Origin of the sequence: Streptomyces sp. NPDC001530 (assembly GCF_042894545.1) — a bacterium.
GTDB lineage: Bacteria > Actinomycetota > Actinomycetes > Streptomycetales > Streptomycetaceae > Streptomyces.
In genome coordinates, this window is record NZ_JBIAVS010000005.1 from 448280 (window position 1) to 498100 (window position 49821).

46 protein-coding genes (1 of these 46 running past the window's edge) are annotated in these 49821 nt (G+C 69.0%); 22 read left to right on the forward strand and 24 right to left on the reverse strand.

Annotated features, from left to right (window positions below; genetic code table 11):
• From ACFY0T_RS12670 to ACFY0T_RS12695, 6 genes are all read right to left on the reverse strand, one after another.
• Positions 1 to 293, reverse strand: the 5' end (the start) of a protein-coding gene (locus ACFY0T_RS12670) for a hypothetical protein (RefSeq protein ID WP_388868132.1). Its footprint begins 301 nt before the window's first position; 293 of the gene's 594 nt are visible here — the first part of the coding sequence; the start codon lies at positions 291 to 293; its stop codon lies beyond the left edge, outside the window.
• Between the two features lie 160 nt (positions 294 to 453).
• Positions 454 to 1233 carry a succinate dehydrogenase iron-sulfur subunit gene (locus ACFY0T_RS12675; protein WP_388868135.1) on the reverse strand — a complete coding sequence of 260 codons (780 nt, stop codon included), beginning with the start codon at positions 1231 to 1233 and terminating at the stop codon, positions 454 to 456.
• Entirely contained in the window at positions 1233 to 2987 is a 1755-nt protein-coding gene (sdhA, locus tag ACFY0T_RS12680; RefSeq protein ID WP_388868138.1) for a succinate dehydrogenase flavoprotein subunit, read from the reverse strand. Before sdhA ends, ACFY0T_RS12675 begins: the two co-directional genes overlap by 1 nt.
• A 23-nt stretch (positions 2988 to 3010) precedes the next feature.
• Positions 3011 to 3502: a succinate dehydrogenase hydrophobic membrane anchor subunit gene (locus ACFY0T_RS12685; protein WP_388868141.1), complete on the reverse strand. Its 492-nt coding sequence runs from the start codon at positions 3500 to 3502 to the stop codon at positions 3011 to 3013.
• 5 nt (positions 3503 to 3507) lie between these two features.
• Positions 3508 to 3888, reverse strand: coding sequence for a succinate dehydrogenase, cytochrome b556 subunit (gene sdhC, locus ACFY0T_RS12690; protein WP_388868144.1), 381 nt, complete (start codon positions 3886 to 3888; stop codon positions 3508 to 3510).
• Positions 3889 to 4141: 253 nt separating this feature from the next.
• Entirely contained in the window at positions 4142 to 4630 is a 489-nt protein-coding gene (locus tag ACFY0T_RS12695; RefSeq protein ID WP_388868147.1) for a 2-oxo-4-hydroxy-4-carboxy-5-ureidoimidazoline decarboxylase, read from the reverse strand.
• A gap of 396 nt (positions 4631 to 5026) precedes the next feature.
• Between ACFY0T_RS12695 and ACFY0T_RS12700 the strand changes: the two genes are divergently transcribed.
• The 6 genes from ACFY0T_RS12700 (at position 5027) to ACFY0T_RS12725 (ending at position 10925) form a co-directional block, all read left to right on the forward strand.
• Positions 5027 to 6664, forward strand: a complete 1638-nt coding sequence (locus ACFY0T_RS12700; RefSeq protein WP_388868150.1) for a glycoside hydrolase family 20 protein — start codon at positions 5027 to 5029, stop codon at positions 6662 to 6664.
• Positions 6665 to 6799: 135 nt separating this feature from the next.
• The gene (locus ACFY0T_RS12705; RefSeq protein ID WP_388868153.1) at positions 6800 to 7552 is read left to right on the forward strand and encodes a DUF4328 domain-containing protein; all 753 of its coding nucleotides are present in this window, start codon (positions 6800 to 6802) and stop codon (positions 7550 to 7552) included.
• 94 nt (positions 7553 to 7646) lie between these two features.
• Complete coding sequence (locus tag ACFY0T_RS12710; RefSeq protein WP_388868156.1) at positions 7647 to 8150, forward strand: hypothetical protein; 504 nt, start codon at positions 7647 to 7649, stop codon at positions 8148 to 8150.
• Between the two features lie 87 nt (positions 8151 to 8237).
• Positions 8238 to 8810, forward strand: coding sequence for a hypothetical protein (locus ACFY0T_RS12715; RefSeq protein WP_388868159.1), 573 nt, complete (start codon positions 8238 to 8240; stop codon positions 8808 to 8810).
• Positions 8811 to 8970: 160 nt separating this feature from the next.
• A complete protein-coding gene (locus ACFY0T_RS12720) occupies positions 8971 to 9351 on the forward strand; it encodes a hypothetical protein (protein WP_388868162.1) in 381 nt (126 codons plus the stop codon).
• Between the two features lie 101 nt (positions 9352 to 9452).
• Complete coding sequence (locus tag ACFY0T_RS12725; protein WP_388868165.1) at positions 9453 to 10925, forward strand: DHA2 family efflux MFS transporter permease subunit; 1473 nt, start codon at positions 9453 to 9455, stop codon at positions 10923 to 10925.
• A gap of 261 nt (positions 10926 to 11186) precedes the next feature.
• Here ACFY0T_RS12725 and ACFY0T_RS12730 read toward each other — a convergent pair whose 3' ends face one another.
• From ACFY0T_RS12730 to ACFY0T_RS12740, 3 genes are all read right to left on the reverse strand, one after another.
• On the reverse strand, positions 11187 to 13907 hold the full coding sequence (locus ACFY0T_RS12730) for an FG-GAP-like repeat-containing protein (RefSeq protein WP_388868168.1): 2721 nt from the start codon (positions 13905 to 13907) through the stop codon (positions 11187 to 11189).
• A gap of 205 nt (positions 13908 to 14112) precedes the next feature.
• Entirely contained in the window at positions 14113 to 16539 is a 2427-nt protein-coding gene (locus tag ACFY0T_RS12735) for an FG-GAP-like repeat-containing protein (RefSeq protein ID WP_388868171.1), read from the reverse strand.
• The gene (locus ACFY0T_RS12740; RefSeq protein ID WP_388868173.1) at positions 16539 to 17147 is read right to left on the reverse strand and encodes a hypothetical protein; all 609 of its coding nucleotides are present in this window, start codon (positions 17145 to 17147) and stop codon (positions 16539 to 16541) included. Before ACFY0T_RS12740 ends, ACFY0T_RS12735 begins: the two co-directional genes overlap by 1 nt.
• 429 nt (positions 17148 to 17576) lie before the next feature.
• On the opposite strand from ACFY0T_RS12740, the gene ACFY0T_RS12745 reads away from it, so the two are divergent.
• From ACFY0T_RS12745 to ACFY0T_RS12770, 6 genes are all read left to right on the forward strand, one after another.
• Complete coding sequence (locus tag ACFY0T_RS12745; protein WP_388868176.1) at positions 17577 to 25805, forward strand: DNRLRE domain-containing protein; 8229 nt, start codon at positions 17577 to 17579, stop codon at positions 25803 to 25805.
• Positions 25775 to 26293, forward strand: coding sequence for a hypothetical protein (locus ACFY0T_RS12750; protein ID WP_388868179.1), 519 nt, complete (start codon positions 25775 to 25777; stop codon positions 26291 to 26293). The genes ACFY0T_RS12745 and ACFY0T_RS12750 overlap by 31 nt, the downstream gene beginning before the upstream one ends.
• A 100-nt stretch (positions 26294 to 26393) precedes the next feature.
• The gene (locus ACFY0T_RS12755; protein ID WP_388868182.1) at positions 26394 to 26906 is read left to right on the forward strand and encodes a hypothetical protein; all 513 of its coding nucleotides are present in this window, start codon (positions 26394 to 26396) and stop codon (positions 26904 to 26906) included.
• A gap of 270 nt (positions 26907 to 27176) precedes the next feature.
• Positions 27177 to 27725, forward strand: a complete 549-nt coding sequence (locus tag ACFY0T_RS12760) for a DNRLRE domain-containing protein (RefSeq protein WP_388868185.1) — start codon at positions 27177 to 27179, stop codon at positions 27723 to 27725.
• Between the two features lie 532 nt (positions 27726 to 28257).
• Positions 28258 to 28950 carry a hypothetical protein gene (locus ACFY0T_RS12765; RefSeq protein WP_388868187.1) on the forward strand — a complete coding sequence of 231 codons (693 nt, stop codon included), beginning with the start codon at positions 28258 to 28260 and terminating at the stop codon, positions 28948 to 28950.
• A 66-nt stretch (positions 28951 to 29016) separates the two neighbouring features.
• The gene (locus ACFY0T_RS12770; protein ID WP_388868190.1) at positions 29017 to 30219 is read left to right on the forward strand and encodes a hypothetical protein; all 1203 of its coding nucleotides are present in this window, start codon (positions 29017 to 29019) and stop codon (positions 30217 to 30219) included.
• 155 nt (positions 30220 to 30374) lie between these two features.
• Here ACFY0T_RS12770 and ACFY0T_RS12775 read toward each other — a convergent pair whose 3' ends face one another.
• Positions 30375 to 31868 (reverse strand): ATP-binding protein, encoded by a 1494-nt coding sequence (locus ACFY0T_RS12775; protein WP_388868192.1) that lies wholly within the window; start codon positions 31866 to 31868, stop codon positions 30375 to 30377.
• 290 nt (positions 31869 to 32158) lie between these two features.
• Here ACFY0T_RS12775 and ACFY0T_RS12780 point away from each other — a divergent pair, with 290 nt between their 5' ends.
• From ACFY0T_RS12780 to ACFY0T_RS12790, 3 genes are all read left to right on the forward strand, one after another.
• Positions 32159 to 33730, forward strand: coding sequence for an SMI1/KNR4 family protein (locus tag ACFY0T_RS12780; RefSeq protein WP_388868195.1), 1572 nt, complete (start codon positions 32159 to 32161; stop codon positions 33728 to 33730).
• A gap of 95 nt (positions 33731 to 33825) precedes the next feature.
• Positions 33826 to 34722: a hypothetical protein gene (locus tag ACFY0T_RS12785; RefSeq protein WP_388868199.1), complete on the forward strand. Its 897-nt coding sequence runs from the start codon at positions 33826 to 33828 to the stop codon at positions 34720 to 34722.
• The gene (locus ACFY0T_RS12790; RefSeq protein WP_388868201.1) at positions 34719 to 35222 is read left to right on the forward strand and encodes an SMI1/KNR4 family protein; all 504 of its coding nucleotides are present in this window, start codon (positions 34719 to 34721) and stop codon (positions 35220 to 35222) included. Before ACFY0T_RS12785 ends, ACFY0T_RS12790 begins: the two co-directional genes overlap by 4 nt.
• On the opposite strand, the gene ACFY0T_RS12795 is transcribed toward ACFY0T_RS12790, so the two are convergent.
• Complete coding sequence (locus ACFY0T_RS12795; protein WP_388868204.1) at positions 35187 to 35342, reverse strand: DUF397 domain-containing protein; 156 nt, start codon at positions 35340 to 35342, stop codon at positions 35187 to 35189. The two genes, ACFY0T_RS12790 and ACFY0T_RS12795, sit on opposite strands and share 36 nt — an antisense overlap.
• A 37-nt stretch (positions 35343 to 35379) precedes the next feature.
• Here ACFY0T_RS12795 and ACFY0T_RS12800 point away from each other — a divergent pair, with 37 nt between their 5' ends.
• On the forward strand, positions 35380 to 36015 hold the full coding sequence (locus ACFY0T_RS12800; RefSeq protein ID WP_388868207.1) for a hypothetical protein: 636 nt from the start codon (positions 35380 to 35382) through the stop codon (positions 36013 to 36015).
• Positions 36016 to 36028: 13 nt separating this feature from the next.
• Here ACFY0T_RS12800 and ACFY0T_RS12805 read toward each other — a convergent pair whose 3' ends face one another.
• Both ACFY0T_RS12805 and ACFY0T_RS12810 read right to left on the reverse strand, forming a co-directional pair.
• On the reverse strand, positions 36029 to 37285 hold the full coding sequence (locus ACFY0T_RS12805) for a DUF4241 domain-containing protein (RefSeq protein ID WP_388868210.1): 1257 nt from the start codon (positions 37283 to 37285) through the stop codon (positions 36029 to 36031).
• A gap of 88 nt (positions 37286 to 37373) precedes the next feature.
• Entirely contained in the window at positions 37374 to 38507 is a 1134-nt protein-coding gene (locus tag ACFY0T_RS12810) for a hypothetical protein (protein WP_388868212.1), read from the reverse strand.
• A 297-nt stretch (positions 38508 to 38804) separates the two neighbouring features.
• On the opposite strand from ACFY0T_RS12810, the gene ACFY0T_RS12815 reads away from it, so the two are divergent.
• From ACFY0T_RS12815 to ACFY0T_RS12840, 6 genes are all read left to right on the forward strand, one after another.
• Positions 38805 to 39242, forward strand: a complete 438-nt coding sequence (locus tag ACFY0T_RS12815; RefSeq protein WP_388868215.1) for a hypothetical protein — start codon at positions 38805 to 38807, stop codon at positions 39240 to 39242.
• 237 nt (positions 39243 to 39479) lie between these two features.
• Positions 39480 to 40097 carry an RNA polymerase sigma factor gene (locus ACFY0T_RS12820; protein WP_388868217.1) on the forward strand — a complete coding sequence of 206 codons (618 nt, stop codon included), beginning with the start codon at positions 39480 to 39482 and terminating at the stop codon, positions 40095 to 40097.
• Complete coding sequence (locus tag ACFY0T_RS12825; protein ID WP_388868220.1) at positions 40094 to 40324, forward strand: hypothetical protein; 231 nt, start codon at positions 40094 to 40096, stop codon at positions 40322 to 40324. The genes ACFY0T_RS12820 and ACFY0T_RS12825 overlap by 4 nt, the downstream gene beginning before the upstream one ends.
• Positions 40317 to 41129, forward strand: coding sequence for a hypothetical protein (locus tag ACFY0T_RS12830; RefSeq protein WP_388868223.1), 813 nt, complete (start codon positions 40317 to 40319; stop codon positions 41127 to 41129). Before ACFY0T_RS12825 ends, ACFY0T_RS12830 begins: the two co-directional genes overlap by 8 nt.
• Positions 41130 to 41625: 496 nt before the next feature.
• The gene (locus tag ACFY0T_RS12835; protein WP_388868226.1) at positions 41626 to 42288 is read left to right on the forward strand and encodes an RNA polymerase sigma factor; all 663 of its coding nucleotides are present in this window, start codon (positions 41626 to 41628) and stop codon (positions 42286 to 42288) included.
• Positions 42288 to 43367, forward strand: coding sequence for a hypothetical protein (locus tag ACFY0T_RS12840; protein ID WP_388868229.1), 1080 nt, complete (start codon positions 42288 to 42290; stop codon positions 43365 to 43367). Before ACFY0T_RS12835 ends, ACFY0T_RS12840 begins: the two co-directional genes overlap by 1 nt.
• A 57-nt stretch (positions 43368 to 43424) precedes the next feature.
• On the opposite strand, the gene ACFY0T_RS12845 is transcribed toward ACFY0T_RS12840, so the two are convergent.
• The 11 genes from ACFY0T_RS12845 to ACFY0T_RS12895 form a co-directional block, all read right to left on the reverse strand.
• Complete coding sequence (locus ACFY0T_RS12845; RefSeq protein ID WP_388868232.1) at positions 43425 to 43688, reverse strand: GlsB/YeaQ/YmgE family stress response membrane protein; 264 nt, start codon at positions 43686 to 43688, stop codon at positions 43425 to 43427.
• 163 nt (positions 43689 to 43851) lie between these two features.
• Positions 43852 to 44217 carry a gas vesicle protein K gene (locus ACFY0T_RS12850; protein ID WP_388868234.1) on the reverse strand — a complete coding sequence of 122 codons (366 nt, stop codon included), beginning with the start codon at positions 44215 to 44217 and terminating at the stop codon, positions 43852 to 43854.
• Entirely contained in the window at positions 44214 to 44426 is a 213-nt protein-coding gene (locus tag ACFY0T_RS12855; protein ID WP_388868237.1) for a gas vesicle protein, read from the reverse strand. The genes ACFY0T_RS12850 and ACFY0T_RS12855 overlap by 4 nt, the downstream gene beginning before the upstream one ends.
• A 3-nt stretch (positions 44427 to 44429) precedes the next feature.
• Positions 44430 to 45143, reverse strand: coding sequence for a GvpL/GvpF family gas vesicle protein (locus ACFY0T_RS12860; protein ID WP_388868239.1), 714 nt, complete (start codon positions 45141 to 45143; stop codon positions 44430 to 44432).
• Positions 45144 to 45293: 150 nt separating this feature from the next.
• Positions 45294 to 45770, reverse strand: coding sequence for a gas vesicle protein (locus tag ACFY0T_RS12865; RefSeq protein WP_388868242.1), 477 nt, complete (start codon positions 45768 to 45770; stop codon positions 45294 to 45296).
• A gap of 27 nt (positions 45771 to 45797) precedes the next feature.
• Positions 45798 to 46844 (reverse strand): SRPBCC family protein, encoded by a 1047-nt coding sequence (locus ACFY0T_RS12870; RefSeq protein ID WP_388868302.1) that lies wholly within the window; start codon positions 46842 to 46844, stop codon positions 45798 to 45800.
• Between the two features lie 34 nt (positions 46845 to 46878).
• Positions 46879 to 47466: an ABC transporter substrate-binding protein gene (locus ACFY0T_RS12875; protein ID WP_388868244.1), complete on the reverse strand. Its 588-nt coding sequence runs from the start codon at positions 47464 to 47466 to the stop codon at positions 46879 to 46881.
• 30 nt (positions 47467 to 47496) lie between these two features.
• Positions 47497 to 47760, reverse strand: coding sequence for a gas vesicle protein GvpG (locus ACFY0T_RS12880; RefSeq protein WP_388868246.1), 264 nt, complete (start codon positions 47758 to 47760; stop codon positions 47497 to 47499).
• A gap of 13 nt (positions 47761 to 47773) precedes the next feature.
• Entirely contained in the window at positions 47774 to 48487 is a 714-nt protein-coding gene (locus ACFY0T_RS12885) for a GvpL/GvpF family gas vesicle protein (RefSeq protein ID WP_388868249.1), read from the reverse strand.
• Between the two features lie 5 nt (positions 48488 to 48492).
• Positions 48493 to 48960 carry a gas vesicle protein GvpJ gene (gene gvpJ / locus ACFY0T_RS12890; RefSeq protein WP_388868252.1) on the reverse strand — a complete coding sequence of 156 codons (468 nt, stop codon included), beginning with the start codon at positions 48958 to 48960 and terminating at the stop codon, positions 48493 to 48495.
• On the reverse strand, positions 48957 to 49310 hold the full coding sequence (locus ACFY0T_RS12895) for a gas vesicle protein (RefSeq protein WP_388868255.1): 354 nt from the start codon (positions 49308 to 49310) through the stop codon (positions 48957 to 48959). The genes gvpJ and ACFY0T_RS12895 overlap by 4 nt, the downstream gene beginning before the upstream one ends.
• Positions 49311 to 49821: the final 511 nt, after the last annotated feature.

A 49821-nucleotide genomic window follows, 5' to 3' on the forward strand; every position in this document is an offset into this window, starting at 1 on the left:
TGCGCTTTGTGTCCCGGGCCGTCGTCGATGTCGTACCAGTCGTGGATGTCCTGGCGTGAATAGAAGAACTGGCGCGAGTAGTAGTGCAGTTGGATGCTGGCGATTAGGGCCATCGACGTGGCGACGAGCATCAGCAGGCTTATCCCGGGCCAGCGGAAGATTCTGTCATTCGCTCCTGCGACGACTCCGGCCAGGGCCAGTGCGGCTCCCGTAAGCAGTGGGGCGGCGACGGAATGGGCTTCTTTCGACGCCTGCCCGTATCCCAGTGGCACGGGTGCCTTCAGCAGCGCCATGGTCCCCCTCACCGGAAGCCAACCGGCTTCCGGTGAGGAGTGTGACCGCGGAACGCTCCCCTCAGTAGCTGTGGAAACAGGCCACTACAACTGAAGGCCCCGCCTCCGCGTCACAGCGGAAACAGGGCCCTCAGTACTGCTCAGCAGGTGCCGAACGGCGTCAGAAACGCCGAGTGATCAGCGCCCTCTTCACTTCCTGGATCGCCTTCGTGACCTCGATACCGCGTGGGCAGGCGTCCGTGCAGTTGAAGGTCGTGCGGCAGCGCCACACGCCGTCCTTGTCGTTGAGGATCTCGAGGCGCTGCTCGCCCGCTTCGTCACGGCTGTCGAAGATGAAGCGGTGGGCGTTCACGATGGCGGCCGGGCCGAAGTACTGGCCGTCGTTCCAGAACACCGGGCACGAGGAGGTGCAGGCGGCGCAGAGGATGCACTTCGTCGTGTCGTCGAAGCGCTCGCGGTCCTCGGAGGACTGCAGACGCTCGCGCGTCGGCTCGTTCGTGTCCTTCGTGATGAGGAAGGGCATGACGTCGCGGTACGCCTGGAAGAACGGCTCCATGTCGACCACGAGGTCCTTGAGGACCGTCAGGCCCTTTATGGGCTCGACCGTGATCGGCTTCTCGGGGTTGATGTCCTTGATCAGCGTCTTGCAGGCAAGGCGGTTCTTGCCGTTGATCCGCATGGCGTCCGAGCCGCAGATGCCGTGCGCGCAGGAGCGGCGGAAGGTCAGACTTCCGTCCTGGTCCCACTTGATCTTGTGCAGGGCGTCGAGGACACGCTCCTTGGGGTCGATTTCCAGCTGGAAGTCTTCCCAGGCCGCCTCCGCCGAGACCTCGGAGTTGAAGCGGCGGATGCGGAAGGTGACCGTGATGTACGGGGAGTCGGCGAAGCCGGGCTCGGGCTGGCCGGCCGCTTCCGCCTTGTCCATGGTCGGGGTAGCCATCAGTACTTACGCTCCATCGGCTGGTAGCGGGTCTGGACGACCGGCTTGTAGTCGAGACGGATGGACTCGGTGCCGTCGTCGCCGACCTCGCGGTACGCCATGGTGTGGCGCATGAAGTTGACGTCGTCGCGGTTCGGGTAGTCCTCGCGGTAGTGACCGCCGCGGGACTCCTTGCGGGCGAGCGCGGAGACGGCCATGACCTCGGCCAGGTCGAGCAGGTTGCCCAGCTCGATGGCCTCGAGCAGGTCGGTGTTGAACCGCTTGCCCTTGTCCTGGATCGCGACGTTCTTGTAGCGCTCGCGCAGCTCCGCGATCTTCTCGACCGCCGTCTTGATCGTCTGCTCGGTGCGGAACACCATGACGTTGGCGTCCATGCACTCCTGCAGCTCCCGGCGGATGTCGGCGACCCGCTCGGTGCCCGTGGAGCTGCGCAGCCGCTCGACCTGCGAGACGACCAGCGACGCCGGGTCCTCGGGCAGCTCGACGAAGTCGGCCTTCGCCGAGTACTCGGCCGCGGCGATGCCCGCGCGCTTCCCGAACACGTTGATGTCCAGGAGGGAGTTCGTGCCGAGGCGGTTGGCGCCGTGCACCGACACGCACGCGACCTCACCGGCGGCGTACAGGCCGGGGACGACGGTCGTGTTGTCGCTCAGCACCTCACCCTCGACGTTCGTCGGGATGCCGCCCATCGCGTAGTGCGCGGTGGGCTGGATCGGGATCGGGTCCGTGTAGGGCTCGATGCCGAGGTAGGTGCGGGCGAACTCGGTGATGTCCGGGAGCTTGGCGTCCAGCTGCTCCGGCGGGAGGTGCGTGAGGTCGAGGTAGACGTGGTCGCCCTCGGGACCGCAGCCGCGGCCCTCGCGGATCTCCGTGTAGATGGAGCGGGACACGACGTCTCGGGACGCGAGGTCCTTCATGACCGGCGCGTACTTCTCCATGAAGCGCTCGCCGTCCTTGTTGCGGAGGATGCCGCCCTCACCGCGGGCACCTTCCGTCAGCAGGATGCCCATGCGCCAGATGCCGGTCGGGTGGAACTGGAAGAACTCCATGTCCTCCAGCGGCAGCCCACGACGGTAGACCGCCGCCTGGCCGTCACCCGTCAGCGTGTGCGCGTTGGAGGTCACCTTGAAGAACTTGCCGGTGCCGCCGGACGCGTAGATCACGGACTTCGCCTGGAAGACGTGGATCTCGCCGGTCGCGAGCTCGTACGCGACGACGCCCGCCGACCGCTTCACGCCGTCGACCTCGGTGATCAGCTGGTCGAGGACGTAGAACTCGTTGAAGAACTCCACACCCTCCTTGACGCAGTTCTGGTACAGCGTCTGCAGGATCATGTGGCCGGTGCGGTCCGCGGCGTAGCAGGACCGGCGGACCGGGGCCTCGCCGTGGTTGCGGGAGTGACCGCCGAAGCGGCGCTGGTCGATCGTCCCGTCGGGTGTCCGGTTGAAGGGCAGGCCCATCTTCTCCAGGTCGAGGACCGAGTCGATGGCCTCCTTCGCGAGGATCTCGGCGGCGTCCTGGTCTACCAGGTAGTCACCGCCCTTGACGGTGTCGAAGGTGTGCCACTCCCAGTTGTCCTCCTCCACGTTGGCCAGCGCGGCGGCCATGCCGCCCTGCGCGGCGCCCGTGTGGGAGCGGGTGGGGTAGAGCTTCGTCAGCACGGCGGTGCGGCTGCGCTTCGTCGCCTCGATGGCGGCGCGCATGCCGGCGCCACCGGCGCCGACGATGACGGTGTCGTACTTGTGGATCTTCATGAGTGGTTGCCTCAGCCCCGTGCCTAGCGGATGTTCGGGTCGAAGGTGAAGATCACCAGCGTGCCCAGCAGAATCGTGAACACCGTGGCGGTGTACAGCAGGCCCTTCAGCCACAGGCGCGTGTTCGCGCGCTCCGCGTAGTCGTTGATGACCGTACGCAGGCCGTTGGCGCCGTGCAGCATCGCGAGCCAGAGCATCGCGAGGTCCCAGGCCTGCCACCAGGGGGACGCCCAGCGGCCGGCCACGAAGGCGAAGCCGATCTTGGAGACGCCGCCGTCGAGGACGAGCTGGATGAGCAGGTGGCCGACGACCAGGACGACCAGGACGATGCCGGACAGGCGCATGAAGAGCCAGCCGTACATCTCGAAGTTGCCGCGGGTCGACTTCGGGGTCTTCGTGGTGCGCTTGCGCGGGGCCTCGATGAGGGGCGCCGGGTTGTCGACGCTGTACGCCGAGAACGCGCCCGCGCCTTCGACGGGACCGATGCCGGAAGCGGCGGTTTCAGTGGTGGACATCTGCGTCAGCTCCCGAAGACTTCGCGGAATGCGTGACCGAGGACGGGGTACAGGGCCCCGGCCATCAGCACGACCCAGATACCGACGACGGACCAGAGCATCTGCTTCTGGTAGCGCGGGCCCTTCGACCAGAAGTCGACGGCGATGACACGCAGGCCGTTGAGCGCGTGGAAGAGGATGGCGGCGACGAGGCCGTATTCCAGCAGCGCGACGATCGGCGTCTTGTAGGTGTCTACGACCTTGTCGTAGTCCTCGGGGGAGACACGGACGAGAGCGGTGTCCAGCACGTGTACGAACAGGAAGAAGAAGATGAGGACGCCGGTGACTCGGTGAGCCACCCAGGACCACATTCCTTCCCGGCCGCGGTACAGCGTTCCAGCCGGCACGGAAGAACCCTCCGGGAGCGGGGATTGGGGCCTGCCGGCTTCTGTGTCGGTCGGCCCGGCCGGGTACGGTCCACCGGCCCCGGCCATCGTAGCGACGTGTTGTCGGAACGCTTACAGCGGCCCTATCTATGTGATCAAACTGGCAATCAATCAGGCACGTTCGGGCTATTACGGGCGGCGCCTACGGACGTGAGTCGAAGAACGCCTACGGACGTGGGTCGAAGAACGCCTACGGACGTGGGTCGAAGAACGCCTACGGACGTGGGTCGAAGAACGCGTGCCGCACCAGGCGGGACAGGCGGCCCCTCGCCAGGCGGCGGAGCTCGTCCGCCGTGATGATCCGTTCCTCCTCGGGATCGTTTGTCAATCGTGATCGGATGGCGGCCAGGACCTGGTCGAGGGCTTCCTCGGGGGCCGCGTCGTCCAGACAGATCACGAACACATGTCCGAAACGGCTCTCGTACGCGGCGTGCGCGGCGCTCAGTGCGGTGTGGGCGGCGGAGTACGCGCCGTCCGGGAGCAGCGTGAGCGACTCGCCGGCCAGCGCCTCGGCGAGGTCGGCGGGGGTCAGGTCGTACGCCGCCTCGTCGGCCGCGGCGAGCAGCGCGTCCAGGTCCGGGTAGGGCCGGTGGTCGGCCAGGCGGTGGGCCCAGCGCAGGCTGTGGCAGCAGGTCAGCAGGACGCGCTCGACCGTCTCGGTGGGCGCGGTGTTGAACTGCTCCAGGCGGGCCGGGGACGGCACCGCGCTTTGCTGCTCGGGAAGGGCGACCTGGCCGGGGAGTCGTGGGAGACGGTGCGAAGGCAGCGTGGGTCCTCGGCGATGGGATCCGGTGGCGCCTCGTGGACGTCACGTGTGTGTCGGCAGGGGAAGAAGTGAGACTTGTTCCGCTCACGCTATCGAGGAGTGTCAGCGGCTGTCCGACCGATGCCCGAATTTCACCCGCACGGGAGAGTTTCGGAACGTGCGGTGGACGGTTGAGAGGGTGGGGCCGTGGGCTTGGGTTCACCGAGGGGATGTACACCGGGCGGAGGCGGACCGAGGGGATGTACACCGAGCGAGGTACGCCGTGGAGACGTACCGTCCCCAAGAGGGGCGATCTGAAGTGGACCTCAAAGGCGAAGTCAGGGGCGTGATGCGGTGAGCACGGGCAGGCGGCGGGCGCCGGCGCGGAGCGGCAAGCGGCCGGTGCTGATAGCGGCGGGCGTGGCGGTGGCGGGTGCCGTCGCGGCGACCTTCGCGCTGTGGCCCTCCGGCGGTGAGCCGACGGGGGCGAGCGTGCCGTCGGCGAGCAAGTCCACGTCCGCGGTTCCCCCCAAGGTCGCACCCTCGCCCACCCCCTCGCCGACCAAGTGGTACCCCCTGTCCCGGACCCCGCGCACCATCCCCGCCGTGCGCGAGCACACCCCGGCCCGGGGTCCCGGCTGGCGCCCCGCCACCGGCGCCCGTGTGGTCGTGGACGACGCGGACCTCGCCGACGAGGGGCGGCTGCTCGCGGGGGAGCTCAAGCTGGCATACGCGGGGGAGACGGACGCCCGGGACGGCGATGTCGAGCTGGGCCTCGACAACGAGACCGCGGGACCGGAGTCGTACACCCTGACCGTCAGGAACCGGCGGGTCACGATCACCGCCCCCAGCGACGCGGGCGTCTTCTACGGCACGCGCACCCTCAAGCAGGAGGTGCGCGGCGGCGGCACGGCGTCCGAGGGCGTCGTCCGCGACCGGCCCGCGAAGCCGCAGCGCGGGTTGATGCTCGACATCGCGCGCAAGCACTTCACGGCGGCGTGGATCGAGGACCGGGTCCGGGAGCTGGGCGATCTGAAGTTCAACCAGCTCGGGCTGCACTTCTCCGACGACCAGGGCTTCCGTATCCAGTCGGACACGCACCCCGAGATCGTGTCGAAAGTGCACCTCAGCAAGGCGGAGGTGCGCCGGATCATCGACCTGGCGGCGAGCCGGCACATCACCGTCGTCCCCGAGATCGACTCGCCCGGCCATCTGGGTGCCGTCATCGCCGCGCATCCCGACCTTCAGCTGCGCAACATCAACGGGATCCCCACGCGCGGGGCCGTCGACATCTCCAAGCCCGCCGCGGCGGACCTCGTCGACGACCTGCTGAACGAGTACGCGGACCTGTTCCCAGGCCCCTACTGGCATCTCGGCGGCGACGAGTACCAGGCGCTGACGGTGGCGAACCCGGCGGCGTCCTATCCGCAGCTGGCCACCGCGGCCCGGGAGGCGTACGGCCCCGGGGCGAGCGTCGCCGACCTGGCGACCGGCTGGCTGAACGACCGCGCCAAGGTGATGCGCGGGCACGACCGGACCCCGCGGGCCTGGAACGACGGGTTCTTCCGCGGGGGCACGGTCCAGGCGGACGGCGATCTGCAGGTGGCGTACTGGACGGGCAAGGAGATCGGGGCCCGGCTGCCGGTCGAGTACCTGAGCACGGGTCGCAAGGTCATCAACTACAACGACGAGTTCCTCTATTACGTCCTCGGGCAGCCGCAGACCTTCGTCTATCCGACCGGGCAGCGGATCTACGAGCAGTGGACGCCGCTCGACCTGCGTGGCACGGCGGCGGTCCCCGCGAAGTACGACGGGCAGATCCTCGGCGGGACCTTCGCGGTCTGGTGCGATCTCGCGGGCTCGCAGACCCAGGACCAGGTGGCGGCCGGCATCCGCATGCCGCTGCGCGCGACGGTCCAGAAACTGTGGGATCCGCGCCGGCCGGCACTGTCCTGGGCGGACTTCAAGAGCCTGGCGGACCGGCTGGGCTGACAGAGCTGGACGTACCGGCAGGGCGAACCGTATCTTCCGGATGCGTGATCGTGTGCCGGGCGTGATCCCTGGGGAGGGGCGCGCCCGGCTTCTTGTGCCGGCGCGGGCTTCCGCGCCGCAAATCGGGGGGTTCCCATGACCATGTCACCACCGTCGCAGCCGTCACCACCATCACCGCCCTCACAGTCGGCACCGCCGTTCACGTCCCCGCACGGCACCGCCTGGCTGCGTTCGCCGGTCGGCCTCGGGAAGGCCACTGCCGTGCTGCTCGGCGTGGTCATCGCCGCTGATCTCTTCGGGATCTGGGCGGACATCACGATGTACGACGTGACGGGCGCCCTCGCGGACGGCGACATCGGTGAGGGCGTGCAGCGGCGGGCCGACCGCGCGGACTCGCTCTACTCCGCGGCCGGGTACGCGCAGACGATCACGCTCGTGGCGGCCGTCGTCGTCTACCTGATCTGGTTCCTGCGGGTGCGGGTCAACGCCGAGGTGTTCAACCCGTTCGGGCACAGCAAGGCGCGCGGCTGGGCCGGCTGGGGCTGGTTCGTACCAGTGGTGAACCTCTGGTTCCCGCGCCGGGTCATGCTGGACATCTGGGATGCGAGCACCCCGACGGGCACCCGTGGCTCGCACGGGCTCGTCAATGCCTGGTGGACGCTGTGGATCGTCGGACTGATCGCCAACCGGGCCGGTTTCACCGAGTACCGCAAGGCCGAGACCGCCCTGGAGCTGCACGACGCCACCAGCAAGGTGATGTTCGCGGACGTCGTCGACATCGCGGCCGCCGTGCTCGCGATCCTCGTCGTCCTGCGCCTCACCCGTATGCAGAACGAGACGGCCCTGCGCGGCCCCGCCCTGATGACGTCCACGCCCCGGCACACCTGACCCGGACCGAATCGTCCCTTTCCCTGGCCAACTCCCGTACGCCTGTGGTGTATTCGCCCCGAGTCGCCGAACCGAGACACCGGGGGGAACCGGCATGGGCTACTGGGGGTACTACGTCGTGGGCAGAAGCGAGCGGCCGCTCGCGGAGCTGGAGGCGCTGGCGGGGGCGCGGGGCATGGTGCTGCGGACCATGGCGCCCGACGGCTGGCAGGTGTGGGAGTACCCGAGCGGCGACGGCGACATCGGGAACATGAACGCGCTCGCCCGGGAGACCGGCGCGCCCGCGCTCTTCGGGTACGTCATGGACAGCGACTGTGTGGCCGTCGAGGCGGCCGCGCCGCAGAGCGGTGTGTGGACGACGTGCCTGGCGCGGGACGCGATGGCCGGCTATGTCGGCGGCGGCGAGGACGAACTCGGCGTCGACGACTACTTCCTGGAGCCCGCCGACGCCGCCGCCCGGGCCGTCGCCTGGGCCGCGGAGGCCGGGCGCACCGTCACCGCCGAACCCCTCCTCGAGGTGCTGACCGCGGACCCGGACCCTTTGGCCGAAAACCTCCTCTTCCGGTTTCTCGACCGGCTCGGTGTGGTGCCGCTGTGACACTCCTGGGCCGTCGCACGCAGTAAGGGGAAGTGCGGGCTCCGTTAGAAAAAAGGCGCCCTGTCGAGGGATTTCGAGGGAGGCGTGATGAGCCTGGTGGAACTGATCGCTCAGGCCGACGAGCGTGGTCTGGCGGCGAGCGGTCTGGCTTGTTTGGATCGGTGTGTGCCTCTGCTGGGCGGCGACGACGACATCCTGCGGCCCCTGTGGGCGAGTCTGGCGGAGTCGGACGTGTGGAGCGCCTGGGGCGAACGCCTGGAGCAGGCCCGCGCCAAGCTGGACGCGGACGCCCCCGAACCGGCCGTCACCGACGAGGACGAGGCCGCCGTACTCACCCGCCGCATGCTCGCCGCCGTCCCCGCGGAGCCCTCCGCCACCGAGCTGCGCACCTGGGCCGACGCCTGTTCCGTGGCGGCGCTGCAGGTCCACCGGCTCCTCGACGTCGCCGACGACGGCGAGTCCTGTGTGACGGCCCGCCGCGAGGGCCGTACGGACGGTATGTCGCCGCTCGTCGCCGCCGAACTGCGCCGCCAGGTCACCATCCTGGAACTGCTCGCGGGCCACGGCATGGGCGGACTCCGGCCGGCCCTGGACGTGTCGACGGAGGGGCGGCGCGTGCTGCGGGCGGTGGTGTCGCGTCGGGCGCGCGGGAGGGCGTAGGCCAACTCGCCGCGGACGTGCGTAAACCCGATTCCCTGCGAGATTCCTGTGACCGTCCTGCGGTGGAGATGGCGGTCCTGGGCCGGTGTCGCGAACCCCGCTCCTGGCGGGTGACGAATCAGGGCCTGAGCACGCTCTTCCGAATGTGAACGCAACCAGTGTGAACGCAAGCCCTGCGGCCAGGCCCTCAGCCGCCACGAAGCCCGTGCGCTGGGCGGCGGACGCGGTCGCGACGATCCGCGAGGGCGCCCGGATTCGGCTCGACTACTCGGCGCAGAGCCTGTGGCGCGTCGACCGCATGATCGAGGAGATACGCCGGGACGGGGCGCCGTACGCCGCCGTCGAGACCGTGCTGCGCGGGTTCGGCGCGTACGCGGGTGAGGTCGTCGCCCGCCAGACCGGCGCCGAGTGGTGGGAGACCGGCGGCGACCACTGGCTGCGTACCCCCGACGGGCGGTTGTGGGACCCGATCGACGAGGCCCGCCGCTGCTATGCGGGCGACGGTTCGCTGCGGTTGCTGTGCCGGGAAGCCACGAAGTAGCCCGTATTACCACCTCTTGAGGCTTCTTAAGGCACGCGACCGTTCCCAAACGGTGGGCTCCGGAGGGACGATGAGGGCAACCGCCGGACTCGGGAGGCCTCATGGCCGACAACCGCCGTTGGTGGGCGCTGGTCGTCATCGCGCTCGCGCAGTTGATGGTCATCCTCGACATGACCATCGTGAACATCGCCCTGCCGTCCGCCCAGACCGACTTGAACATGTCGGACGGGAACCGGCAGTGGGTCATCACCGCCTACACGCTCGCCTTCGGCGGACTGCTGCTGCTCGGCGGCCGCGTCGCTGATCTGGCCGGGCGCAAACTCACCTTCATGATCGGCCTGTTGGGCTTCGCGGCGGCGTCCGCGCTGGGCGGCGCGGCGACGGGCTCCGGGATGCTGTTCGGGGCGCGCGCCCTGCAGGGCGTCTTCGCGGCGCTGCTCGCGCCCTCCGCGCTCTCGCTGCTCACGACGACGTTCACCGACCCGAAGGACCGCGGTAAGGCCTTTGGTGTGTTCGGCGCGATCGTCGGGGCGGGCGCGGCGATCGGGCTGCTCGCGGGCGGTCTGCTGACGGAGTACCTGGACTGGCGCTGGTGCCTGTACGTCAACGTCCCGATCGCGTTCGTCGCGTTCGCCGGCGCCTGGGTGCTGCTCGAGGACGGCGGCCGGCACGAGGACGCGCACCTCGACGTGCCGGGCGCGCTGCTCGGCTCGGCCGGAATGCTCTCGCTGGTGTACGGCTTCTCCGAGGCGGAGTCGCGCAGTTGGGGCGACGGGCTGGTGCTCGGGCTGCTCGCGGCCGGGGTCGTCCTCCTCGCTCTCTTCGGCCTCTGGCAGACCCGCGCCCGGGTGCCGCTGCTGCCGATGTCGGTGGTGAAGGACCGTCAGCGCGTCGGGGCGTTCCTGACCATCCTCTTCGTCACCATCGGGATGTTCGGGGTCTTCCTCTTCCTCACCTACTACTTCCAGCGCGTCCTCGGCTACTCGCCGCTGAAGACCGGGCTCGCCTATCTCCCCATCACCGTCGGCATGATCACCGGCTCCACGCAGGTCGCGGCCCGGCTGCTGAACAAGGTCCCGCCGCGCGCCCTGATCGTCCCCGGCCTGCTGCTGGCCGCGGGCGCGCTGGCGCTCATCGCGCAGGTCGGCGTGGAACCGGCCTACGCCTCCCATGTCCTGCCCGGCATGCTGATGCTCGGCCTCGGCATGGGTACGGCGATGATGACCTGCGTCTCCCTGGCCACGGGAAGTGTCGCCCCGCGCGACTCGGGCGCGGCCTCCGCGACCTTCAACACCGCGCAGCAGGTGGGCGGTTCGATCGGTACGGCGCTGCTGAACACGATCGCCGCGAGCGTCACGACGCGGTATGCGACCGCGCACGCGGGGCCCGGTGTCGACCGCCGTGCCCTCGCCTCCCACGCCGCCGTCCACGGCTTCAACGTCGCCACGTGGTGGGCGATGAGTTCGCTGCTGCTGGCGGCGGTGATCGCCGGGGTCGTGGTGGACGCGGAGCGGGTGCCGGTGCCCGAGGGGCGCCCGGCATCGGTGCCGGAGCCGGTGGAGAGCACCGGGTGAGTCCGGGACTCCGACGACGACGGTGACGCCGGGCGCCGGGGAACGCACAGCGGCCGAGACCTCGTGCAGTGGTAGAGGTCTCGGCCGGGTGGCCCTCCCGCCGCGGCGGTCCCGGGGGGAGTCGGAGCGGCGCGGCGGGAGAGCCGGAGGGGGGTGTGGATGTCTTCCAGCCGTGGCCGGAAAGCATCCACACCCCTCTAGCGCATCCGCCTCCGCGAGCGTCACACCCATGGAGTGACACTCGCCGCGGATGTGTCACGCCTACGGCGTCAGCGTCTGGCCCAGGTGTACGCCCGTCGGCGTGCCGAGCTGGGACTTGCTGAGGATCGCCGTGGAGGTCAGGCCGAGGCCGGTGCTGTTGCTGGGGACGTACATGAGGATGCCGTCGCCCCCGTCCTCGCCCTCGACGCCGAACGTCAGGTCGGCGCGTCCGTACCCGGACAGGTCGGTGAGCGAGACGGCCGAGCCCAGCTTGTCGTCGGTCTCGGTGTTGCCGGGGACGCCGGAGGTGTCCTGCGAGGCGGTGATCGCGCCGGAGCCGGTGAGGCCCGCGGAGCTGCCCTTGAGGAGGGTCGCCGTGCCCGCGTTGGAGCGGTTCACCCCGTCGCGGGTGAGGTCCTCGTTGGGGGCGCCCGCGAGGACGTCCGCGTAGCCGTCGCCGTTGTAGTCGCCCACCGAGACCGAGGTGCCGAAGGCGTCGCCGGATTCGGAGGTCTCCGGAACGCCGGTGGTGTCCTGGTGGATCGTCGTCATGCCGGTGGTGGTGAAACCGGTCGTGGTGCCCGGGACCATCGTGACCTGGCCGCCCGCGTTGCCGCCTGACTCGGAGGTGTACGGCTGGCCGATGACGAGGTCGTCGTAGCCGTTGCCGTTCACGTCGCCCGCCGCGATGGAACGGCCGCCCTTGACGCTGATCGTGGAGACCTTCGTCAGGCCCGACGCGCCGCCCTTGAACCAGGTGACCCGGCCGATGCCGCCCGCGTCACGGTAGTTGAGGGCCACGTCCGCGTAGCCGTCCCGGTTGAAGTCGCCGGTCGTGGCGTCCGCGTACGCGATTGCGCTCGTCGAGGTGGTGAGAGTGCCGGTCTGGGTGGCGCCGCCGGTCAGGCGGGCGTTCCAGTTGCCGCCCTTGCCGGTGCCCGCGGCGAACACGTCCGCCTTGCCGTCGGCGTTGAAGTCGCCCACCGTGACGGCCGAGCCGAGCTTGGCGCCCGCTGCCGTCACACCCGAAGTGGCGTACGAGAAACCGGAGTTGAGGGCAGGGCCGTACAGCACGGTGACCGAGCCGCGGTCGGCGTTGCCGCTGGTGTCGTCCTCGCCGGGAGCGCCGATCGCGAGGTCCGCGTGGCCGTCGCCGTTGACGTCGCCCCACGCGGTGGCCGCGCCCCAGTTGTCGCCCGCCTCGGAGGAGCCGGGGACGCCCGGGCTGCTCTGGGTGAGGGTCACCTTCGACGCCGTGACCGGGCCGTCGAGCCCGCCCGGGACCACGGTGACCGATCCGACGCCGCCGCTCGTCCTCGGCGTACCGGCGACCAGGTCGCTGATGCCGTCGCGGTTGTAGTCCGAGGTGGCGAGGGCGTGCGAGACGCCGGGGTTCTTGGCCAGCGAGGCGATCAGCGGCAGCTTCTTGTAGAGGTTGGCGCCGGGGCATGCCGTGTAGTTGGTGTCACGGTGGCCGAAGACGCGGGGCAGCGTGATGGACGTGCCCTTCGCGACCTTGTTGCCGTCGACACCCGCATCCATGCCGGACGTCAGCGTCACCTTGCCGGTCGGGTCGATGCCGTACATCCCGAACTTCCAGGCGACGATCCGGGCGATCGCGTCGAGCGCGGCGCGGCTCGGCTGGGCGCTCTCGTAGTTGCCGATGTACGAGATGCCGACCGTGTTGGTGTTGAAGCCGACGTCGTGCGCGCCGATCACCGGCAGGTCCATGCCGCCGCTGCGGCCCTCGAAGATCTGGCCGCACCGGTCGACGACGAAGTTGTAACCGAGGTCGTAGTAGCCGCGGGAGAAGTGCTCCTGCTGGATGGTGCGCATGCGGGCGCGGGACTCGCCGCAGGAGAGCTTGTTGTCGCTGTCGACGCCGGTGTGGTGGATGACGGCGGCCTTGATCTCCGCGCCGTACTCCGGGGTGCCGTCGTAGTCCGTCGACGCGCCCCACTCGGCCTGGGTGATGACAGGCGGCTTGACGACCGTCGACGGGCGCGGCGCGGGCACCGTGCTGGAGGGCGACGGCGAGGCGGAGGCCGTGTCGGACGGGCTCGCGCTCGGCGACGTGGTGTCGGCGGGCGGCGACGGGTCCGTCGGGGTCGCCGAGTCGGTGGGCGAGGCCACGTCGGTCGGGGACGCCGCGTCAGTCGGGGAGGCCGTGTCGGTCGGGGTCGGCGAGTCGGTCGCCGGGGGCGTGGTCTCCGCCACGAACGCGGCAGGCTCCGTGCTCGTCGTCGTACCCGCCGGATCGGTGCCCGGGTCGAGCAGTCTGACGTCCATGCCGGACGGCTGGCCGGTCGCCTCGGTGCCGTCCGCGCCGATCACGCGCACCTCGATGCCGTCCGCTTCACCGGTCCACGCGGAGGCGGTGCCGCCGCGCGTTCCGGCCCGCTCGGCCTCCTTGCCGTCGGCCGAGAACGGGTCGTCGGGGAGCTTCACCCACCCCGACCACTTGCCGGTCTCCTGCTCGCGGTAGCGCACCTCGGGCGTGCCCTTCGGCTTCGCGTCCGGGTCGCTCCAGGTCAGCAGCACGGCGCTGAACCGGTCGGTGTCCTGCTTGTCCAAGCCCTTGCGGCCGGCGCCCTTGTCCTTGAGCTTCACCGTGTGGATCGCGGGCTTGCGCCCCTTGCCGTCCTGGTCCGGCCCGTCGGACGGATTCGCGACGGCGTAGGTGACCGCTCCCGCACCCCCCAGCACCACCGCCCCGATGGTCAGCCACGCTCTCCGCTTCAGACTCAGCGGCTTGTACGCATGGGTCGTCCTGCGACTCAAATGCCCCACCCCTAGAGAACCTTCACAACTGACCCACCCGTATCAGGGGTGGCTTCCTGTACAGCGCACAGGAAATGCCAAACATCACGGCGTTAGATGTGCCGTACATCACTCCGGAACCGGGCGGCGCCGGTGCTTGCCTCGTCTGTGCGCCGCTCGGTCCCGGCCGTTCACTTCGCCCGCGCGCCAACCGGCGCCCGGTTGCTCATTTCGCGAGTACGCCGCCGATGCCCGCCGCGGCGGACGTGCCGAGCGCGGTCGGCCCGTAGTAGGCGCCGCTCTCCGGGACGACTCCGTCCGGACCGCCGTTCAGCGTCAGGACCGTGCCGTCGCCCGCGTTCTCGCCGTCGGCGCCGATCGCGAGGTCCGGGTGACCGTCGCCCGTCAGGTCGGCCAGCGCGACCGCCGAGCCCAGCCGGTCGTCGGTCTCGGCGGCGCCCGGCACTCCGGCGAGGTCGGTGTCGTAGACCTCGGCGCCGGTGGCCGTGAGGCCGTCGGGGCCGCCGTGCAGCAGCAGGGCCGCGCCCGCGTCCGTCGCCGTGCCCACGTCCTCGCCGTGTGCACCGGCGAGGACGTCCGCGTAGCCGTCGCCGTCCGTGTCGCCCGCCGCGAGCGAGACGCCCAGCCGGTCACCGGACTCGCCGCCGGGGATCGCCCCCCGGCCGACGACCGGAGCCCCGGTGGTGGTGAGCCCGTCCGCCGAGCCGTGAAACGTGGAGATCTCCCCACCGTCGCCCACATCGGGGCGGCCCACGGCCAGGTCGGCGTAGCCGTCACCGTTCAGGTCCGCAGAGGCGAGCGCCCGCCCGCCGGCACCGTCGAGAACGGCCGGTGCGTCGGTGCGCAGCCCGGTCGCCGAGCCGCGCAGTACGACGAGTGGCGTGGCGCCGCCCGCGGTACGGAAGGTGAGGGCGGCGTCCTCGTAACCGTCGTGGTCGAAGTCGCCGGTCGCGATGTCCGTGTCGCTCAGCGCGCCCCCGTCGGAGGCCAGTTGGACGGGTGAGGAGAAGGTGCGGTCCGCGCCGTCGATCGCCCAGGCGCGCGCCGCGCCCGGTGCGACGGCGAGGATGTCGTCGCCGCCGTCCCCGTCGAAGTCTCCGGTCGCGAGGGCCGCCCCGAAGCGGGCGCTGCTCGCCCGGACCCCGCTGGGCTCGTTGACCATCCCGGCCTGCCCGGCGAGGCCGTTCGCGGTGCCGCGCAGCAGGCTCAGCGCGCCCTCGTCGCTCGCGCCCGCGGTGACCTCCTCGCCGGGCGAGGCGACGACGAGATCCTGGTAGCCGTCGTGGTCGAAGTCGCCGTAGGCGGTGGCCGATCCGAAGCCGTCGCCCGTCTCCGAACCACCGGGCACGCCGTCCGATTCCTGCGTGATCACCGTCTTGTTCCCGGTGTACGGCGCCGAGCGCGCGCCCGGGACGACGGTGACCTGCCCGGCGTCGGCAAGGCCGTTCGCCGTGGCCTTCGGGACGCCCGCGGCCAGGTCGGAGTGGCCGTCGCGGTTCATGTCACCCGTCACGGAAGGGGAGTTGGCGGCGGAGGCGAGCGTGCGGATGGCGGACAGATCGCCGTAGAGGTTCGTGCCCGGGCACTCCGTCGGATAGCCGTCACGGTGGCCGGAGATCCGGTTCAGGGTCACCAACTGGCCTTTTGTGTACTTGCCGTTGTCCGCGCCCGCCGCCATCACCACGGTCCCGGACGGGTTGATCCCGTACAGCCCGAGCTTCCACGCGGCGAGCTTCGCGACGGAGTCGCGCACGGCCTGCGGCGCGGTCGCGGTGTTGTAGTCGCCGAGGACCGCGACGCCGCTGGTGTCTGTGTTGAAACCGTAGGTGTGCGCGCCGTAGACCGGCTTGTCGACGCCGCCCGCGCGGCCCTCGAAGACCGATCCGCACTTGTCGACCAGGAAGTTGTAGCCGATGTCGTTCCAGCCGTTGCTCTGCACGTGGTAGACGAAGATGCCGCGGATGATCGATGCCGACTCGGCGCAGGTGTAGTCGTTGGTGCCCGCGGTGTGGTGCACGAACACGGCCTTCGTGTCGGTCGTGTACGTCGGCGGGTCCGCGACGATCGACTCGTCGGCTCCCCATCCGGAGCGGGGGACGATCTCCGGCTGACCGACGGCGGTCGCGGCGTTGGAGGGGGCGTTCGCCTGCCGCGTCGCGCCCGCCTCCGGATCGACCAGGTCGACCCGGAGCCCGGCGGGCAGCTTCGCGCCGGTGATCCGCGCCTGCACGCCGTCGGAGAGTCCGACCCACAGGGGCTGGGTACCGCCCCGCAGCCCGTCGCCGGCGTGCTCGGGCCCCGACTCCGGTGCGTGGACGTCGAGTTCAAGATCGCGCCACGCCGACCAGCGCCCGGTCGTAGCGCTCCGGGTGCGTATCTGCGCCGTCCCGCCGAGCGCGGCCTGTGCGTCGGACCAGGTGACACCGACCATGCGGAACGGCCCGGTCGTCCGCGCGGGCAGCACGCGGCGCGCCGGATCGGACCCGGCGGGCACGGCCACGGTGCGCAGGGCGCCCCGGGGGACCTCGGTGTGCACGGCGGTCGTCTCCGTGCGCGCGGACAGGGCGATCGCGCTGAGGACCACGGCGGCGGCGAGCGCGACGCGGGCCGCGCCCCGCCCTGTGGACCCCATCAGCTGCCCTCCTGGCCGGTCACGGAGGCGCCCGACGGCTCCGGCGAGGGCAGTTCGGCCTGGCAGGTGGCGCGCCCGAACTTCCCGAAGGCGGTGGCGGTCTGGACGTGCTTGCCGCGGATGGCGAGTTGGCAGCTGGCCCGTCCGCCCTTCTCGCCCAGGGTGATGGTCACCAGAGGCGCCTTGCCGAGCGGCACGCTCACGGTCTTCTTCCAGGGCAGCGTGACCCCGTCCGCCACCACGGCGTCCCCGGACTCGCTGCGCGCCTGGTACGTGATGTCGGCGGTGCCCTCGCCCTCGATCTCGTACGTCACCGAGGCGGTCGGCACGTGGTGCTGCTCCGGCTTCTCGGCGGTGTTGAGCACGCCGTAGACGACGAGTCCGGCGCAGGCGGCGAGGAGCACGCCGGCCACCGCGATTCCACGGCGGTCCGCGCCCTTTGAGGACTTCTCCCCCGATGGTTCCGGTGAATTGTCCTCGGCGGCTTCCCCGGTATCGGCGGCCTCCGAGGTATCGGCGGCTTCCCCGGTATCGGTGCCTTCCGGGGTATCGGCGGCTTCGGTGTCGTCCGGGGTATCGGTGTCGTCCGGTTTCGATGTCGATGGCATGGCGCTCCCGCTTTCGGATCGGCGCGCATTCCGGGAACGAATGCGGGCGACTGAAGAACCGGGCGGTTATACCTCACGGGGCGCGGCCTGATCCAACGACGGGAAATATCCGGCCAATCGACCGCCCGTTTCGCCGCAGGCAAAGGTGAGTTACGTCCGCCTGTGGCTCAACTGCCCGCATTGCGACGCCTGTTGACATGCCCTCATCCACCTGATTAGAACTCGGGCTTCCGCAAAGGAGGTTCACAGGAAGGGCCGTTCTGTCATGACCAGTCGGGGATCCCCGGCTGGTGGTTCGGCGTGCCTGCATTCGGTACGCGCGTCATGCGCGCGAAAGGGCCGATAAGCGGGGGCGCCGTATGAGAAAGGGCATTGGACGTGAAAGTCCGATACGGGAGAGTGATCTCCTGCCTTGTGGTGTCCGCGGTCGTGAGTACCGCGCTGCCACAATTCGCCTACGCTGCCTCGTCCTCGGAGGACGACGGCGGCAAAGGTGTCGTCGACACGCTCAAGGGATGGTTCTCGGACGACGACGGCGGAGGGCACGACAAGCCGCCCTCGCACGACGACTTGGACATAGCCGACCGGCAGAAGCTGCCGAAGGGCAAGAACGCACCGAAGGCCACGCGGGTCAAGGAACTGACGGGCCGGCGCACGGCGGACGCGCGTTTCTGGCAGATGTCGGACGGCACCGTCCAGGCGGAGCTGTCGGCGGTGCCGACGTCGTACCGGTCCGGGTCGGGTAAGAAGGCGACCTGGAAGTCGATCGACACGACGGTCCGCGACAGCGGGGCGAAGGGCTTCGAGTTCGCCAACACCTCCAATAACGGCCGCAGTTGGTTCGGCAAGGACGCTGACCGGCTGGTGCGGTTCGCGGCTCCCGACGGCCGTTCGGTCACCCTCGGCCTCGACGGCGCGGACGGCTCGCTGAAGCCCGGCTCGCTGAAGCCCAAGGCCAAGGGCTCCACGGTCACGTACGAGGACGTGGCGCAGGGCACGGACCTCGCGTACGCCGTCGGCCCCGGCCGGGTGAAGGAGAACATCACCCTCACCGAACGCCCCGCCGGCCCGCTGAAGTTCACCTTCACCCTGGACACCGACGGGCTGACGCCCAAGGCCCGCAAGGACGGCTCCATCGCGCTGTACGGCGAGCTGCCGCACACGCCGGAGCTGGTGATCCCGGCGCCGTACATGACGGACGCGAAGAAGGCCGACAAGTCCGTCTACGGGAAGACGTACAGCACGAAGGTCACGCAGAAGCTCACCCGGGACGGCAAGTCCTGGAAGCTGACGGTGGTGCCGGACGCGAAGTGGCTGGCGTCCAAGGAGCGGCAGTACCCGGTCGTCATCGACCCGACGATCACCATCGCGCCCTCGCCCACCGACTCTCAGGACACCATGGTCCTGTCGGATCAGGCGTCGACGAACTTCAACACCACCTGGAAGCTGTCGGCGGGCAAGACCGCCACGGGTATCGCGCGTTCGCTGATCAAGTTCCCGCTGAGCGAGATCCCTTCGGGTACGAAGATCGATTCCGCGCGTCTGGAGATGTACTTCGACCAGGCGCACACCACCAACGCCAACGACGTCACCATCGGCGCCTACCGGGCGACCGGCCCGTGGACCGAGTCGCAGGCGAACTGGACCAACACCAGTGCGCTGGTGGGTGAGCTGTCCGGCACCAGCGTGCAGGTGGACGACGGGGACGCTGGCACCACGGCCGCGGTCGGTTCCTGGCCGGCCTCGACGTCGTCGCTGACGCAGTACGCGATCGGCAGCGACTACCGGTTCAACAAGGACACCGTCGCCGGTGACACGTACACCTGGCAGCCGAACATCAAGGACGCGGGCACCTACAAGGTCGAGGCGCACTACGTGGCCGCGACCGACCGGGCGACCAACGCGCCGTACACGGTGACGTCCAAGGCCGGCACCGCGACGTACACAGTGAACCAGCAGTCGGGCACCAACGGCGTCTGGGCCGCGCTCAACGGCGGCTCGCAGATCGACTTCGCCAAGGGCACGGCGGGCAAGGTCGTCCTCGGTGACGGTCCGGCGTCCTCGACCACGGCAGTGATTGCGGACGCAGTCCGCTTCACCAACCCGGCGTCGATCGTGAAGAACGTCGGCGAGTACAACCAGTGGCACAAGTTCCCGGTGACCGACACCGTGCAGCAGTGGCTGGACGGCACCTCGACGAACAACGGCTTCGTCCTCAAGGCGACGGACGAGTCCACCGCCCCGACCGGCGGCCCGCGCTACGAGTCCGGCGACGGCGACTACGGCGGCGAGACGTCGACCATCCCGCGGCTGACGGTGACGTACGGCAAGGTCGGTACGACGCTGAACTCGCCGACCGTGGTGCACGGCACCGGCCCGGAGCTGTCGTGGAAGGCGTACAGCAACACCACCGGCGACAGCGGTCTGGACATCGTCGAGTACCAGCTGCACCGCTCCACGCAGCAGGCCTTCACGCCGTCGGCGGCCACCCTGGTCGCGCCGATCGACAAGGCCGCGACGACATACACCGACACCAGCGCCGTACCCACCCCGGGCTCCTCGGGGCAGGAGATCGGCAAGTCGTACTACTACCAGCTGGCCGTCAAGACCGCGGACGGGCAGCTGCTGGGCTCGCCGACCCGTACCGTGGGCATCCCCAAGGCCGGCCGGACGATGAAGATCATCCAGGGCTCGCAGGGCGGCGTCACCGACACCACCGTCTCCTCCACCAAGCCGGACACCAACTACGGCGCGTCGCTGACCGAGCCGGTCACGAACACGGCGCAGACCTGGCTGGAGGTGGGCAACGACGAGCCGACCTACGGCAAGACGCGTGCCCTGCTGAAGTTCCCCACCACCTCGATCCCCGCGACCGCGACGGTCCTGAGATCGGACATGTACATGTGGGGCGCGGAGACGGCCACCGGCACCGACGGCGCGATCTACGAACTCCGTGGCATGACCCGGGACTTCGACGCCGCGACGGCCACCTGGAACAAGGCGAACGCCACCACCTCGTGGACCACGGCCGGCGGCGACCTGTCCTCGACCGTCTCGAGCACGGTGCCGAGCGTCCACGACGTCGGCCGCCACCAGTGGGACGCGACCAGCCTGACCCAGGGCTGGGTGAAGACGTCGTCCTCCAACAAGGGCGTCGCGGTCAAGCTGAAGGACGAGACGGCAGGGCCCCTGGAGCACACCCTGTTCCTGTCCGCCGAGGCCGCCGACCCGCAGCTGCGCCCGTACATCCAGGTCATCTACGTCGACTCGACGACCGAGGACACGTACTACGCGCCGCAGACCCCGGCCCGCATGACCCCCAACTCCACCTACACGGTGGACATGACGGTCACCAACACCACCGCGAGCGCCTGGGCTGCGGGTGAGCGCGTGATGTCGTACACCTGGAAGCTGCCCGACGGCACGGACGTGACGACCGGCGGCAACCAGGCGTCCACGGCGATCCCGGCACTCTCACCGGGCGCGTCGGCGACGATCCAGGCGCAGGTCAACACCCCGATCAACTCGGACTCGGGCAGCAAGCGCACCCAATACGTGCTGGGCTGGGACGTCAAGAAGGTCTCCGACGGCAGCTGGCTGTCGGCCACCAACACCACGATCCAGCCGCTGAAGCAGAACGTGGCAGTCGAGGACCCCACCTCCAACACGCTGGGCCTGGAGAAGTTCTACTCCTACACAGGCAAGAACACCGGCGCCGGTTCGACGGTGATGAACAACCTGGCCTCCGGCAACAGCGTGTGGTCCTACAACGCTTTCACCAACCCGGGGCGTGGCCTGACGACGTTCGCGCGGTTCGCGTACAACTCGCTGGACACCGACAACACGACAGGTGGCGCGGGCGCGGGCTGGTCGGCGCAGCTGGGCGGGCCGATCCGGCTCGGTGCGGCGCTGGACTTCCACCCCAACCCGGTGGCGAACGCGACGGAGATCCGTCTGCCCGACGGTGACGGCACCACGCACGTCTTCACCAAACAGCCGGACGGTTCGTGGAAGGCCCCCGCGGGCGTCCACTACCGCATCACCGCGAAGGCGGGCCTGGACTGCACTCCGGACAAGGACCCGGTCCCTGACGCGTGGACCCTCCTCCGCCCGGACGGCACCCGCTTCTACTTCGGCTGCGACGGCTACCTGACGTCTGTCGTCGACAAGAACGGCAACACGCAGACGTACACCTACGAGCAGCACAAAACGCAGGGCAAGGCGGCGAAGTTCCTCGCGTACGTCACCGACCCGGCAGGCCGGCAGTCCCTGACGCTCGACTACTACAAGAAGGGCGACGCGTCGTACGACTACATCGACGGCACGGGCGCCAAGGTCACCGGCACCAGCCTGACCGACCCGGACATCTACGACCACGTGAAGTCCATCACGGACATCTCGGGCCGCAAGATCTCCTTCTACTACACGGTGCAGGGCCTGCTCGGTCAGTTCACCGACGGCGACGGCTCGTCCCAGCCGAAGAACTTCAAGTTCACCTACGACGCCACCCAGGGCAACAAGAACGTCAAGCTGGTCACGGCCACGGACCCGCGCGGCCACGACACCAAGCTGGCGTACTACGCCCCCCAGACCGGCGACGACCCGAAGTACCACTGGTGGACGAAGACGATCACCGACCGTCTCGCCGACGCCACGGGCTTCGCCTACGCGGCCGACACATCGAACACGAAGTTCGTCGACACGACCGTCACGGACGCCGAGTCGCATGCCACGAAGTACGTGACGGACGACTTCGGCCGCCCGGTCCAGACGACCAACGCCAAGACCCAAGTCACGAAGATGAGCTGGGACGCCGACAACAACGTCACGTACCTGGAGGAGGCCAACGGCGCCAAGACCGCGTACTGCTACGACCAGAAGACGGGCTACCCGCTCTGGCAGCGCGACGCGGAGAACAACAAGACGGGCGTGCCGGACCAGACGACCACCTGCGTGACGGACACCTCCAAGTGGCCGGCCAACACGGCGAAGTACGAGTACCAGACGCGCGCCAACGGCTTCTCGGCCGACCTGTTCCGCAAGACCTCCCCGCAGGGCCGCGCCTGGCAGTTCGGCTACGACTCGTTCGGCAACCTCAAGACCGTCACGGATCCGAAGGGCGTCGCGACGCCGACGGCGGGTGACTACACCACGTCGTACGAGTACGACGCCTACGGACAGCAGACCAAGGCGATCGACGCAAACGGCAACGCGACCCAGACGTCGGACTTCGACCCGGTCGGCTACCCGAAGACGGTCACCGATCCGTACGCCAAGTCCACCAAGTTCGTCTATGACGAGCGAGGCCAGGTCACCTCGGTCACGGATGCGCTGGACAAGACGTCCACGCAGACGTACGACACCTTCGGTCGCCCGCTGGTGAGCAAGGTGCCGAAGGACCAGGCGGCGGGGGTCTACATCACCACCCCGGCTCCGGTGTACGACGCCAACGACAACACCACCGAGTCGACGTCACCGACGAACGCGGTGTCGAAGGCGGCGTACGACCCGATGGACCAGGTGACGTCGGCGACCGCGCCGGCGAACAACCAGACCGCGGAACGCAAGACGGCGTACACCTACGACAAGGTCGGCAACCTCAGGACGACGACCGAGCCGAAGGGCGTGGCGACCACCGCGGACGCCACGGACTACGTCACCACCAACAACTACGACGCGATCTACCAGCTTACGTCGGTGGTGAACGCCAAGGACGACAAGGTCTCCTACGAGTACGACAACGTCGGCAATGCCGTCACGGTGATCGACCCGAAGAAGAACGCGTCGGCGGACACCACCGACTACTCCAGCAAGACGGAGTACGACCTCAACCACCGCCCGTGGAAGACCATCGACGCCGCGGGCAAGTACACCACCACGGAGTACGACAAGGACTCGATCGTCGTCGCGACGACCGACCAGGAGAGGAACAAGACCCAGATAGTCCCCGACGAACGGGGCATGACCTTCGAGGTCAAGGCGCCGTACGACGGCACGACGGTGCGTACCACCCGCTATCACTACGACCAGGTGGGCAACACCGTCAAGGTCGAGACACCGCGGGGCACCGCCACCACCGGGACGGACGCGGACTTCGCAGCCCGCACCGAGTACGACAAGCTCAACCGGCCGGTCAAGCAGTTCCAGCCGTACGACCCGGCGGACCCCGAGCACAACACGGGGGATGTCTACACCGAAACGGTCTACGACGAGGTAGGCCGGGTCAAGAAGACCTCGCTGCCGCCGGCGGGTGACCCGGCGCGCATCGACACCGACTACACCTACTTCGACAACGGCTGGATCAAGACCTCCACCGACGCGTGGAACATCAAGACGGCCTACGACTACAACAACGTCGGTCAGCAGGAGAAGCGGACGCTGACCGGTGACAACGGCACGTCGACGCGGACCATGGGCTGGTCGCACTACCCCGACGGATCCCTGAAGGCCCGCACGGACGCCGCCGGAGACCCTTCCGCGGACAGGTCGTACACCTACGACTACGACCTGAACGGCAACATGCTCAAGGTCGGCGAAACGGTCGGCAGCACCACGAGCGAGCCGTACACGATGACCTACACCGGTCTGAATCAGGTGGAGAAGGTCACGGAGTCGCTCACCGGCCAGGAGCCGAAGACCACCTCCTACATCTACGACGTCAACGGCCAGCTCGACACCGTCAGCCATCCCCAACAGAACTCGAAGTACGAGTACGACCTGCGCAACCTGCTCAAGAAGGTCACGGCGAGCCAGGTGCCGACCGACCCTCAGCCGGACATCACGCAGTTCACGTACACGGATCGCGGTCAGCGCGCCACCCTCACCAAGGGCAACGGCAACACCGTCGATTACACCTACTACGCAAACAGCGCCCCGAAGACCAGCACGGAGAAGACGAGCCAGGGCGCGCTGGTCTCGTCGCACGGCTACGAGTACGACGCCAACGGCAACAAGAGCAAGGACACGGCGTCGCTGCTGAGCGGTGACGGCGACGGGGTCCGGAACTCCGTGACCAACTACACCTACGATCCGGTCGACCGGATCAGGGAGTTGGACAAGACCGGCAGCAAGCCGCGGACGGAGCAGTACTGGCACGACGACAACTCCAATGTCGTCAAGCAGCTCTTCCTCCAGAAGTCGGAGCTGACCGAGTTCTACTACAACAAGAACCGGCTGAGCTCCTCCTCGAATCTGGTCGATTCCTCGGCCATCTACAACTACGACACCTTCGGCCGGATGAAGTCCGTCACCGAAAACGGTGGCGCCGCCGTCGAGGAGAACACCTTCGACGGCTTCGACCGGCTCATCAGCACGGTCCGCAAGGCGGGCGACAAGACAAACACGACCAACTACCGCTACGACGCACTTGACCGCACGGTCGAGAAGCGTGTCAACAACGCCTACACCGACGAGTACAGCTACCTGGGGCTGGACAGTGAGGTGTTCAGCGACGAGCTCGACGGAACCCTCGTCAAGACCTACCAGTTCGGCTTGGGAGGAGAACGCCTTTCCCAGCTGAACCACCTGAACGGCGAGAGCGGCTACTACGGCTACAACAGCCACGGCGACGTCGAGACCTTCACCAAGGCGTCCGACGGCAAGCCCAGCTCCACCTACGGCTACACCGCCTATGGCCAGGACGCCAAGGACGAGTGGACCGGCCTGGACAGCATCGTGGCGCCGGGCGACGAGGGGGAAAACCCCTACCGCTTCAACGGCAAGCGCTGGAACGCCCAGTCGGAGACCTACGACATGGGCTTCCGGGACTACAGCCCGGAGCACAACCGGTTCATCAGCCGGGACTCGTACACCGGCGCCGCAGCCGACATGAGCCTGGGTGCCGGGCCCGCCACCAGCAACCGTTACGGCTTCGCCGGCGGCAACCCGGTCAACAGCATCGAGCGGGACGGCCACGAAGCCTGCGACGTCGGCTGCCAGGCACGCAACCAGTACCAGATGGGCGGGGACTCGATCATCCCCGATCCGGAGAAGCTCGAGTTCAACGTCCAGTACCACGACGGCTCCACGGGCCTCGAGAACTGGGTGGACCCCTGGGACTTCGTCAAGGAACTGTCCGGATTCTCGGACATCCAGGGTTGCTCGAACTCCCCGTCGGCATGGCAGTGCACGATGGCTGCCGCAGCTGTACTCCCCGGCGCCGGAAAGGCACTGAAGGGTGCTAAGTGGGCCGATGAAGCCGTCGAGGCGGCTTCTGACGCTCCGAAGTTCCTGAAGAGAATGCCCATCGCCGAAAAGAACAAGTCCCGTATGGGCTTCCGATATCAGAAGCACGTGACAGGCCAGGACGATGAACAGATTTGGCGACTGAACAGCGGTATTGACAGTGGTCGCCGAGTCGAAGTCGATGGTGGGCCCACGGATGGATGGATCGTCGAGTCAAAGTGGACGCAGAACGAGTACCAATGGGAGGGAAGCCCGTATCACCCCAGTAACTACTTCAGCGAGTCGACCACGGTCGACCAGGCCAGAAGGCTGCTTGCTCTGAATTCAGGCCTCGGCGGAAATGGCGTGAGATACGCAGTGTCCAGCCCGCAGGGAGCAGCCTTCTACCGAGCGGTTCTACGGGAGTGGTTCCCTGAAGAGATGGCCAACGGTACACTCGCCGTATGGCACGTCAGCGCAAAGGGCATGCAGTAGTGGACATAGTGGCGGAAAGCATCATCGTCAGTGTCACTGAAGGTCATCTCAAGAGAAATCTTGCAGAGATGAATTCGGTGGTGCAGGAGCTCGGCTGGACACCTTCCGGTTCGGTCGCTCCTCCCGGCTGCAGACGCTGGGAGGCAGGCGGCGTGTTCCTTCACCTCGCGTCCTGGGGCAGTGGATGGGCCCTCGACTTCGTCTTCGCCGAGGTATGGCCGGAAGATGTCGATGAGTTGGGATCCGAGGCAATTGACTCGGCCATCGATGAGCAACTGCCATTCTGCCGCGAGGTCCAGGAGTCGCTGCTGCAGGCATTGCGGAGCAGAACCTCGGTTTCGGTCGGTGATGGAGCCGAGTTCGCCGACAGCGAATTCGTTGAAAGCTCCGTCTGGAATGTTGCGGGCTCTCCCCTCGCTGTGGGGATTGCCAGCAACGACGTCGACACACCGGTCCTGGTGATGGCGAGGTTGTTGCTGGGGTCCTAAAAGAGGTGCTTGTGAGGGGCCGCCAGTCTGCTGGTGGCCCCTCACTTGTTTGAGTCATCCGGAGCCCCAAATTCCCTTGCCCGTACCATGGCAGGTGCTGATGCTTGATATCGATTTGAATCACGCCTTCCAACTCGTTGAACTGGCCGCGCGATTTGAATCTCCATGGGATGCCGAACAGGTTTCCGCCGAACTCGTCCGGTCCGACTGGGAGCCTGCCGGCTCCGTATCCCTGCCGCACCCGAAGCGTTTGGCGCGCGACGGCCTCCGCCTGGGAATCACAGATTATGAGGGCCTGGTGGTGCTCAGCGTCACGCTGCAGGAGTGGAAAGTAGATTGGAACTCCCCTGATTACGTCAGCGACGTCATGGAGGGGTACCCGGAAAAGGTTCGTGATTGTCGCGAACTGGCAGGTCTGCTTGCTTCTCTGTTGGGCGAGAAGTTCGCGGTGGAGAAAGAAGAGCTGGTGCTCGACACCGACTACTTCGCATTCGTGTGGGTTGGCTGTTGGAAGGTCTCCGACGTGCACGTGATCCTAGGTCTCGAGCATCTCGATCCCGATGACACCCCCATCACGGTTTCTCTGTACCTTTGCCGTGAATCCCGTGCATGAGTTCTCAAGCAAGCACGCGATTCCGGTGTGGTCAGGGACAGCTGACGACCCTGCAGTAGCTGTGGGATCTTGCAGCGAATAGCCTCTGGTCGCGGCGAAATGGATCAAGGCGGTGCTGCCGGGCGTTGGCCCGGCAGCACCGCCTGTTACATTCCGTTCCCGCGGTGGCACTTGTGATCTCTGCAGCAGCCAACACTGCTGGCGGCGCCGAGTTGGCGCTCGATGAGCTTGTGGCGCGCTGGACGAGATGGCCTGGCCACGGACCCGTACATGGGCAACCGATTGGCGCTCGCCAGCAGGCGATATGGCGGCTGGGCCTGCCCGGTACGCCTGCCTGGCAACGCAGACGCAAGTTGGAAGAACGGTACGCTGCAAGAGCGGCTGAGTTCCATGGCCATGATGGGGGGGCGAAACGCTTACCTACCTGAACGGCCTTGTCGGCCGCACAGCACGCTGTACATGTGGGGTGCGGAGACCAAGACCGGCTCCAACGGTGCCCTCTATGAACTGCACGGCTTGAACAAGGACTTCACCGAAACGCAGGCCACCTGGAACAACGCCACCTCGACCACGCCCTGGACCACCGCGGGCGGCGACTACTCGGCGACCGTCTCGGACACCGTCGCTTCGGTGTCGGAAGTAGGCCGGCACTGGTGGGACGCCACGTCGCTGCCCCAGGGCTGGGTCAAGACCCCGCCGTCTGTTCGCCCAGGGAATCAACCCGGACACGGGAGAACCCAGTCCGTACGCGGACATGTTCGGCCCGCCGCCCTGGCTGTCCGAGAAGGATTGACCAGGATTGTTCTGTGTGACAGCTGACTGGCAAGCAGATCGGACCGAACGACCTCGTTCCCTCCTTCGGAACAGGACAAGGGCCGGTCGGCGCGCCGCTTCCCAAGCGGCGTCGCAGGATTCCTGCGGCGTTCGCTGAACTCGACGCACACCACCGCCGAATTCGTTCGGCGGTGGTGTGTCTTTCGTTGAGCCGGTGTCCGACCGGCACGGACGGCGGCCGCCAGTTCGGCTATGGATACGTGAAGCTTGCGCCGATTGTCCGCCTGGTGGCCGCCGTAGTCGGCGCTCCTGTATAACCAGGCCCTCTTCCTGATCTCCAAGGAGTGTGCGCATGAGGCCCCCTGCCGCTGTGGCCGCGCTGACGGTTCCGCTACTTTCCGCAGTTGCCGTTTCATTGGCCGGGTGCTCCCAGGGCGGGGCAACGGATGTGGTGGATCAGGGGAAACCGGCGGACTCAAGCGCCGTCGAGCAGTCCCACGGAGCTGGGAAGAGCGAACAAGCGGCGTCCGCGAAGCCCAGGACGGCCGTCGAGTTTCTCGCGCGGGCCAAAGAGGCGATGTCCGGGGAGAAGGGCTGGACGTTCGCCGTCAAGGGGAGCGAAGAGCTGGTCCTGCGAGGGCAGAAGAGCACCGCCCTCTATACGGCCACGGTGCACCGCACGACGGGCGAGTCCTGGGCACTTCACTCTGCCGGAACCACCTACAGCAAGGGCGTGGGCAGGCCCGAAGAGATCTTCGTCGTCGACGGGACGGGTTACGTCAAGGAGGGCGGACCGGAGGCCGCCTGGAAACACGGGCCTCTCACCGATCCGGAGATCGCAGACAAGGTGGAGGATCCGGTCGCTGCGCTCAACGCGTTCCAGGAGTACGCCACGGAGGAGACAACCGACAGTGCGATCTCGCTGATCAAATCGGGTGATCAGGTGGAGTTGCAGGTTCGTACGTCTTCGGCCGCATTGTCCGGAGTGCGGGAGAGGGCGGTCGTCAAGAAGGCGGTGCGCGAACTGAAGCCGACCCTGAAGCAACTGCGTGCGGCGGGAGTCACGGCCTCCGAGAGTCAGATCACCGTGGAGAACGTTGTGGAGTCGGTCGTCCTCGACGCGTCGACGTACCGGATCAATGCACACATCTTCCGGTGCGCCTTCCTCATCCCCTACGACGGTCGCAGCATCCGTTACAGCCAGGGCGTGACGGAGTCGAACCAGGGGACGTTCGCCGGAACCATTGCACTGCCGGCGGGTGCGAAGTGAGGGGGCCCGTGTGGGTGTGATCGTCCAGCGGACGGGCACGGAGTGCAGGGTGTATCTCCACTCCTGATGACTGTGAAGGTACTCGTGGACGCCGTGGTGCTCGTGTCGGTCGTACTGGCCCTCGTGCTGACCCCGCGTGTGCTGGCCCGCCGTCCTGATGCTGTCGGGGCGGCGGGCCGCTCCGTCCCCCCGCTCGCGGCACTGGCGCTCGTGACTGGCCTGGTCTACGTCAACCAGGTGCTGTTCACGGTGTACGTGCTGCGCGTGCACGACGGGGACCCGTCGTTCATCGCCCGGTACCTGCCCGCCGGGTGGTTCGACCTGGCCACGCACAACCCGGTACTGCGGTCGCTCGCCCGCGGCTTTCCCGCGCCGGAACTCCTCGCCCCGTCGGTCCTGCGCGTCCAGGCGTTCCTCGAACTCCCCTTTGTCCTGCTGGCTTTCGCCACGGTGGTGCGCTGGCTGGACCCGGGCCTGTATCGGCGGATCGCCCGGTCCGCGCTGCTGCCGCTCGCCGCGGTGTCGTACACGGTCGTGTTCTGCGTCGTCGAATGGGACCTGAGGAACCCCTACACGACCGACGACATCGCCATCCGGGCCGCCTCCGCCGTACTCACCCCCCTGCTCATCGCCCGTATGGCGGCCCGTGACTCCGCAGAGACGCGGCCACCGACCGCATTCCGTCTGCTGCTCTTCATCGCCTCACTGGGCGCCCTGGGTGTGCTGGTCCTCGTCGGTTACGACACGGCGTTGCTCTACAACCTGGGCAGGCTGCCCGGGCGAACTCCGCTGGCGCTTGCGGCCATTGGCGCCCTGGTGGTCCTCCGCCTGACGGCTGCCCGGCTCCCGGTCCGCCCTCCCGGGCCGGGGCCCGCGATCACCTTCGTGGGGCTAGCCGTGTCCCGCTGGCTGGCCCTCTTCTTCGTTCCCGCTCTCGCGATCCGGTACGGCGTCACCTTTGGAACGCCCGCATTGGCCGCGGGCGGGGGCTTGCTGACCATGGCGGTGGCCGGGCTGTACGCCCTGCGGGATGCGTCGACGACGGTGGAGGGTCGCCACCGATACGGGCGCGTCCTTCGGCTGATGGCTCAGCTCGGCGGCGCTTCGCTGGCCGGCGCCGGTGCGGCGTACATGGCCGCTCGCTGGGCCACGGGCTCGTACTACGAAGTGTCGCTGCTCCTGGCGAGCGCCGCGTTCCTGTTCACGGCGATTGTGGTGTGCGGGCTGACCGATGTGGCCGTCAGGCGTGGGCAGTTGGACATGGAGTGAGCTGCTCCTGGCTCCGGAAGCATGTCTGTCTCACTGCGTTCGCTATGGGCCACTGGTGGCTGAAGAGCCGATCGAGCTGATCCGCCGGAGGGCGAGGGCCATAGCGTCATCCTCCGGATCACCGGAAGGGAACGCCGGCAGGGTCCCGCCGCGGCCTATGCCCCTGAGTAGAGGCGCTGCAGGTCGACGAGAACGACTTCGCCGCGGGTGGCCGCCACGTGCAGGGCCGGGGTGAAGCCGACGCCGCTGTAGCAGGCGGGGCGGGTGTGGCTCGTGTCGATGCCGCGGGCGGCCAGGAGGCCGAGGATGTGGCGGAGGCGGTCGAGGTGGCGTACATCCATGACCTTGTGCCACTTGGCCTCGCCAATCGACAGCAGGATGCCCTGGTCCTGGCCGACCGCGCCGCGTACGACGACGTCGACTTCGTGGGAGGTGCGGGCTGTGGGGTCGGGGACGGTTCCGGTGGTGACGTCGATCGGTAGCCCTCCGAAGGTCTCCGGATCTGCATGCCAGGAGACCCACTCCCGGCACAGCCGCTCGAAGTGCGGGCCGACCACCTTGCTGAGGAACGTGTGCCGCCCGCGTTCCCAGACTTTTGCCGCACCACCGGGGCGAGCGAGGAAGGCGGCCTGGGGACGTACCACCGCGTGGTGGAAGGCGATCAGCGGCTCGGCGATGCGGTAGGCGGTGCGATTGCGCCGGAATGCGTCGGGTTCGACGGTGAGCAGTCCGCATTTCCGTAGAACCGTGAGCGGGTGAGAGATGTCGGTGGCCTTGCGGCCCACCGCGCTTGCGATGCCTCCGCTGGTGTTGTTGCCATCGCTGACGGCGGCCAGCACCGAGTGGTAGAGGGAGCGATCGCGCAGGTCCGGTTCGGAGGCGAGGAGGAAGTCGGCCTCGCTGTGGATCGGGCGCATCGGGTTGAGCACGGTGCGGCGGATCCAGTCGTCGAAGTCATCGAAACCGGCGGGGGTGTCGTCGCCGACGAACTCGCGCCGGTAGGCCGGGGTTCCGCCCACGACCGCGTGAACGAGAGCTGCAAGCCGCGGATCGTCGCTGCCCCAGAACTCTGCGGCCTGACGGAAGTCGAGCGATTGCACGACCAAGTTGAGCGAGGCCCTGCCGTAGAGAGGGGAAGTACCGGAGAGGAGGCCGCCCATGAAGGACATGGCGCTACCGCAGAGCAGGATGCGTGGATGCCAGCTGTGGTGGGCGGCATCACGGCGGACGCCGATGGCCCGCTGGAGCAGTGACGGGAGGGCAGGAGACGACCGGGCGAGGTACGGGAATTCATCGATGACGATGGTCGTCGGCCGTTCGGCGGCCAGATTGAACAGCAGCTGCAGTGCGTCGTCCCAGTGCTTGAGGCGGTACGGGGCCGGGGCCCCGGTGTGGTCGGCGATGGCCGCGCCGAGCAGGCGTAGTGATTCCGTCTCGGAAGCCTCGGCCGCCGCGAAATAGAAGCCGCCGGTGGCCTCTGCGAGCGACTGAAGAAGGAAGGTCTTGCCCTGGCGCCGTCGCCCCGACACAACGGCGAGTCGCGGTCCGGCGCCCTCCCCGGTCGCGAAGGCCGTCAGCTCGCTCCACTCCCAGTCGCGGGCGAACATGTCGGAGGGTTTCAGCAGGTTGCGGTGTCGGGGACGCGTCATGGGAACCTCGCCTGTCTTCCAGACTCTTAGAATCGTACTTCTAGGAAGTGTGTTCCTAAGAACGAGGACGAGGCCCATTGGACACGGCTCCCCCTGCGCCGTCATGCCAGCGGCTTGGCCGCCACCGTGTCGATCAGGGCCTCCGCTGCCCCGGGGGCGTCGGCGAGGCGGCCGGCCTCGCGGATCTGGTCCTCGGTCATGGCTGCGCGCTTCGCCAGTTGGATCGCCAGTCCCGATGTCAGTGGTCGCTGCCATGATGCCCGGCACCATCGACAACACGGGAGCAGAGCATGGTGGAGCACGCGGTACGGCCGATAGTCGAGGCGCTCGTCGCGAAGGCCCCGAACGGTTGGTCGCATGCGGTACTGCATGGCCGAGCAGGGCGGGGCGGTAGCTCGGTGACCGGCGGCTACAACCGGCGCAGGGAGCACTGGAACGTCGGCATGCCCAACCTCCACGTGGAACTCATGGCACTGGCGGAGGCGCTGCGCGAAGACCGCGGCTGGGAACCCGTCAGCCTCGAGATCCGGTGCCGGCCGTCCGGCGAGTACCGGCTCGTCGCCTTCCACGACGCCATCAGCTATGTGACCGGGATGGGCACCGGCTTCCAGGTGGTCCTGGACCCCGACTACCGGTTGCCCCAGCCCGGCCTGCGCCAGGAGCCCGGCACCGCAGCACCGGCAGGCGACGCCGAGCCGGCCGTGGCCCGCTTCCGCGCCTACCTCGAGAGGCGCGCCGCGATCCTGGGACGCCCCGACGAACTGCCCCCGCCCGCTACCGCCGCCGCGATCGACGAAGCCGAACGCCGCCTCGGCCGCCGCCTGCCCGCCGATCTGCGGGCGCTCTACCTGATCGCCGACGGCGACGGCATCGGCTACGAGAACCGCTACCTGTTCCAGGGCAACGCCTGGCTGTCCCTGGAGAGCCTCGTCGCCGAGCACACCGAGTGGGGCGCGGGCGAACGGCCCTGGTACGGCTGGGACCTGGAATGGGACGCCGTCGTCTTCGATGCCACCCCCGCCGATACCGTCCGCCGCTGCGGAGGCCACCCCGGCTGGTTGCGCTTCGCCACCAGCGAGGACGGCAACTTCCTGGCCGTCGACACCGCCCCGGCCCAGGGCGGCCGTCCCGGCCAGATCATCCGCACCGGCCGCGACTACGACGAGGGGCCCGCCTACGTAGCCGACTCGATCACCTCACTCCTCGGCCACCACCTGGAACTGCTGGAGCAAGGCGCATACGAGAAGCACGGCGACCACATCTCCCTGCTCGAACCCACCTGTGATCCCGACCCCCAGCAGATCATCGGCGACATACCCGACGAGGTCCCGCCCACCCTCCAGGCCCTCCACATCAACAACGCCACCGGCCTCGTCGACCTCGCCCCGCTCACCGCCGCCCCCCACCTCCGCCGACTGCACCTCAATCGCTCCACCACCGCCGACCTCACCCCGGTGCGCGAACTGCCCGTCGAATCTCTGCGCGTCACCCTCGACCACGGCGATCTGACCCCGCTCGCGGGCCACCCCCACCTCGCCTCCCTCGACCTGACCACCACCGTCCCGGTCGACCTCACCCCGCTGCGCACCGTCCCTCACCTGCGCGGCCTCGACCTCTCCGGAGCCGACGTCCCCGACCCGACCGTCCTCGCCGAACTGGCGGACCTCCGCTACCTCTCCCTCACCCCACGCCAGTGGACCACTCTGCTGAACGAGGGCAGAGTGCCCCCCGCCCTCACAGCCGCCCGCCTGGCCGACGCGGACGCCACCCTCGACGACGCCCTCGCCTGGGCAGCCCGCCTCGGCCTCAACACCGAGAACGCCCTCCGCGTCATCGGCACCCTCAAGACCGTGGGCGGGTGACATGCGTCCGTTTGTCTTGAATGTGCGTACGTTCGCGACCGCGTCACGCGCTCCTGTATAACCGGGCCTCTTCATACGGCACTGGGGAGCCTGAAATGAGAGCCCACTTCGGACGCGTGGCGTTGGCCGGTGTCCCGCTTTGCATGGCGCTGGCCGGCTGTTCCGCCGACGGCGGGGCGGGGGCGTCGCCGAATGCCGCGGAATCGGTGGATTCCGCGGTGCGGGTGACTCCTGAGGCGAAGAGGGAGCAGCGGCCCGCGGCGCCCAAGACGCCCGGGGAATTCCTGGAGCGCGCCCGGAAGGCGATGGACGCCGAGGACGGGTGGACCTTCGCCGTGAAGGGGAACGAGGGGCTCGTACTGCAGGGGCAGACGAGCGCCGCTTCCTATACGTCCACCGTCCGGCGGACCCAGGATCCCGAAGCCCTCCACTCGACGGGGACCATCGTCAGCAAGGGGGCGGGTAAGCCCGAAGAGGTCTTTGTTGTCGGCGGAGTTGGCTATGTGAAGGAGGGAGAGGCGGGCGCCGGGTGGAAGAAGGGGCCCGTCTCCGATCCGGACATCGCCAACAAGGTGGAGGACCCTGTGGACGCCCTTGAGGCGTTCGAGAGTTACGCCAAGGCGGGTGAAGGGGCCGTTGAGCTGGTCAAGGCGGACGGCGATGTGCGGCTTCAAGTACACGTCGCCTCACGGCGGTTGGCCGAGGTCGAGGACCGTCCCGCCGTCGAGAAGGCCGTACGTGAACTGGAGCCGACCCTCGCCCAACTGCGGAAGGCCGGGGTCACCACGGGCGAGAGTCAGATCCTCCTGGACCGTCTCGACGAGGTGCTGGTCCTGGACGCCAAGACCTTCCGGATCACCTCCCACCGCTTCGAGTGCAGCTTCCTGATCCCCTACCAGGGGCGGACCATCGCCTACAGCCAGGATGTCCGGGAGGAGAACCGAGGGGTGTTCGACGGGGACATCCGGCTGCCGGAAGGCGTGACCCCGTGACGGATGACGAGGCCGTCCAGGCTGTCCGGGGGTGCGCCGGGGCGCTCAGCCTTCCTGCCCCTGCGACGCTTGAAGCGGTCGCGGAGGCAGAGAGCGTCATCGGCTTTCCTCTTCCGCCGCTCCTTCGGCGCCTCTACCTGGAGGCGGCGAACGGGGGGTTCGGTCCGGACGAGGGCATCCTGGGCGTTCGTGGAGGGGCCTCCCAGGCCGACTGGAATCACCTCGCCGAGACCTACGAAGACGGGCCGGATCCCTCCGGCCACATCCCCGCCGGCCTGGTGCCCGTCTACGACTGGGGCTGCACCGTCTGGCCCTTGGTGGACTTCCGCGATCCCGCCGGGCCGATGTGGTGCACCCATGAGGGCGAGTGCTGGCCCCAGGACATCAACTTGGCGGAGTGGCTGACCGCGACCATGGCCGGCGCACTGACCGTCCACGACCTTCTGGACAGCGAGCCCGAGCCCTCAAAGGGCGATCGTCTTGACCTCCGTGACGAATGACGTCCACGCGGCGGCCGTGAAGACGACGGCCGGGCCATGCGGGTTCTTGCACGAGTGGCGGGAGCAGGGGGTGCGCGGGCTGTGGGCGACCGTGCAGCTCGTGTCGAATGAGCCGCTCACCGGGGAGGAAGCGGCGGCGTTAAGGACTCCGGCGCAGGTGGCCGTACCGGACTTGACGCCCGCGGTCGTACGGGCTCCGGTTCCGGCGGGTGGATCTCCGGCCGTCGGTGAGCCGACCGGTCGGGCCGTCGGTCGTCATCCAGAATCCCCCGTTCCGGAGAACACCTCCCACCATCCGGCGCGCACGGTAACGGCCACCGCCGAGCAGCAGGCCGCCGCCCGCCAACTCGTCGAGTCGCTCGACGACTTGGACGCCCGGCTCCGCGTACCCCGCGGCATACTGCCGCAGCTCGCCGCGCTGGCGGCGGAATGGCTGGCGTGCGGGCACACGGTGGCGGACGTCCGGGAGCAGGTGTGGCGCAGTCTGCCTGGGCGGGGTCAGTCCATCCACCGGCCCGGCGGGCTGGTGCGCTACGTGCTGCGAGAGATCCCGCCCGTGGCCGCCCCGCCCATTGCCGGGGCTCCGGCGATGCCGACGCCCCGGGTCGCGCAGATGCGGGAGTGCGAGGGGTACCACGTGCAGGCCCTCCTCTTCCGCCCTGTGGCGGACGAGGTGCTGTGCCGAGGCTGCCGCCGTGCACAGGCAGTGGATACAGGGGGCTCCCCGGCGGTCGCGTCCGTGGCGGCGGCCGTACGCGGCGCGGCGGCCGTCCGTGCCGCGCTCCAGCACTGAGTTCCGGGTCCGATCAGTCGCGCAGTAGCTCCTCGCCGCCGAGGATCAGGTCGCCGAGGATCAGCATGTCGGCGACGAAGCAGGTGACCTCGCCGTCGGCGTCGCGGCCGATCCATACCGGGTAGGTGCCGTCGCCCATGCCGCTCGGGTAGGCGATGAGGTTGCCGCCGGACTCCGGGTCCTCGCGGACGAGGATGCCGTCGGGGTCGGCTTCCCCGGTGAGGGTGTTTCCGCGGCCGATGAGCTGGGGAGCCGTCGCGGCGTCGACGAAGCAGCCGGTGCCGCTGTCCACGCCGAACCCGTAGAACTCGTCGTTCCGCAGGGTGCGCGGGTCCTCGCCGGGGCGCAGGGCCAACTCCCATGCCGCCGTGGGCTTTTCGGAGATGAGGACGCGTGCCGCGGTGTGGTCCTCGATGTGGGTCGGCGTGCCCTCGTACTCGCCGGCGTAGGCGGCGGTGGCGATCTGGGTGCGGTAGTCGCCTGGGGGTACGGCGACCGTGAAGGGCTTGCCGGGAGTGATCCAGCTCGGGTCGCAGGCGATGACCTGGCCGGTCGGGAGGCGCAGCGGACCGGCTTCGATGATGCGCTGGACGATGTACGGGCCCGCGTCGCCGTCGTACGGCGGCGGGAAGCGCGTGCCGGGCGTGAACATCTCGTCCAGGTGGCGGGGGCGCATGGGGGTGGGCGGCTGCCAGTTCGCGGTCGAGAGGGCGGTGGCGAGGGGCGTCGGATTCGTCTCCGGTGCTTCCCGTAGGGCGTCCGGGAACTGCCCGCCGGTCACGAGAGCCACCGTCCACTCCCAGGCACCGAACTCGGGTGCCGGTACCCAGCGCTCTTCCTGCGGCATGTTGGCCATGGTGTGCCGCGAGCCGCCCCCGCTTCCCCGCGGTTCGGACACCTTGCGGCCGCGACCGTCCGGGTAGAGGTCGACCCGGACCCGTCCCGCCTGCCCCGCGAACTCCGGCATGTCCTGCGTGTCGTACCGCCACCGCGCGACGTGGCGCAGGAACAGGCGCTCGGGCTCCAGACGGCGCAGGTCGAACTCGCGGGTGCGCCGGCCCTGGTCGTCGTACGCCCAGACGCCGAAGTAGCCGTGCGCCCAGGCGATGTGCAGCACCGCGACGGGCTGCGGGCGTCCCTCCCCGCGCAGTACCACGGCGTACGGCTCGCCCGCCGTGTCCCGGGCCGCGGCCCGCTGTCTGCTCATCGGGCCGAGAACCGTGCGGGACGCGGCGTCCCAGTCCTCCCCGTACGTCACATCGATGATCACGTATGGTCCAGCGCGCCGCTGTCCGAAACAGTCACAGGGCGGGTGGGCGCGCCCCCTGCGCCGAGCCCGAAGGGGGCGCGCCCGAGTGTCAGAGAACCTCGACCGAGGGCTTGCCGTTCGGCCCCACCGTGATGCGGTGCGTGGTCCACGTGCCGTCCGTCGCCTGGCCGACGGCGATGGCGTCGCCGCCCGGGGTCTGGGCGATCTGGGGCTCCGCGGCGGGGAGGAGGGTGCGCGGGTCGCCGCCTGCGAGGGGCGTGGCCTGGAGGGGGCCGCCGGGGCCCGGTGTGGTGCCGTACGGCGGGCGGTAGGAGGTGAGGAGCCACTCGCCGGCCAGGCCCACGAAGGCGGTGCCGGTCGAGTACTGCGGTACGGGTACCGCGGTCTGCGTGCCGGTCGGGTCGTCGCGTCGTACGACCCGGGCCTGGCTCGCGCCCTCGTGGTAGACGGCGATGTGTGTCGGGGAGAGCGCCGCCTGGAGGTAGAGGGAGTCGTCGTCGGTCGCGTGCGTGGAGATGGTGGTGATCGTGCCGGTCGTGAGGTCGAGCAGGCCGATGTCGGTCGCGTGGCGGAAGCGGATGAGCGCGGAGGTGCCGTCACCCGCCAGCACCGTCTGCTCCTTGGTGAGGGGCTCGGGCGGGTCCACGGCGAGGTCCGACGTGATCGTTCCGTCGTCCGACACGTGCAGGACGTGCAGGCGGAACGCCTGCCACACATCGTTGTACTCCTGCGTGATCAGCGTGGAGCCGAAGGCGGCGGCCACGTACTGCCCGTCGGGCACGGTGACGTCGATCGTCGCGCCGGTCGCCAGGTTCCGCAGCTGGGCCTGGCCGCCGGCGTACTGCTGCGAGGTGAGGACGGTGTCGCTGCCGGTGCCGTAGTACCCGTACTGGCCCGGAAGCGCGCCGCTGTAGGTGTCGAGCGTCCGCTCGGTCCCGTCGTAGCCGCGCCAGGTGTACGGCCCGGCCGAACCGTCGGCATTCGCGCGGCGGTGCAGATAGCCGGTGTCACCGGCGGCGTAGAGGGAGTCCTGTACGTACTGGACCGGAGCCGGATCCGTGGTCTTCGAAGCGGTCGAGGTGGTCGAGGCGGCGATGGTCTGGGCGCTGAGAGCGACGCCCGACGCGCTCGCGCTCGGCGCGACGGTGACCACCGTCGCGGCGGCGAGGGTGAGCGCCGTCAGCAAGGCTGCGGTGGGCGGAAGCGGGTGCCTTCGCGGCATGCGGACCTCCAAGTGGTGGACAGGGGACGGCGGTTGATGCCGGGCCCGCTCGTCGCGGGCGGCCGTCCGTCGAAAGCGCGCGAAGTTAACACGTCCCGCGATCGCACTTCCATTCGAATCTCATGTGCCAATAATTCAGGGCAAATAGCGCCGTAGACGCTTGAGGGAGGCGAATGGTTGTACGAGGCCGTACAGCTCACCGCATGACCTTTGTCACTTCCGTCACACGTGATGTTCGTCGTCGTCGACCCGCTGGGTCTGGTGGACCCATGGGGACGACAAGGGGGGCGGGGAGTCATGGAGGAGCGGGCGCCGGTCGAATGGCGGATGCGACGGTACGCGGCGCAGTTCGTGCGGCAGATCACGGCGCGGCACCGGCTGCCGCTGGACTACTCCGAGAACAGCCTCCGCGTGGTCGACTTCATCGTCGACGGGCTGCGCAAGGGGACGCCCGACCGCGGCAGCGTCCAGCCCGTGCTGTTCGAGCTAGGCGCCTACGCCGGTGAGGTGCTCGTGCGGCGCGCGGGGGCCGAGTGGGTCGAATTCGACGCCGATCAGCGGGAGTTGTTCGGCCAGCCCGTCGGCGTACGGATGCCCGACGGACGCGTGTGGAACCCGCTGGGCAAGGTCGTGAAACGTTTCGAGGCGGGCGAGCGGGAGTCCGTACGAATGCTGTACCTGCAGCTGCACGGGCGGGCGTCCCGGCCCCTCGCCTGCGAGCAGCGGTCCGCCTGAGAGGCCGCCGAGGCCTGAGAGGTCTGAGATGCGTGAGATGTCCGGGACCGAGATGCCTGAGACGTCCGGGATCGAGATGCCTGAGACGTCCGGGACCGCGACGCCTGATACGTCCGGGACGTCTGACGCGCTGTGACATTTCTGTGCTGCCTGGCGCTGATGACCATGGGGGTGCCGATGCGGCCGACCGTGTCGACAGTGCAAATTCGGGCTAACTCGGTACGAACGAGGACAGTGTTGGGCCAGGGAGGGGAATCCCGCCGCGTGCAGGCGTACGACGGGGAACTGGGCGTGGCCGTCGCGCGGGCGCAGGAAGGGGACGAGGCCGCCTTCGCGGTCGCGTACCGGATCGTGCAGCCCGGACTGCTCGGGTACCTGCGCGGAATCGTCGGCGACGACGCGGAGGACGTGGCGTCCGACGCGTGGCTGGAGATCGCGCGGGATCTGGGACGGTTCCGCGGGGACGGCGCCGGGTTCCGCGGCTGGACCGCGACCATCGCCCGGCACCGGGCGCTGGACCACCTGCGGCGGCTGAAGGTACGGCCCCGGGGGACGACGATCGAGCAGGACGTACTGGAGCTGCCGGGCACGCACAGCACGCACGACGAGGCGCTGGAGGCCCTCTCCACGGAGTACGCCCTGGAGCTGGTCGCGCGGCTGCCGCGCGACCAGGCCGAGGCCGTGCTGCTGCGCGTCGTGGTCGGCCTCGACGGGCCGGCGGCGGCGCGGGTGCTGGGCAAGCGACCGGGTGCGGTGCGCACCGCCGCGTACCGGGGGCTGAAGAGCCTCGCGCGCCACCTCGGCGCCCGGGGTGTGACGGATGAGGGACCCCAGACGCTGGGGGAGTCGGGATGAACGGCAAGAAGTCGTCGCACGGCCGGCACAAGAAGTCGTACGGCGAACACATGAAGTCGTGCGGTGGACACAAGAAGCCGTACGGCAGACGCAAGAGGTCGAACGGCGAGCACAAGAAGTCGTCGAACGAGCGCGAGAAGTCCTCGATCGAGAAGGAGAAGTCCTCGATCGAGAGCGAGAACGACAACGAGAAGTCATCGGGCAGAGATGGAACGGGACATGGGTGAACGACACAGCGACGGCGGGCCCTCCGACCGTCGGGTCGCGCACCCGGCGAGTCCCGCGAGCGAAGGGCACGCCCTGGAAGCGCGTGCGCCGGAGGCGACCGCTCCTGACGTGACCGCCATCGAGGTGCTGCTCGCCGCCGTCATGCGCGGCCACGGCACCAACGCCGAGGCGGAGGCGCGGGCCGTCGCCGCCTTCCGCGCCGCGCGAGACAGCGGCGTGCACGCCGCGCGTACCCGGCGGCGGGACGACTGGCGGCCGCGGGAGCAGCGACGGGTGGGCCGCTCGCTGAAGGCCACACTCGCCGTGCTGCTGGCGAGCCTGACGCTGGGCGGGGTCGCCGTCGCGGCCATCGGTTCGTCGTCGGACGACGACGGGGACGACCAGGGCGGGAGCAGGACCCAGCCGTCGAGCAGTGCCCCGGACCAGTCGGCCTCCGAGGCCACGGAGCCCGGTTCCGGTTCCTCCGCCCCCTCCGCCTCCGCGCAGGCCGGCGCTTCCGCCCACCCCTCCCAGGCGCAGGACACCGAGGCCCGCTGCCGCGCGTACGAAGAGGTCAAGGGCCGGGGTCAGGCGCTGAACTCGACGGCCTGGCAGCGGCTCGTCACCGCCGCGGGCGGCGAGGACAAGGTCGCGGCGTACTGTGCCGAGCAGTTGGGCGAGGACACCGAGCCCACGAACACGCAGTCGGAGAAGGCGGACAGCGCCCCGAGCACGGCCGCCACGGCCACGGACGGCGCCACGTCGTCATCGGCAGCGACGGCGGCAGCGACACCGAGGCCGACAAGGACCAAGGGCAAGCAGTAGGGCCCACCGGCGCCCGGGAGAAGCAGGAGAGTCCAAGCCGGAGAGCCCAAGTAGGAGAGCCGCAGGCCCGGATGCAGGAAAAGCTCCGCCGGAAGGCCACTTCAAGGCTCCTTCGGCATGCCCGTCGCACGCCCGCCCCTCGCCGATGGCAACGGCCGGGGCCGCCACCCCCCACAGGAGAGGCCCCGGCCGTCGCGCGGCACGGGCCGCGCGGCGGCCCGTACTCTCTACAGCGCCACGGCTGCGTTTTGTGTCACACCTCGCTCCGTCACGAGATAGTTGCATGCTGTACGAACATGGACGGGGAGCGGTTTCACGCCGTAACGTGCCATTCGCGCCGGGTGGCGGAAGCAAGATGAATGACCACCGCAACCATCAATTGAGAAACCACGACGGCGAGGACCGGTCCGCGAGAGCGGCGCCGGTTAAGGCGCAAAGAGGTGTGAACCCGGTCCGCGAGAGCGGGGCCGGCTTAGGCGCAGAAGGGCGTGCGCGGGTGCTGGGGGACGACGCGGAGCTGACCGCCGCGGTGCTTGCGGCACAGGACGGGGACGAGACCGCGTTCCGGACTGTGTACCGCGCGGTGCATCCACGGCTGCTCGGGTACGTACGGACGCTGGTCGGTGACCCGGACGCGGAGGACGTCACCTCCGAGGCCTGGTTGCAGATCGCCCGGGACCTGGAGCGGTTCAGCGGGGACGCGGACCGGTTCCGCGGGTGGGCGGCCCGGATCGCCCGCAATCGCGCGCTCGACCACATACGGATGCGCGGGCGCCGCCCCGCGATCGGCGGCGACGAGACCGAACTGACCGGGAAGGCCGCCGAGTCGGACACCGCGGGCGAGGCCATCGAGGCGCTGGCCACCGACAGCACCCTCTCGCTCATCGCCCAGCTCCCGCAGGACCAGGCCGAGGCCGTCGTGCTGCGCGTCGTGGTCGGCCTCGACGCCAAGACCGCCGCCGAGACCCTCGGCAAGCGCCCCGGCGCCGTGCGCACGGCGGCGCATCGCGGTCTGAAGCGGCTCGCGGAGCTGCTCGGCGGGGATCCGGAATCCGCCGGCGCGCTCGACGCCGTTCCCCCACAAAGAGGATCGCGCACACGCGCGGTGACGTCCGCCGGTGTGACGCATACGCGTTCGCGGACGCAGAAGGACATGTGATGGCCGACGAGCAGTACAGGTGGCTGGACCGCGATGCCGCGGAGCGTTTGCTGCGCGGAGAGCCGCTGGAAGCCGTCGACGCCGACACCCGCGGCCAGGCGGACCGACTCGCCGAGGCGCTCGGTGCGCTGGCCGTCGAACCCGCGCTGAGCAGCGCCGAACTCCCGGGCGAGGCCGCCGCGTTGGCCGCGTTCCGCACGGCGCGCACGACCAGGAGCGACGAGACCGCCCAGCTCGGCCGCCGTGGCCGCGCGCACCCCGCCACCCACGCCTCCGACGCCGGCCTCGTACGTCTCGGACGCCCCGCCGCGGGCGATCGCCGGACCCGTTGGGCTCGCCCCACGCGCTTCGGCATCGCCGCCGCGCTGGCCGCCGGGATGATCGGCGGGGTCGCCGTCGCGGCCGGAACCGGAGTGCTGTCGACTCCGTTCAGTGACGAACGGCCGGGCCCCGCCGCCTCCGTCACGGCCGCCGCGACACCGGACCGGCCGCTCGTCTCGCCGTCGCCCCGGGTTTCGGGGACCGGCGGCACCCAGGCGCCCACGCCCGACGGCACCGCGAGCGGCCCCTCCGGCAAGGGTTCTTCGCGCGACGAGGCGGCCGGTGGTGCCGCCGGCGGTAAGCCGGGCTCGGACGGCGCGGGGAAGTCGGGCCACAGCAGCGAGTGGTGGAGCCGGACGCGCTCGTCCTGCCGCGATGTCCTCGACGGCAAGGGCCTGGATGCGGGCCGCAGGCAGGTCCTGGAGGACGCCGCGGGCGGCAGCGGCCGGGTGCGGTCGTACTGCAGCGGCCTTCTGGACCGGCTGAACGGCAGCTCCGGCGGCCAGAACGGCAACGAGGGCAAGGGCTCGGGCCAGGGCGACCAGGGCAGCCAAGGAGACCAGGGCGACCAGGGTGGTGACGACGACGGCCACCACATACTGCCGGGCGGCAACGACCACCACGGCAACGGCGGCATCCTCACCCCGTCGCCCTCGTACTCGGCCCTGACCCCGTTCGCGCCCGCGAGGAAGCCGACGTCACCCTCTCCGTCGCCGACACCGACGTACAGCGCGCTGTCGCGGCTCGTGGGGGGCTGAGCCGGCCGCGGCCGGCCGGTCCTGCCGACGCCACAGGGCCGTAGGTCGCGCCCGCGCTCAGCGGCGGGCTTTCGCCCGGGCGACGGCGACCACGCCGACGGCCGCCAGCGCGATTTGGATGAGCCATTCGATCCAGTCGACGCCTTTGGTGTCGGCCACGTCGAGTGCGTCGGCGATGGCCGCACCGGCGAGCGCCGCCAGGATGCCGACCAGGATCGTCCAGATCAAGCCGATGTGCTGGCGACCGGGCACGACCAACCGCCCCAGCACACCGATCACAGCGCCGATCACCAAGGCGCTGAAGAAGCCCGAGATCTCCACTGCCGCCTCCTCCCGAAGAGGCCCGCCCGGCATATGCCCGCATATGCCGCATATGCTCGATAATCGGCCGTGCGAGTCGGGAAAGCCAGGTCATGGCGGGAGAAGAACCCGGAGATCAGGGGGCGGAGAACCCGAAGATCAGGGTGAGAGAAGGACCCGGAGATCACGGCGGGAGAAGCGGGCCCAGTGGTCCCAGGTCGAGGTTGAGATCCTCCATCGTCAGGCCGTAGCGGTCGCAGAGTTCGGTCATGCGGTCGTGAAGAATCATGAGCGTGAGTCCGAGCCGCTCTTCCTGCTCCTCGGTGAGGTCTCCCCGGTCGACCCGGTGCAGTGCCTGGCGTTCCATGAGCTGGCGCAGCAGCTCGACGATGGTGAGGACGAGCTTGACGAGATCTCGTTCCACGGTCTCGGGATCGGTGCGCAGGCGGCCGACCGCGCGCCTGCCTCTCCCGGTGGGGGAGGGCATGTCGTCCGGGCGTGCGGGCAGCAGCGACAAGGCACGTTCAGCCGCCTCCCTGACTTCTCTCACGTGGTCGGCTCGCCGGGAATCCACAGTTCCTCCATCTCTTCGGTGACGGAGACGATCAGCGCTCGCAGCGAGATCCTGACCAGATCGATGTCCGCGATCGACAGCATGAGGTCCCCGGTGAGCACCACGCCCCCCGCGAGGAGCCGGTCGAGCAGATCGATCAGGGCGATTTGACGGTCGGCGATCGGATCTTCGCGTTCCACGGTCACCGCTCAGGCGCTCCTTCCCGCGAAGGAGTACGGCGCCCATGGCCCCGTGACCTCGACGCGTACTCCGTGCAGATCGTTGGCGGACTCCTGGACCCGGGCCCGGAACTCGTCAGCCAGGGTGCGAGGTACGAGATACGCCTCGTTGGCGACGTTCTCGCCGGCGGCGCCCTCGGCGAGGCGGCCTTGCTGAGGGCGGTAGCGGGCGCTGTCGACGGCGAACTCGCGTGCTTCGGCTTGGATACGGCGTACGGCATCCCGCGCCGCCCGCCAGGTGGCGTCCCGGGTACGCCGCTGTTGCCTGCGCCGCTGAAGGTAGGCGCGCCCCGAGGTGTCGTCAGGGGCCTCGTCCGGTGCGGCTTCCTCGGAGTCGGGAGGTGGCTCGGCGTACACCTTCACACCCAGCTCCACGTGGTCCGCCAAGCGGTCGAGCAAGCCGGCGAAGTCCTCCTCGCGAGCGTCGAGCATGTCACGTACATGGGCGTCGTCGAGGTAGATGGTGGCCAGTCGCAACGGCAGGACCGTTGTGTGTGCCGACAGGGTCTCGATGACCGCGTGGTGCGGCCGGGCCACCGCCTCAAGCCATTCCAGGTCTTCGAGCCGGACCCTGAGGGCCTGCTCCGAGAAGTCCCTTTCGGGTACGGCGCTGACTGCCGCGGCCAAGGAGCCGGACCCCACCAGGGTGACGGGTGCGCCCGCGACCCCGCGTATGCCGGACAAGGCATCTCCCAGGGTTCGGTCGGACACTGACTCCGACCGGACCACGGCGTAGGCGTAGCTGAGGTGGGCTTCCCTGGCTTCCGAGGATTCCGGGACTTCCCCGACTTCCCCGGCTTCCCTGGCTTCCCCGGCTTCCCTGGCTTCCATGGCTCAGTTCTCCCGCTCGTCACCGTCACCGTCGCCGCCGTCGTAGCCGTCCGCGCTGCGCCGTTCGCGCCGACGGCCGGCGCCGAGTTTCTCCTCGGCACCACGAGCGCGGCGGTCGGCCGGTGGCAGCTCGGCCTCGGCCTCCCGGGCCCGGCGGCGCAGTGCCTTGACCTGGCGGCGCAGGCGTTCGTTCTCGTCCTCCAGTTCCCGCCGCTCGTCGGCGCGGGAGGACAACGCCGGGTCGTGCTCCCACCAGTCGATGCCGATCTCCTTGGCCTTGTCGACCGAAGCCACGAGCAGCCTGAGTTTCACGGTGAGCAGTTCGATGTCGAGGAGGTTGATCTTGATGTCGCCGACAATGACGATGCCCTTGTCGAGCACCCGTTCAAGGATGTCGGCAAGGTTTGCTCCCGAGTCCCCACCGCTGTAGGGGTACAGCGTTCGCGACGGGGTGGAGCGGGTGGAGTCGGGGCTGTTCACGACGGTTCCACCTCGTTTCGTGAGGGCTCAGCGCCTCGACGCCGTCCGCCGACGCGGTCGCTCCTCCGCAGCGGGCTCTTCTTCCTCCTCTTCCTCTTCTTCTTCCTCCTCCTCGGCGTAAGGCTCTTCGTCCTCGTACGGCTCTTCTTCTTCCTCCTCCTTGGCGGCGAGCCTGTCCTCCTCTTCGTCCTCGGACGGCTCTTCTTCCTCTTCCTCTTCCTCGCCCTCCTCCTCGGCGGCGAGCCTGTCCTCTTCCTCTTCCTCCTCTTCCTCGTCCTCGTGAACCACTTCTCCCTCCCGGATCTCCCCTCGCCAGCTGCCGGTGGCCTCACCGCGCAGCATGAGGAACTTCCGGAACAGCTTCAGATCCAGCCGCACTCGACGGCCCTGCGCCCGGAAGAGCGCACCGCTCTTCTCGACCACGCCCTTGGGGGAGTACTCCAGGACGACCAGCACCTTCGTCAGGTTGTCGCCCAGGGCATGGAAGGTGACGACGCCCCGGGTGGTGGCCTTGTCGCCTTGGGAGGTCCAGGCGATGCGCTCGTCCGGGACCTGCTCGGTGATCTTCCCCTGCCATGCGCGCTTGGCCTTGCCGACCTTCACCCGCCACTCGGTCGTCACGTCGTCCTTCTGCTCGACCGAGACGACCCCCTTGGCGAACTTGCCGAAGTCCTGGAACTGGGTCCACTGGTCGTACGCCTCGCTCACCGGCACACCGACGTCGATGTCCTCGATGATCGTCAACGTCGTGGCCCCGCTGGAAGGCTTGCCGGCCTCCACGGCCTTGTGCGCCGCACCCTTGACATGCGGGACGTGATCCTTGACATGCGGGACGTGATCCTTGACATGGGAGACGCGTTCCGTCACATGGGAGGCGCGTTCGGTCAGCGCGGGAAGTGCCTTCCCCGGCGAGACCTTGTGCCCGAGGTCGCCGACCGCGTGTCCCAGATGCCCGAGCTTCTCGCCGCCCCAGGCGAGCGGCTTTCCGCTGGCGGCCTCGCCTATGCGGCGGCCCGCACCTGTCAGCGCGTGATCGATACGGGCCTCGATGTAATGCTCCAGCTCTTCCCTCAGCCGATCTGTGGCCGGGTTGCTACGTGCCTTGCTCTCAGCCATCGTCCGCACTCCTCTTCCGGGTACCGGAAGCGGATGCCTTCTCCCTGGGCTTGGTGGTCTTCCGCGCCCTGCTCGTGCCCGTGTGTGCCGGTTCCTTGCCCTCGGATGCCTTGTCCTCGGGCGCTTCGCCTTCCGGCTCGGTGTCCTCGGGTTCCTCGCCTTCCGGCTCGGTGTCCTCGGGTTCCTCGCCTTCCGGCTCGGTGCCCTCGGGCTCCTCGCCCTCCGGCTCGGTGCCCTCGGCCGCCTCGTCCGCGGGCTCGGTCTTCTCGGGCTCCTCGCCCTCATGGTCCTTTTCGCGGAGCCCTTCGGTGCGGCTGTGGATCGCGTCGGCGAGCTTGTCCGCCCTGGCGGTCAGGACCGTTGTGGCGGCCGCCTTGCCCGCGTCCACCAGCTCGCCGCGCAGTCGCTCGTTCACGGTGCCGACGATCGGCGACTCGGAGAGCGCCTTGGCGAGCTGCTTGCGACGCGCGCCCGCTCCGGCCAGCAGCATGCTGAGTCCGAGGGCGACCTTGGCCTTCTTCCTGCGTCCGAGCACATAGCCGCCGACCACGGCGGCACCGATCTTGGCGTTGCTCGTCATGACTTTCTCCCAACCAAGAATGGCCCTGAATCAGAGCTCACTACTCGGCTCTTGCTGGAGTTGATGGGCGGAGATTTCCTGAAGGCGCGCCATCAGCTCGTCCTCCCGCTGCTCGAACTCCTCGTCCTCGATACGTCCCTCGGTACGCGCTCTCTCCAGCTCCGACAGCTGTTCCTGCACGGGCCCGGGGTCGTACAGCTGGTCCTCCGCGGCCATGACGATCTTGTCCAGGACCCAGCCGACACCCCGGACGGGCGCGAGCGGGAAAGTCGCGATCTGAGTCAGCAGCCCCACCGGTCTCACCTCGTCAAGCGAAGCTGTACGGCGGCAGCGGACCCAGGACCCTGATCCCGGCCTGCTCCCCCAGGCGCTCCGCCAGTTGTCTGCCGGCCTCGGCGAACTCGTCGGCATGCTCTCGGTCAACCAGGAACGAGGCGTTCACGGCGTACTGATCGGAGGGCGGCGCGATCCGCTCGGCGTGCACCAGCGGCTGCAGTTCCTTGACGATCTCCGCGGCCAGGGCCTCCTGCCGCCGCAGGACCTCCTGGGCCACCATCTCGCCGAGTGCCAGCCGGTCCTCGTAGCTCGCGTCGTCCCGACGGGTGGCCTCGTTCAGGTTCCGAATCTCTTCGGACTGCTCGAGAATCTCGCGCAGCGCCGCCTCCTCGTCCCAGGCGGCCTTCAGATTGAACTCCACCCGGCCCGTGAGCTCGTCGAGGCGCTCGGAGAACTCCCGCTCCCGTTCCGCGAGTACGGCTCGCACCGAGTCCTCGTCCTGGGCGAGCAACCCGAAATGCAGGGGCAGCGTGGTGCCCTCCTCGAACAAGCGGGCCTGGACCTCGTGGTGGGCGTCCATGTCCCGGCGGTTCACCGTCAGTTCGTCGGGGGTCTCGCTGACGACGGCGCAGACCGAGTCGCCGCGGACCGCGCGGAGGTCGGTGGGCGGATCGCCCACTCCTTTGAGGTCGTCGAGGCGCAGCGGATGCGATGCCCCGGTGATGGCATACACGTACAGGGGCATGGCTACTACTCCTCCTCTCGCTCACGGTGCCGGGAGGTGTGGTGCTCCGAAGTGGACTTCCTAGCCTTCGCGGGCTCCTTGGCCTCCTCGTCTTCCTCCTTCGCCTTGTCGCGGCGGCCCTGGAGGGAGTCGGTGACGGCTTCGACGGCGCCGGCCAGCGCGCCTTTCGTTTTGCCCTTGGACCCCACCTGAGCTGCCTCCCCGACCACGTCGGTGAGCTGGGCCGGGGCCTTCCTCCCGGACTCCAGGTCCAGGCGGTTGGCGGCGTCGGCGAAGCGCAGATACGTGTCGACGCTGGCGACGACGATTCGTGCGTCGATCTTCGCTATCTCGATGCCGACCAGCGACACCCGGACGAACGCGTCGATGACCAGGCCGCGGTCCAGCACCAGCTCCAGCACATCGTAGAGATTTCCCGAACCCCCTCCGGGCGCGGCCACCGCGCCTCCACCACCTCGTGGCGCAACAGTCACTGGTTTACACCCCTTTCCCGGTCCACCTGGGAGCGCGTGTATCGGTTGTCGCGTTCGTAGGCCAGGAGTTGGCCCTCGGCGTCCAGCACGACCTGGTAGCTGGCCATGACGCTGGTCGTCTCGGGTATCCGTTCCACCTCCACGACCTCGACCCGAGCCTCCCAGCCCTGTTCTGTCGGTTTCAGTGCGGACACCGACTCCGGCCGCGTGCCAAGCAGCTCGGCGAGTTGCTCGGACGCACAGCGCATCGCTTCGGGGGCCGACACCCGCTCCCCGGAGGCCGACCGTTTGGCAAACCGCTCTTTCGACGTATCTGCCTTTTGGGACTCATCACGCTCGGCCGTGATCATTCACCGCCTTACTCAACAGTCCTGGCTCTCTCGTCGATGAAGTACCCTCGCAAATCGGGTCATACCTCACAAATCGGTCACATAAGTACAGTTTCACTCTTTATGGATGGCGTCCACTGGGGCGTCTCCAGCCCTCGGCGAGTACGGATCTCCCGCCCGAGCGAGACCGCCGAGTTCGTTCATCCGTGGGTCAGGGGGTGACGTTCTTGGTCGGAAGTCGTCCCTCATGCGCTCTGACCTGCGGTTTCGTATTTCTTTGAACTTTCTTCGGCTGGGGTGTGACGTTTTCGGCCGCCGTAGCGCAGTAATGGGTGAGCCGACTGGTCATCGGCCGTCGCACGGAGCCGGGGTTCCCCCCGTACCCATGGCTCTGTGCAATCGGCGCGGGGGGGGGGGGCGGGGCCCCCCCCCCCCCCCCCCCCCCCCCCCCCCCCCCCCCCAACCACAACCCCCCCCCCCCCCCCCCGGGGGCCCCCCCGGGGGGGCCCAACAGCGGGCCCCCCCCCCCCCC

Excerpts from the sequence above, each read along its gene's own strand:
- ACFY0T_RS12840 (WP_388868229.1), top strand. The coding sequence starts at position 42,288 with ATGGCCGACGAGCAGTACAGGTGGCTGGACCGCGATGCCGCGGAGCGT.
- ACFY0T_RS12675 (WP_388868135.1), bottom strand. The coding sequence starts at position 1,233 with ATGGCTACCCCGACCATGGACAAGGCGGAAGCGGCCGGCCAGCCCGAG.
- ACFY0T_RS12780 (WP_388868195.1), top strand. The coding sequence starts at position 32,159 with ATGGTGGAGCACGCGGTACGGCCGATAGTCGAGGCGCTCGTCGCGAAG.
- ACFY0T_RS12885 (WP_388868249.1), bottom strand. The coding sequence starts at position 48,487 with ATGCCCCTGTACGTGTATGCCATCACCGGGGCATCGCATCCGCTGCGC.
- ACFY0T_RS12725 (WP_388868165.1), top strand. The coding sequence starts at position 9,453 with ATGGCCGACAACCGCCGTTGGTGGGCGCTGGTCGTCATCGCGCTCGCG.
- ACFY0T_RS12825 (WP_388868220.1), top strand. The coding sequence starts at position 40,094 with ATGAACGGCAAGAAGTCGTCGCACGGCCGGCACAAGAAGTCGTACGGC.
- sdhA (WP_388868138.1), bottom strand. The coding sequence starts at position 2,987 with ATGAAGATCCACAAGTACGACACCGTCATCGTCGGCGCCGGTGGCGCC.
- ACFY0T_RS12785 (WP_388868199.1), top strand. The coding sequence starts at position 33,826 with ATGAGAGCCCACTTCGGACGCGTGGCGTTGGCCGGTGTCCCGCTTTGC.
- ACFY0T_RS12830 (WP_388868223.1), top strand. The coding sequence starts at position 40,317 with ATGGGTGAACGACACAGCGACGGCGGGCCCTCCGACCGTCGGGTCGCG.
- ACFY0T_RS12875 (WP_388868244.1), bottom strand. The coding sequence starts at position 47,466 with ATGACGAGCAACGCCAAGATCGGTGCCGCCGTGGTCGGCGGCTATGTG.
- ACFY0T_RS12750 (WP_388868179.1), top strand. The coding sequence starts at position 25,775 with ATGGCACGTCAGCGCAAAGGGCATGCAGTAGTGGACATAGTGGCGGAA.
- ACFY0T_RS12760 (WP_388868185.1), top strand. The coding sequence starts at position 27,177 with ATGGGCAACCGATTGGCGCTCGCCAGCAGGCGATATGGCGGCTGGGCC.
- ACFY0T_RS12740 (WP_388868173.1), bottom strand. The coding sequence starts at position 17,147 with ATGCCATCGACATCGAAACCGGACGACACCGATACCCCGGACGACACC.
- ACFY0T_RS12895 (WP_388868255.1), bottom strand. The coding sequence starts at position 49,310 with ATGATCACGGCCGAGCGTGATGAGTCCCAAAAGGCAGATACGTCGAAA.
- ACFY0T_RS12755 (WP_388868182.1), top strand. The coding sequence starts at position 26,394 with ATGCTTGATATCGATTTGAATCACGCCTTCCAACTCGTTGAACTGGCC.
- ACFY0T_RS12735 (WP_388868171.1), bottom strand. The coding sequence starts at position 16,539 with ATGGGGTCCACAGGGCGGGGCGCGGCCCGCGTCGCGCTCGCCGCCGCC.
- ACFY0T_RS12705 (WP_388868153.1), top strand. The coding sequence starts at position 6,800 with ATGACCATGTCACCACCGTCGCAGCCGTCACCACCATCACCGCCCTCA.
- ACFY0T_RS12710 (WP_388868156.1), top strand. The coding sequence starts at position 7,647 with ATGGGCTACTGGGGGTACTACGTCGTGGGCAGAAGCGAGCGGCCGCTC.
- ACFY0T_RS12810 (WP_388868212.1), bottom strand. The coding sequence starts at position 38,507 with ATGCCGCGAAGGCACCCGCTTCCGCCCACCGCAGCCTTGCTGACGGCG.
- ACFY0T_RS12685 (WP_388868141.1), bottom strand. The coding sequence starts at position 3,502 with ATGTCCACCACTGAAACCGCCGCTTCCGGCATCGGTCCCGTCGAAGGC.
- ACFY0T_RS12765 (WP_388868187.1), top strand. The coding sequence starts at position 28,258 with ATGTCCGGGGAGAAGGGCTGGACGTTCGCCGTCAAGGGGAGCGAAGAG.
- ACFY0T_RS12775 (WP_388868192.1), bottom strand. The coding sequence starts at position 31,868 with ATGACGCGTCCCCGACACCGCAACCTGCTGAAACCCTCCGACATGTTC.
- ACFY0T_RS12770 (WP_388868190.1), top strand. The coding sequence starts at position 29,017 with ATGACTGTGAAGGTACTCGTGGACGCCGTGGTGCTCGTGTCGGTCGTA.
- ACFY0T_RS12715 (WP_388868159.1), top strand. The coding sequence starts at position 8,238 with ATGAGCCTGGTGGAACTGATCGCTCAGGCCGACGAGCGTGGTCTGGCG.
- ACFY0T_RS12815 (WP_388868215.1), top strand. The coding sequence starts at position 38,805 with ATGGAGGAGCGGGCGCCGGTCGAATGGCGGATGCGACGGTACGCGGCG.